Annotated in this window: 54 protein-coding genes, 1 tRNA gene, 1 other RNA gene and 4 riboswitches (1 of these 60 running past the window's edge); of the genes, 26 read left to right on the top strand and 30 right to left on the bottom strand. The window is 67.1% G+C overall.

Annotation, left to right across the window (positions count from 1 at the left end):
* From ftsX to ON22_RS19810, 6 genes are all read right to left on the bottom strand, one after another.
* A protein-coding gene (ftsX, locus tag ON22_RS19830; protein WP_033243181.1) for a permease-like cell division protein FtsX crosses the window boundary here: on the bottom strand, positions 1–538 show its 5' portion. 368 nt of this gene lie to the left of the window's left edge; the window shows 538 of its 906 coding nt (coding positions 1–538); its start codon is at positions 536–538; its stop codon lies beyond the left edge, outside the window.
* Positions 538–1,227, bottom strand: coding sequence for a cell division ATP-binding protein FtsE (gene ftsE / locus ON22_RS19825; protein WP_033243180.1), 690 nt, complete (start codon positions 1,225–1,227; stop codon positions 538–540). Before ftsE ends, ftsX begins: the two co-directional genes overlap by 1 nt.
* 56 nt (positions 1,228–1,283) lie before the next feature.
* On the bottom strand, positions 1,284–1,445 hold the full coding sequence (locus tag ON22_RS36780; protein WP_156052246.1) for an Rv3103c transmembrane domain-containing protein: 162 nt from the start codon (positions 1,443–1,445) through the stop codon (positions 1,284–1,286).
* Positions 1,432–2,307 (bottom strand): mechanosensitive ion channel family protein, encoded by an 876-nt coding sequence (locus tag ON22_RS19820; protein ID WP_051157856.1) that lies wholly within the window; start codon positions 2,305–2,307, stop codon positions 1,432–1,434. The genes ON22_RS36780 and ON22_RS19820 overlap by 14 nt, the downstream gene beginning before the upstream one ends.
* 61 nt (positions 2,308–2,368) lie before the next feature.
* Complete coding sequence (gene prfB / locus ON22_RS19815) at positions 2,369–3,490, bottom strand: peptide chain release factor 2 (protein WP_033243561.1); 1,122 nt, start codon at positions 3,488–3,490, stop codon at positions 2,369–2,371.
* 138 nt (positions 3,491–3,628) lie between these two features.
* Positions 3,629–4,483: a helix-turn-helix domain-containing protein gene (locus ON22_RS19810; RefSeq protein ID WP_033243179.1), complete on the bottom strand. Its 855-nt coding sequence runs from the start codon at positions 4,481–4,483 to the stop codon at positions 3,629–3,631.
* A gap of 143 nt (positions 4,484–4,626) precedes the next feature.
* On the opposite strand from ON22_RS19810, the gene ON22_RS19805 reads away from it, so the two are divergent.
* Together ON22_RS19805 and hisN are read left to right on the top strand one after the other, a co-directional pair.
* The gene (locus tag ON22_RS19805) at positions 4,627–5,217 is read left to right on the top strand and encodes an NADPH-dependent FMN reductase (RefSeq protein ID WP_033243178.1); all 591 of its coding nucleotides are present in this window, start codon (positions 4,627–4,629) and stop codon (positions 5,215–5,217) included.
* A gap of 21 nt (positions 5,218–5,238) precedes the next feature.
* Positions 5,239–6,024, top strand: coding sequence for a histidinol-phosphatase (gene hisN / locus ON22_RS19800; protein ID WP_033243177.1), 786 nt, complete (start codon positions 5,239–5,241; stop codon positions 6,022–6,024).
* A gap of 91 nt (positions 6,025–6,115) precedes the next feature.
* Here hisN and ON22_RS19795 read toward each other — a convergent pair whose 3' ends face one another.
* The gene (locus ON22_RS19795; RefSeq protein ID WP_033243176.1) at positions 6,116–6,655 is read right to left on the bottom strand and encodes a DinB family protein; all 540 of its coding nucleotides are present in this window, start codon (positions 6,653–6,655) and stop codon (positions 6,116–6,118) included.
* 230 nt (positions 6,656–6,885) lie between these two features.
* Here ON22_RS19795 and recQ point away from each other — a divergent pair, with 230 nt between their 5' ends.
* From recQ to ON22_RS19780, 3 genes are all read left to right on the top strand, one after another.
* Entirely contained in the window at positions 6,886–8,751 is a 1,866-nt protein-coding gene (recQ, locus tag ON22_RS19790) for a DNA helicase RecQ (protein ID WP_051157848.1), read from the top strand.
* A gap of 383 nt (positions 8,752–9,134) precedes the next feature.
* Positions 9,135–9,614, top strand: a complete 480-nt coding sequence (locus tag ON22_RS19785; RefSeq protein WP_156052245.1) for a hypothetical protein — start codon at positions 9,135–9,137, stop codon at positions 9,612–9,614.
* Between the two features lie 48 nt (positions 9,615–9,662).
* The gene (locus tag ON22_RS19780) at positions 9,663–10,655 is read left to right on the top strand and encodes a helix-turn-helix transcriptional regulator (protein WP_033243174.1); all 993 of its coding nucleotides are present in this window, start codon (positions 9,663–9,665) and stop codon (positions 10,653–10,655) included.
* Between the two features lie 138 nt (positions 10,656–10,793).
* On the opposite strand, the gene ON22_RS19775 is transcribed toward ON22_RS19780, so the two are convergent.
* The 9 genes from ON22_RS19775 to ON22_RS35810 all read right to left on the bottom strand — a co-directional run bounded on the left by ON22_RS19775 (position 10,794) and on the right by ON22_RS35810 (position 16,627).
* A complete protein-coding gene (locus ON22_RS19775) occupies positions 10,794–11,804 on the bottom strand; it encodes an alpha/beta fold hydrolase (RefSeq protein ID WP_081595708.1) in 1,011 nt (336 codons plus the stop codon).
* 34 nt (positions 11,805–11,838) lie between these two features.
* The gene (locus ON22_RS19770) at positions 11,839–12,936 is read right to left on the bottom strand and encodes a PDR/VanB family oxidoreductase (RefSeq protein WP_033243173.1); all 1,098 of its coding nucleotides are present in this window, start codon (positions 12,934–12,936) and stop codon (positions 11,839–11,841) included.
* Entirely contained in the window at positions 12,933–13,835 is a 903-nt protein-coding gene (locus ON22_RS19765; protein WP_033243172.1) for a metal-dependent hydrolase, read from the bottom strand. The genes ON22_RS19770 and ON22_RS19765 overlap by 4 nt, the downstream gene beginning before the upstream one ends.
* 132 nt (positions 13,836–13,967) lie before the next feature.
* The gene (locus tag ON22_RS19760; RefSeq protein ID WP_033243171.1) at positions 13,968–14,603 is read right to left on the bottom strand and encodes a DUF2461 domain-containing protein; all 636 of its coding nucleotides are present in this window, start codon (positions 14,601–14,603) and stop codon (positions 13,968–13,970) included.
* Positions 14,604–14,654: 51 nt separating this feature from the next.
* Complete coding sequence (locus ON22_RS19755; RefSeq protein ID WP_231508368.1) at positions 14,655–15,002, bottom strand: hypothetical protein; 348 nt, start codon at positions 15,000–15,002, stop codon at positions 14,655–14,657.
* A 161-nt stretch (positions 15,003–15,163) separates the two neighbouring features.
* Positions 15,164–15,532, bottom strand: a transfer-messenger RNA (tmRNA) gene (gene ssrA, locus ON22_RS35295).
* Between the two features lie 86 nt (positions 15,533–15,618).
* Positions 15,619–16,092 (bottom strand): SsrA-binding protein SmpB, encoded by a 474-nt coding sequence (smpB, locus tag ON22_RS19750; protein ID WP_033243170.1) that lies wholly within the window; start codon positions 16,090–16,092, stop codon positions 15,619–15,621.
* A gap of 49 nt (positions 16,093–16,141) precedes the next feature.
* Positions 16,142–16,381 carry a WLR motif membrane protein gene (locus ON22_RS19745; RefSeq protein ID WP_033243169.1) on the bottom strand — a complete coding sequence of 80 codons (240 nt, stop codon included), beginning with the start codon at positions 16,379–16,381 and terminating at the stop codon, positions 16,142–16,144.
* Between the two features lie 48 nt (positions 16,382–16,429).
* Positions 16,430–16,627: a hypothetical protein gene (locus ON22_RS35810; RefSeq protein ID WP_081595711.1), complete on the bottom strand. Its 198-nt coding sequence runs from the start codon at positions 16,625–16,627 to the stop codon at positions 16,430–16,432.
* 515 nt (positions 16,628–17,142) lie between these two features.
* On the opposite strand from ON22_RS35810, the gene ON22_RS19735 reads away from it, so the two are divergent.
* Positions 17,143–17,886 carry an SIR2 family NAD-dependent protein deacylase gene (locus ON22_RS19735; protein ID WP_033243167.1) on the top strand — a complete coding sequence of 248 codons (744 nt, stop codon included), beginning with the start codon at positions 17,143–17,145 and terminating at the stop codon, positions 17,884–17,886.
* 34 nt (positions 17,887–17,920) lie between these two features.
* On the opposite strand, the gene ON22_RS19730 is transcribed toward ON22_RS19735, so the two are convergent.
* A complete protein-coding gene (locus tag ON22_RS19730; RefSeq protein ID WP_033243166.1) occupies positions 17,921–19,216 on the bottom strand; it encodes a D-arabinono-1,4-lactone oxidase in 1,296 nt (431 codons plus the stop codon).
* 69 nt (positions 19,217–19,285) lie between these two features.
* The gene (locus ON22_RS19725) at positions 19,286–19,963 is read right to left on the bottom strand and encodes a TetR/AcrR family transcriptional regulator (protein ID WP_033243165.1); all 678 of its coding nucleotides are present in this window, start codon (positions 19,961–19,963) and stop codon (positions 19,286–19,288) included.
* A gap of 137 nt (positions 19,964–20,100) precedes the next feature.
* Between ON22_RS19725 and crcB (ON22_RS19720) the strand changes: the two genes are divergently transcribed.
* The 6 genes from crcB (ON22_RS19720) (at position 20,101) to ON22_RS19695 (ending at position 25,520) form a co-directional block, all read left to right on the top strand.
* The gene (crcB, locus tag ON22_RS19720) at positions 20,101–20,544 is read left to right on the top strand and encodes a fluoride efflux transporter CrcB (protein ID WP_033243164.1); all 444 of its coding nucleotides are present in this window, start codon (positions 20,101–20,103) and stop codon (positions 20,542–20,544) included.
* An 83-nt stretch (positions 20,545–20,627) separates the two neighbouring features.
* Positions 20,628–20,987, top strand: coding sequence for a fluoride efflux transporter CrcB (gene crcB / locus ON22_RS19715; protein ID WP_033243557.1), 360 nt, complete (start codon positions 20,628–20,630; stop codon positions 20,985–20,987).
* Positions 20,988–21,034: 47 nt separating this feature from the next.
* Positions 21,035–22,687, top strand: coding sequence for a phosphoglucomutase (alpha-D-glucose-1,6-bisphosphate-dependent) (gene pgm, locus ON22_RS19710; RefSeq protein WP_033243556.1), 1,653 nt, complete (start codon positions 21,035–21,037; stop codon positions 22,685–22,687).
* Positions 22,688–23,205: 518 nt separating this feature from the next.
* The gene (locus ON22_RS19705) at positions 23,206–24,561 is read left to right on the top strand and encodes an MFS transporter (RefSeq protein WP_174375608.1); all 1,356 of its coding nucleotides are present in this window, start codon (positions 23,206–23,208) and stop codon (positions 24,559–24,561) included.
* 57 nt (positions 24,562–24,618) lie between these two features.
* On the top strand, positions 24,619–25,353 hold the full coding sequence (locus tag ON22_RS19700) for a DsbA family protein (RefSeq protein WP_231508366.1): 735 nt from the start codon (positions 24,619–24,621) through the stop codon (positions 25,351–25,353).
* 94 nt (positions 25,354–25,447) lie between these two features.
* Positions 25,448–25,520: transfer RNA gene (locus ON22_RS19695), tRNA-Ala, on the top strand.
* Positions 25,521–25,714: 194 nt separating this feature from the next.
* Here ON22_RS19695 and ON22_RS19690 read toward each other — a convergent pair.
* The 3 genes from ON22_RS19690 to ON22_RS19680 form a co-directional block, all read right to left on the bottom strand.
* Complete coding sequence (locus tag ON22_RS19690) at positions 25,715–26,728, bottom strand: ferric reductase-like transmembrane domain-containing protein (protein WP_051157847.1); 1,014 nt, start codon at positions 26,726–26,728, stop codon at positions 25,715–25,717.
* Between the two features lie 134 nt (positions 26,729–26,862).
* Positions 26,863–27,468, bottom strand: coding sequence for a DUF5134 domain-containing protein (locus ON22_RS34775; protein ID WP_051157846.1), 606 nt, complete (start codon positions 27,466–27,468; stop codon positions 26,863–26,865).
* Positions 27,465–28,889, bottom strand: a complete 1,425-nt coding sequence (locus tag ON22_RS19680; protein ID WP_081595706.1) for a PepSY-associated TM helix domain-containing protein — start codon at positions 28,887–28,889, stop codon at positions 27,465–27,467. Before ON22_RS19680 ends, ON22_RS34775 begins: the two co-directional genes overlap by 4 nt.
* Positions 28,890–29,163: 274 nt before the next feature.
* On the opposite strand from ON22_RS19680, the gene ON22_RS19675 reads away from it, so the two are divergent.
* Positions 29,164–29,685: a hypothetical protein gene (locus ON22_RS19675; protein ID WP_157170423.1), complete on the top strand. Its 522-nt coding sequence runs from the start codon at positions 29,164–29,166 to the stop codon at positions 29,683–29,685.
* A 50-nt stretch (positions 29,686–29,735) separates the two neighbouring features.
* Here ON22_RS19675 and ON22_RS19670 read toward each other — a convergent pair whose 3' ends face one another.
* The 3 genes from ON22_RS19670 to ON22_RS19660 form a co-directional block, all read right to left on the bottom strand.
* Positions 29,736–30,479, bottom strand: a complete 744-nt coding sequence (locus ON22_RS19670) for a DsbA family protein (RefSeq protein WP_051157845.1) — start codon at positions 30,477–30,479, stop codon at positions 29,736–29,738.
* A gap of 170 nt (positions 30,480–30,649) precedes the next feature.
* On the bottom strand, positions 30,650–31,282 hold the full coding sequence (locus ON22_RS19665; RefSeq protein WP_051157853.1) for a sigma-70 family RNA polymerase sigma factor: 633 nt from the start codon (positions 31,280–31,282) through the stop codon (positions 30,650–30,652).
* 285 nt (positions 31,283–31,567) lie between these two features.
* A complete protein-coding gene (locus tag ON22_RS19660) occupies positions 31,568–32,173 on the bottom strand; it encodes a hypothetical protein (RefSeq protein ID WP_051157844.1) in 606 nt (201 codons plus the stop codon).
* 744 nt (positions 32,174–32,917) lie between these two features.
* A riboswitch (cobalamin riboswitch) is annotated at positions 32,918–33,120 on the top strand.
* 377 nt (positions 33,121–33,497) lie between these two features.
* Between ON22_RS19660 and ON22_RS19650 the strand changes: the two genes are divergently transcribed.
* The 8 genes from ON22_RS19650 (at position 33,498) to ON22_RS19615 (ending at position 44,899) form a co-directional block, all read left to right on the top strand.
* A complete protein-coding gene (locus tag ON22_RS19650) occupies positions 33,498–34,916 on the top strand; it encodes a short-chain fatty acyl-CoA regulator family protein (protein ID WP_231508510.1) in 1,419 nt (472 codons plus the stop codon).
* A 221-nt stretch (positions 34,917–35,137) separates the two neighbouring features.
* Positions 35,138–36,640 (top strand): 2-methylcitrate dehydratase PrpD, encoded by a 1,503-nt coding sequence (prpD, locus tag ON22_RS19645; protein WP_033243160.1) that lies wholly within the window; start codon positions 35,138–35,140, stop codon positions 36,638–36,640.
* Positions 36,640–37,554, top strand: coding sequence for a methylisocitrate lyase (gene prpB / locus ON22_RS19640; RefSeq protein WP_033243159.1), 915 nt, complete (start codon positions 36,640–36,642; stop codon positions 37,552–37,554). Before prpD ends, prpB begins: the two co-directional genes overlap by 1 nt.
* Positions 37,551–38,717 (top strand): bifunctional 2-methylcitrate synthase/citrate synthase, encoded by a 1,167-nt coding sequence (locus tag ON22_RS19635; RefSeq protein ID WP_373280881.1) that lies wholly within the window; start codon positions 37,551–37,553, stop codon positions 38,715–38,717. Before prpB ends, ON22_RS19635 begins: the two co-directional genes overlap by 4 nt.
* Before the next feature lie 151 nt (positions 38,718–38,868).
* Positions 38,869–39,045, top strand: a riboswitch (cobalamin riboswitch).
* A 16-nt stretch (positions 39,046–39,061) separates the two neighbouring features.
* The gene (locus tag ON22_RS19630) at positions 39,062–40,663 is read left to right on the top strand and encodes an ABC transporter substrate-binding protein (RefSeq protein WP_033243546.1); all 1,602 of its coding nucleotides are present in this window, start codon (positions 39,062–39,064) and stop codon (positions 40,661–40,663) included.
* A 3-nt stretch (positions 40,664–40,666) separates the two neighbouring features.
* Entirely contained in the window at positions 40,667–41,641 is a 975-nt protein-coding gene (locus tag ON22_RS19625) for an ABC transporter permease (protein ID WP_033243158.1), read from the top strand.
* Positions 41,635–43,863 (top strand): ABC transporter ATP-binding protein/permease, encoded by a 2,229-nt coding sequence (locus tag ON22_RS19620; protein WP_051157841.1) that lies wholly within the window; start codon positions 41,635–41,637, stop codon positions 43,861–43,863. Before ON22_RS19625 ends, ON22_RS19620 begins: the two co-directional genes overlap by 7 nt.
* Positions 43,850–44,899 (top strand): LLM class flavin-dependent oxidoreductase, encoded by a 1,050-nt coding sequence (locus tag ON22_RS19615; protein ID WP_156052244.1) that lies wholly within the window; start codon positions 43,850–43,852, stop codon positions 44,897–44,899. The genes ON22_RS19620 and ON22_RS19615 overlap by 14 nt, the downstream gene beginning before the upstream one ends.
* Here ON22_RS19615 and ON22_RS19610 read toward each other — a convergent pair.
* From ON22_RS19610 to ON22_RS19595, 4 genes are read right to left on the bottom strand one after another with little or no spacing between them, the layout of a single operon-like run.
* Positions 44,859–46,331, bottom strand: a complete 1,473-nt coding sequence (locus ON22_RS19610; protein ID WP_051157839.1) for an ABC transporter ATP-binding protein — start codon at positions 46,329–46,331, stop codon at positions 44,859–44,861. The genes ON22_RS19615 and ON22_RS19610 overlap by 41 nt on opposite strands.
* Positions 46,328–47,218 carry an ABC transporter permease gene (locus ON22_RS19605; protein ID WP_033243157.1) on the bottom strand — a complete coding sequence of 297 codons (891 nt, stop codon included), beginning with the start codon at positions 47,216–47,218 and terminating at the stop codon, positions 46,328–46,330. The genes ON22_RS19610 and ON22_RS19605 overlap by 4 nt, the downstream gene beginning before the upstream one ends.
* A complete protein-coding gene (locus ON22_RS19600; RefSeq protein ID WP_033243156.1) occupies positions 47,215–48,156 on the bottom strand; it encodes an ABC transporter permease in 942 nt (313 codons plus the stop codon). The genes ON22_RS19605 and ON22_RS19600 overlap by 4 nt, the downstream gene beginning before the upstream one ends.
* A 9-nt stretch (positions 48,157–48,165) precedes the next feature.
* A complete protein-coding gene (locus tag ON22_RS19595) occupies positions 48,166–49,824 on the bottom strand; it encodes an ABC transporter substrate-binding protein (RefSeq protein WP_157170422.1) in 1,659 nt (552 codons plus the stop codon).
* A gap of 15 nt (positions 49,825–49,839) precedes the next feature.
* A riboswitch (cobalamin riboswitch) is annotated at positions 49,840–50,043 on the bottom strand.
* 275 nt (positions 50,044–50,318) lie between these two features.
* A riboswitch (cobalamin riboswitch) is annotated at positions 50,319–50,539 on the top strand.
* Positions 50,540–50,675: 136 nt separating this feature from the next.
* On the opposite strand from ON22_RS19595, the gene metE reads away from it, so the two are divergent.
* From metE to folP, 5 genes are all read left to right on the top strand, one after another.
* Positions 50,676–52,940, top strand: a complete 2,265-nt coding sequence (gene metE / locus ON22_RS19585; RefSeq protein ID WP_033243153.1) for a 5-methyltetrahydropteroyltriglutamate--homocysteine S-methyltransferase — start codon at positions 50,676–50,678, stop codon at positions 52,938–52,940.
* A gap of 70 nt (positions 52,941–53,010) precedes the next feature.
* Entirely contained in the window at positions 53,011–54,039 is a 1,029-nt protein-coding gene (locus tag ON22_RS19580; protein ID WP_081595702.1) for a methylenetetrahydrofolate reductase, read from the top strand.
* A 109-nt stretch (positions 54,040–54,148) separates the two neighbouring features.
* Positions 54,149–54,541 (top strand): hypothetical protein, encoded by a 393-nt coding sequence (locus tag ON22_RS37245; RefSeq protein ID WP_051157836.1) that lies wholly within the window; start codon positions 54,149–54,151, stop codon positions 54,539–54,541.
* A complete protein-coding gene (gene pabB / locus ON22_RS19575) occupies positions 54,466–55,389 on the top strand; it encodes an aminodeoxychorismate synthase component I (protein WP_157170421.1) in 924 nt (307 codons plus the stop codon). The genes ON22_RS37245 and pabB overlap by 76 nt, the downstream gene beginning before the upstream one ends.
* 3 nt (positions 55,390–55,392) lie before the next feature.
* A complete protein-coding gene (folP, locus tag ON22_RS19570) occupies positions 55,393–56,181 on the top strand; it encodes a dihydropteroate synthase (RefSeq protein ID WP_033243152.1) in 789 nt (262 codons plus the stop codon).
* 748 nt (positions 56,182–56,929) lie between these two features.
* Here folP and ON22_RS19565 read toward each other — a convergent pair.
* Both ON22_RS19565 and ON22_RS36355 read right to left on the bottom strand, forming a co-directional pair.
* Entirely contained in the window at positions 56,930–57,220 is a 291-nt protein-coding gene (locus ON22_RS19565) for a hypothetical protein (RefSeq protein WP_033243151.1), read from the bottom strand.
* Positions 57,221–57,260: 40 nt separating this feature from the next.
* Positions 57,261–57,626 carry a hypothetical protein gene (locus ON22_RS36355; protein ID WP_033243150.1) on the bottom strand — a complete coding sequence of 122 codons (366 nt, stop codon included), beginning with the start codon at positions 57,624–57,626 and terminating at the stop codon, positions 57,261–57,263.
* Positions 57,627–57,671: the final 45 nt, after the last annotated feature.

Here is a 57,671-nt window from a genome sequence, read left to right as displayed (position 1 = left end):
TTCCGAATGCCGCGTTGCGTAACCCGTCGAACAGGCTCACCAGCCGGTCCACGATGTCCTTGTCGTTGCGCACCATGCCCACCCCGGGGCTTTCGGCGAACTGCTCGTAGATCGTGGGGTACAGCGAGGCGTCGCTCATCTTGACCCGCAGCGAGGCCGGTAGCGGCGTCTCGCTCACATACTCGGCGAGTTCCGGCTGGTCCTTGAAGGTTTTCTCCTTGGCCTCGCGGACCGCGGCATCGCGATTGAGGTACTGCACGGTCTCCACGCCGTCGACAGTTTTCAGATCGGCCATCAAGGTCTGGCAGAGATCGTTCGTGCAGTCCGGATCGTTCGCCGAGATGTCCTCGGTCAGATACAGCCGCACTTCGAGCCGGTCCAGGAAGTACTGCTCGGTCTTGTCGGCGATCCGGATCGCCAGGATGCCGCCGCCGAGCATGGTCAGCGAAACCGCAGTCGTCAGGATCATCGCGATCGTCATGGTGAGGTTGCGGCGCAGGCCCTCGGAGACCTCGCCGAACAGGAAGCCCGCGCGCATTACCGGCCCACCTCGTAACCGCCGGTCGCCTGATCGCGAACCAGCCGGCCCTCGTAGAGCTCCACCACCCGGCGCTGCATACCGTCCACGATCAAAGGGTCGTGGGTGGCCATGAGCACGGTGGTGCCCATCCGGTTGATGTGCTCGAGCAGCAGCATGATCTCGTAACTCGTCTCGGGGTCGAGGTTGCCGGTGGGTTCGTCGGCCAGCATCACCAGGGGGCGGTTCACGAAGGCGCGCGCGATCGCGACCCGCTGCTGTTCACCGCCGGACAATTCGCTGGGCAGCCGGTCGGCTTTACCGCCCAGCCCGACCAGCTCCAATACCTCGGGCACGGTCCGGTCGATGAACTGGCGGCGTTTACCGATCACTTCCAGCGCGAACGCCACATTCTGGGCGACGGTCCGCTGTTGCAGCAGCCGGAAATCCTGGAATACGCAGCCCACTCGCTGCCGCAACCGGGGGACCCGCCGGCCGGGCAGCCGGTCGACCCGGAAATCCGCGACATGGATTTCGCCTCCGGTCGGGATCTCCTCCTTGATGAGCATCCGCATGAAGGTCGATTTGCCGGAGCCGGAGGGACCGATGAGGAAGACGAACTCACCCTTGTCGATATGGACGGTGACGTTCTCCAATGCGGCTCGCGTCGCGGTCGGATACGACTTGCTGACGTCGCGCAGGGTGATCACGAGGAGTCAGTGTAACCATTCGATAACGACCCCGTCGGCGGGCGGTACCGGGGCTGCTAACGGCCGGGAACCACCAGGGCCGGAACCTGTGCCACCGGGGCCACGGGAGCAGGCGCGGGCTTGGGCTGCACGATATCGTCCGGTTTGACGAACAGGTACAGGACGAAGGTCGCGATCCAGCCTCCGGCCAGCACCAGCGTCGATCTACGCGCGCGCATTCAGGCCCTCCCGGCGCATCGCCGCGGCCACCCGCACCCGCAACTCCCGGCTGACTTCGAACTGTTTGCCCGGCAGTGTCCGGGCCACCATCCGGATGTTCATCTGGTCCACGGTCAGGTCCTCCACGCCCATCACCGTCGGTTCGTCCAGCAGCAGCGGTTCGAGGCGGGGGTCGCGGTAGGCCTGCCCGCCCACCTCGTGCAGCACCTCGTTGATCCGCAGGATATCGGCGCTCGCCGCCACCGGGACATCGATCGCCGCCCGCGCCCAATCCTTCGACAGATTCGTCACTTTCACGATCTGGCCGTTCGGGACCGTGATCACCTCGCCGTCCGGGTTGCGTAACTTGGTGACCCGCAGCGTCACATCCTCCACCGTGCCCTCGGCCGGATCCGCGACACCGGTCACCGCGATCCGCACCACATCACCGAACCCGTACTGCCGTTCGGTGATGAGGAAGAACCCGGCCAGAATGTCCTGCACGATGCGCTGCGCGCCGAAACCGAGTGCGGCGCCGAGGACCGCGGCGGGCGCGACCAGCCCCGACATGGAGAACCCCAGCCGCTGCAGCACTTCCATGGCGACCAGCACATAGGCGACGGTCAGCACGACCCAGGTCAGCACTTGAGCGAGCGCATGCCGGTGTTTGGCCGCTTCGGACCGCACCAGTGCATCGCCCCCACGGAAACCGGAATCGATGCGCTGGGTCACCCGGTCGCGCACATAGGTGGCGAAGCGGGCGAACAACATGGCCCCGAGGATCAGCAGGACGATCTCGAGCCCGGACGAACGCAGCCAGCCTGTCACATCGGACGATAATGCCAGGGACAGGGCAAGGGTGTCGGTCCCTTCCGCACGCATCAGATCACCCGTTCCCGCATCCACTCCGGATCCATTGCGCTTCCCCGGAATCGGGGGAGGGCTAGCTCTCCTGCAGAACTGTACTCATCCGCCAGCGGATTCCGGATTCGATGAAACCGTCGATATCGCCGTCGAGCACCGCGGAGGGGTTGTTCACCTCGTAGTTGGTGCGCAGATCCTTGACCATCTGATACGGGTGCAGCACATAGGACCGCATCTGGTTGCCCCAGGACGCGCCCTCGTTGGTCTTGAGCGCATCCATCTGCGCGCGTTCTTCCTGCCGTTTCCGTTCCAGCAGTTTGGCCTGCAGTACCCGCATGGCCGAAACCTTGTTCTGCAGCTGCGATTTCTCGTTCTGGCAGGTGACCACGATCCCGGTGGGGATATGGGTGATCCGGACGGCCGAGTCGGTGGTGTTGACACTCTGCCCGCCCGGGCCCGACGACCGGTACACATCGACCCGGATATCGGTTTCCGGCACATCGATATGGTCGGTGGTCTCGACCACCGGCAGCACCTCGACCTCGGCGAACGAGGTCTGGCGGCGGCCCTGGTTGTCGAACGGGCTGATCCGCACCAGCCGGTGGGTGCCCATCTCGACCGAGAGGGTGCCGTAGGCATACGGGGTCTTCACCACGAACGTGGCGCTCTTGATACCGGCTTCTTCGGCGTAGGAGGTGTCGTACACCTCGACCGAATACTTGTGCCGGTCGGCCCAGCGGATGTACATGCGCATCAGCATCTCGGCCCAGTCGGCCGCGTCGACACCGCCGGCACCCGAACGGATGTTGACCAGCGCATCACGTTTGTCGTATTCGCCGGACAGCAGCGTGCGCACCTCGAGCGCCTCGACGTCGGTGTGCAACGCGGCGCGTTCGGCATCGGCATCGGCCAGCGCGCTCGTCCGCGCCTCGCCTTCTTCCTCTTCGGCCAGCTCGTAGAGCACCGGCAGGTCCTCCAGGCGCTGCCGTAACTCCGCCACCCGGCGCAGCTCACCCTGCGCGTGGGAGAGCTCACTGGTCACCCGCTGTGCGTGATCCTGGTCGTTCCACAACTCGGGATCGGCCGCCTGATGCTCCAGCTCGTCGATACGACGGCGCAGCTCCTCGATATCGAGGACCGACTCGACGGTCTTCAGGGTCGCGTCGAGTTCGGCGAGGTCGGCGGTAACGTCAGGATGCACGGTGTTCAAGGCTACTAGCAGCGTCGAGCACGGGGAAACCGCACAGGCGCGGAGGCCGTCGGCCGCTTCCCGGCCTGCCATGCGCAACGGCCATCGTCCGCGGTTGCGTTCCGTTTCGCCCTGCGGATCCGGGAGCGATCAGCCGGATACTGCGCGGAGGCCGCCGTGGTGCCGGCCGGCGAGATCATCCAGGGCCTCGGCGGTCGCGGAATCGGCCGGTAGGTGGACGATCAGTTGCTGATCGTCGTCGGCGGACAGAGTCAGGGTTTCGTAGGCGAGGCGTAGCGGCCCGGCCTCCGGATGCTCCAGCCGGGTGATGCCGGTGGCGGCGGGCAAGTTGGGGACCGTCGCGACGCGTTCGGTGAAGGGCGCACCCGCGGCGATCGTGAGCTGATCGGCCAGCGCCGCGATATGGGGGTCGGCGCGGAAGGGGCCTTGTTTGAGGGTCGCGACGATATGGTCGGCCTGGTGGTCCCAATCGGGGTACACGGTCCGGGCCCGGGGATCGGTGAAGGTGAAGCGGGCGAGATTTGCGCCGTCACCGCCGTCGAGCGCGCCGGTCGGTTCCATCAACCGCCGATACCCTGCGGTGCAGGCCAGCACTTCGGTCCGGCTGTCGACCACCACCGCCGCGGCCGGCTCGAGCTGGTCGAGCAGCGCCCGCACCGTCGGGCGGATCTCCCGGGCCGGTGCTCCTGGGCCGGTGCAGTTGAAACCGGTATCGGCCTTGGTCAGCCGGTACAGATGGACCCGCTCGTTGGTGGACAGGCCGAGCGCGTCCGCCAGCGCGGACAGCACCTGCGGTGACGGATTGCGATCGCGACCCTGTTCGAGCCGGATGATGTACTCCACGCTCACCCCGGCCAGCGTGGCCAGCTCCGCGCGGCGCAGGCCGGGAGTCCGGCGCCGCGGCCCGGTGGGCAGCCCCACCTGGGCGGGTCCGACCGCCTCCCGCCGACTGCGCAGGAACAGCCCCATCTCGTTCTCGCTCACGTAATCACGGTATCCGCGCGGGTCGTGCCGAGGGTGTCCCTGTCGGTACCACTCTCCGCGCGGTCTCCCTGCGGGCGCGCCGCCGCGGCAGATTCGACATCGGACGGCGGCCGCCCGGCCGCCGTGCAAGAAGGGAGCACACCGTGTCCGTTACCCCGTTACGTCTCGCAGTGATCATCGGAAGTGTCCGGGAGGGCCGGTTCGGCACCGTCGTGGCCGCGTGGTTCGCCACACAGGCCGCCGCCCACGGGCGGTTCGAGATCGACGTGATCGATCTCGCCGAGGCCGATATCCCGCTGGCGCTGCCCGCGGTACCGCCGGCGCTGGAGCCGAATCCCGAACGCCCCGCCGGTATGCGCGACCTGACCGAACGGCTGTCCGCCGCCGACGCGTTCGTGATCGTGACACCCGATTACAACTACAGCTATCCGGCCTCGCTGAAGGCCGTGATCGACTGGCATTTCACCCAGTGGCAGCGCAAACCGGTCGCCTTCGTCGGATACAGCGGCGCCACCGGCGGGCTCACCGCGATCGAACATCTGCGGCAGGTGTTCAGCGAACTCGATGCGCACACAGTCCGCGAATACGTATCGTTCCCGCGCTACTACCTGCTGTTCGGTGGCGACGGGCAGTTGCTCGCGCCCGCCGAACCCGAAGAGGTGGCGCAGCACATGCTGGACCAGGTGCACTGGTGGGCGGAGGCGCTGGTCGCGGCGCGGGCGGTCGCGGTATGAGCCTCGCGCTAGGGTTTCGGTGTGGCAGCTCACTCCTCTGACCTCGAACTCGCGTTACGCCTGGCCGACGAGGCGGACACGATCACCCGCGAACGGTTCGGTGCGCTGGACCTGAAGGTCGACGCCAAACCCGACCTCACCCCCGTCTCCGACGCCGATCTGGCGGTGGAGGAGGCGATCCGCCGGATGCTGCGGCACGGCCGCCCGGACGATTCGGTGCTGGGCGAGGAGTTCGGTGGCAGCGCCGAGTTCACCGGCCGGCAATGGGTGATCGATCCGATCGACGGGACGAAGAATTTCGTCCGTGGGGTCCCGGTGTGGGCCACGCTGATCGCGTTGCTCGAGGACGGGGTGCCGGTGGTGGGTGTGGTGAGCGCGCCCGCCCTGGCGCGGCGCTGGTGGGCTGCCGTGGGGCAGGGCGCGTGGTCGACTTTTCATCCCGGGGCGCCCCGGCCGATCACCGTTTCGGCCGTCGCCGAACTGGATTCGGCCAGCCTCGCGTTCTCCAGCCTGTCCGGTTGGCGTGACCGTGGCTTGCGCGAGAAGTTCATCGACCTCTCCGACGAGGTGTGGCGGGTGCGTGGCTACGGAGATTTCCTCAGCTACTGCCTGGTCGCGGAGGGAGCGGTGGATATCGCCACCGAACCCGAGGTGTCGCTGTGGGATCTGGCCGCGCTGGACATCCTGGTCCGGGAGGCGGGCGGCACCTTCACCGCTCTCGACGGCCGGCCCGGCCCGCACGGCGGGGACGCCGTTGCGACCAACGGACGCCTGCATCAACCGATCCTGGACCGTTTCGCCGAGTAGGCCGGTGAACCGGAGGCGGGGCGGTGCCGTTCCCGGGCGTCGGCCGCGCGGATGAGGCCCGCCCCGTTCCGAGGCGGGCCGAATCACGGCTTCAGCCCATGGTTTTCGCTCCGTCGATGGCTTCGCGGATGATATCGGCGTGACCGGAGTGCTGCGCGGTCTCGGCGATGATGTGCAGCAACACCTGGCGAGCCGACCAGGACCCCTCCTGGAACCACGGTGCCTTGGGCAGCGGCCATGCGCGGTCGAAGTCGATGGTGGCGATCATCGCGTCGGTCCGGGCCGCTATTTCGGCATAGGCGTCGAGGACCCCGGCGAGTGTCTCGCCGGGCAGCAACCGGAACTCGGCATCGCGCTCGGCGAAATCTTCCGCGGTCAAATCGTCGAAGTCCTTCATGGCCCCGGTGCCCTCCACGATGAAGTCCACCCAGCCCCGTTCGACACCGGTGACGTGTTTGATCAGGCCGCCGAGGCACAGTTCGCTGTCGGTCGGACTGCTCGCCGCCTGCTCGTCGGTCAGGTCGCGGGTGGTGAATCGCAGGAAATGGCGCGTCTTGCTCAGGACGGCGAGGATATCGGCGCGTTCGCCGGTCAGCTGGGTGGTCTTGTCGAGGGCTGCGGTCTCGGCCATGTCTGCACCTTTCAGAGGGGCTGCTACGGGCTCTTTCCGTGTTCGAAACCCACGTTATTTCCCATAGCGGCCACTTTCTGACCTCAATTACGGCGGATCCGAAAATTCCCGGTTTTCCCGGTGACCACCGGGTGCCGGTGGTTGTCCCCATGTGGACAACTCCGCCGATCAGGCCCGTCCGGTCGTTCTTCGCACGGTGCGGGAATCGACGTCGCTCGTAGGATGGCCGCGTGGATACCGCCGAAGACACCGCTGTGGCAGCACCCGCACACTCCGATGACGCCGCCCATGAGGTGTTACGCCGGGTCTTCGGGTACGACAGCTTCCGGGGTGAACAGCACGCAATCGTCGAGCAGGTGATCGATGGCGGCGATGCGCTGGTGCTCATGCCCACCGGTGGGGGCAAATCACTGTGCTATCAGATTCCCGCGCTGGTCCGCGAGGGCGTGGGGGTGGTGATATCGCCGCTCATCGCGCTCATGCAGGACCAGGTGGATGCGCTGAGCGCGCTGGGCGTGCGGGCCGGGTTCCTCAATTCCACGCAGTTCCCGGACGAACGGCGGGCGGTCGAGGCGCAGTTCGCGGCAGGGGAACTCGATCTGCTGTACCTGGCGCCGGAACGGTTGCGGATGGAATCCACGGTCGCGCTGCTGCGCCGCGGGCGGATCGCGCTGTTCGCGATCGACGAGGCACATTGTGTTTCGCAGTGGGGTCATGATTTCCGGCCCGACTACCTGGCGCTGTCGGTACTGCACGAGCACTGGCCGGATATCCCCCGGATCGCATTGACCGCCACCGCCACCGAGAAGACCCGCGACGAGATCATCACCCGGCTCGATCTCGGCGGAGCGCGCCGGTTCGTCGCCAGTTTCGACCGGCCGAATATCCAATACCGGATCGAGCCGAAGAACCGGCCCGATCGCCAGTTGCTCGATTTCCTGCGCACCGAGCATCCCGGCGACGCCGGAATCGTCTACTGCCTGTCGCGGAACTCGGTGGAGAAAACCGCGGCATTTCTCACCGAGAACGGTATCCGTGCCCTGCCCTATCACGCGGGTCTCGACCACCGCACCCGCGCCGAGAACCAAGCCGGGTTCCTGCGCGAGGACGGGCTCGTCATCGTCGCGACCATTGCGTTCGGGATGGGTATCGATAAACCGGACGTCCGATTCGTCGCCCATCTCGACTTGCCCAAATCCGTGGAGGGCTACTACCAGGAGACCGGCCGCGCCGGCCGCGACGGACTGCCGTCGACGGCCTGGATGGTGTACGGGCTGCAGGATGTGGTGCAGCAGCGCCGGTTGATCGATTCCTCGGACGGCGACGCGGCGCACCGTAGGCAGCTGCAGCTGCACCTCGACGCGATGCTGGCCCTGTGCGAGACGATCGATTGCCGGCGTGCGCGGTTGCTCGCGTATTTCGGTCAGCCCGCACAGTCGTGCGGGAACTGCGATACCTGTCTGAGCCCGCCCGAATCGTGGGACGGTACCGTCGCCGCGCAGAAGCTGCTGTCGGCTGTTCTGCGCCTGAAACGTGAACGCGGCCAGAGCTTCGGTGCGGGCCACCTCATCGATATCCTGCTCGGCAAGAAGAACCAGAAGGTCCAGCAGTACGACCACCACGAGCTGAGCGTGTTCGGTGTCGGCGCCGATCTGCGCGATACCGAATGGCGCGGGGTCGTACGCCAGCTCCTGGCGCAGGGCTTGCTCGCGGTGCACGGCGACTACGGTGTCCTCACCCTGACCGAGGCCAGTGAGAGCGTGCTCTTCGACGGCCGTACGGTGCGCTTCCGCCGGGAACCCGAACGCCCGACTCCCTCGCGCGCGGCGCGCAGCGCCAAAACCGCGAAATCGGCGCCGGTGGAACTCACCGATGCCGATGCGGTCCTGTTCGACAGGCTCCGCCAGTGGCGTGCCGATACCGCCAAGGAACAGGGTGTCCCGGCGTACGTCGTGTTCCACGACGCGACCTTGCGCGAAATCGCGGCGCGTAAACCGGGGGATCTGCCGGCGCTGGGTGCAGTGAGCGGTGTCGGCGAGAGCAAGCTCGCCCGCTACGGCGAACAGGTGCTGGAGGTGGTGGTCGCCGGGGAGTGACCGCGGCTCGAGAAGTACTGCCTGCGTGGAGCTTTCATCCGATGACTTCTCCCCGTCAGTGACGATAGGGGGCTGAACAGACCGCCTAACCTGGCACTATGCCCAGCAAGCACACTCCGTGGTCAGGCTCACGCCGCGGAGTAGACTTGCCTGCCGAGCAGTTCGGTCTCTTGGGTCCGCGAACTGGCGGCGCGGTGCGAGATGCGGCCGGTAGCCGGACGAGGGCGCCCCAGGTCGGCGGGTTCGCGGCCGAGGCCGGCTCACCCCGTTCGAGTCCGGCCGCCGACGTCGCACTCGCCGAACAGACATCCGCCGCCGGGCGCGCGGCCTCGACCGGAGCAGGCGAACCGGATCGTTCCGGCTCTCGGAGCCGGGACGGCGGTGTGCATCCGGCGTACTGGGGTGGTCACGCCCTGCTGGGGCTTGTGCTCGGGGTCGCGGTTCTGCTGGTTGTCGGTGGTTTCTACCTCGGTCGTGTCACCGACCCCCATGCGGCGGGGGAACCGGTGGTTACTACTTTCGTCGCGGCCACTTCGGAGGCGGGCGCCACCGGGCCGGCTCCTGCCGTCACGTCCTCGCTGCCCGAGCGGGCCGGGCCCGCATCGCCGGAGGTCGGGGCCGGGTTCGTTTTCGGCAAGGTCCGGGCCAACGACGACGGGGTTCTCACCGTGAGCAGTGAGATCACCCGGGCGGAGGTGGTGGTGTACTCCGACGATTCGACCAAGCTCTACGTGCTGATCGCGAGCGATCCGGCCGGTATCGATATCGGCGCGCCGGTGTGGATATGGGGCCGCAAGCACGCGGACGGGTCGCTCACCGCCCGCACCATCGCGGGTATCTCCATGCACGGTAATACCAATTAGTAGTATCCAGCGGTCAGAAACCGGCCGCAATTGGACGACAATCGAGGTATGGCGAATACGAGCACGCGGACCCTGCGCCTGCTGTCGCTGCTGCAGACCCACAAGTACTGGCCGGGTACCGAGTTGGCCGGGCGTCTCGGTGTCTCGCCGCGAACTTTGCGTCGTGATGTCGATCGGTTGCGCGACCTCGGCTACCCGGTCGAGGCGCAACGTGGCGTCGACGGCGGCTATCAGCTGGCGGCGGGGGCGGCGCTGCCTCCGCTGATGGTCGACGACGACGAGGCGGTTGCACTGGTCATCGGACTGCAGGTCGCGATGCAGGGCATGGTCGAGGGAGTCGCCGAATCCTCGGTGCGGGCGCTGGCCAAGGTGGTGCAGGTGATGCCGCCGCGGCTGCGCCGCCGGGTCGAGGCGATCCGGGCGATGACCGTTCCGGCCGATTGGGGTGGCCGGTCCGATTCGGGGCCGGATCCGGCCGCGCTCACCGCTGTCGCCCTGGCCTGCCGCGACAGCGAGCGCCTGCGCTTCACCTACACCGCGGCCGACAACCGGCACAGTGAGCGCCACGTCGAGCCACACCGGCTGGTCGCCCTGGGGCGCCGCTGGTATCTGGTGGCCTTCGATCTGACCCGGCACGATTGGCGCAGCTTCCGGATCGACCGGCTCACCGGACCCGTCGGTGACGGTTCCCGCTTCCGTCCGCGTGAGCTGCCCACCGCCGACGCCGCGGAGTTCGTCCGGGCCGGGGTCGACCGGATGTCGCGCCCGTACCGTATCGAAGTCCTGGTCGAAGCGCCGGCAGACGCGGTCCGGGAACGGATCGGGCGCTGGGCATCGGTCGAGGCCGTCGAGCCCGGCCGCTGCCGGGTATCGATGACCACCGATTCGCTGGACTGGCCCACCATGGCGCTGGGTTCACTCGAGGCCGAGTTCCGGGTCCTCGAACCGCCGGAGCTGATCGCGCAGATCCGCGACTGGAGTGAGCGATTCGGCCGAGCTCTGGCCGCCCCGGCCGACCGTTCGACGGAGTGCCGGCCGTGACACCACCCGGAATGCGACGTCAGGCCGCAGCGGAGTGCCGCTGCGGACAGGAAGCCCGCCCGTAGCGATGTCGACCAGGCACTTGCCCGGAACCTGACCGCCGTCTCCAACTGCCCGGTTGCGTCGAACGGTTCCAGTTCAGCGCGTCCCGTTCTCCCGGGCGGGTTCGCTCGTGACCGGTAGCTGTCGAACTCGACCACGTGTTTCACCGGCGGCAGCTTCCCCTGTGGTGAACTCACCCTTTTCCACCGCGTCCACCAGTTCGGTGGTCGCGGTCGCGAGAAGATCGGGATGGGAGAACGGCATCCAGTGCCCGGCCGGGATATCGCGGCGCCACAGTCGCGAAACCCACTGTGCCGAATCGTCGTATCCGGCGGGCCGCACGGCGATATCGCGGCCGGCGACGATCAGCTGGACCGGGACGTCGGTGGTCCGCTCGCGCGGCTTCATCAGATGCGCGACGATATTGGCCCGATAGATGAGCAGACCGTTGACCATATCCTGTTTCAAGGTGGGCCCGAAGGTGATCGTCGAGGGCGCGGTGTTGTTCATGAGCTGGATGAACCGCCGCCAGCGCTGTTCGGTGGCGAGCGCTCCGAACGCCAGCCGCGGCAGACCGGGAGTCATGAAGAACCCGGTGTAGGCCGACGACAGGAGCTGTGTGAACGGCTGCCAGATATTTCGCGCGCTCGGCCGGCGCAGCCGGGCCCGCACCCAGGCGGCCAGATGGTCGAGGTTCGGGCCGGATACCGAGGTGAACGACGCGATCCGGGCGCTCGCCTCCGGTTCGCAGACCGCCTCCCATACCTGCACCGAACCCCAATCGTGGGCGAGGACGTGTACCGGCCGGTCGGGGCTCACCGCTTCCGCGACCGCGAAGAAATCGGCGGACAGTTCGGCGAGCCGGAAATCGGCGACCCGTGCGGTCCGGGTGGAGGCGCCGTGCCCGCGCGTATCGTAGGCGACCACGTGGAAGCGCTGGGCGAGTAGCGGAATCACGCCGTTCCACAGGTGGTGGGTATCGGGCCAGCCGTGGACCAGGACGACGGTTTCGGCGTCCGGATCGCCGTATTCGTAGACGGCGAGGTCGAATCCACGGTGGTGCACCGTGCGTTCGGTCGCCGGGTAGTCGGATATCGATACCGTCACGCTGGTCTCCTGAGGCTGTGGGCGGGTGGCCGGATCAGAGGTCGAGGACGAGACGTCCGCCTGCACAGCGTGATACACACACCAGCAGGTCGCCGTGGTCGCGTTCGGCAGGTGTCAGGACGTGGTCGCGGTGGTCGGGAACGCCTGCCGATACCCGGACTTTGCAGGTCCGGCAGAAGCCCTGGCGGCACGAATACGGCTGGTCGGGTCGATGTTCGAGCAGAACGTCGAGTGCGGACCGGTCGGCGGGCACGTCGATCACCTCGCCGCCTGCGCCCACCTGGATCTGGAACGGCACACCGTTCACGACCGGCGGCGCCGAGAAACGCTCCGAATGCAGTTCTACCGCAGGCATTGCCCGTACCATTTCGGCGATGGACGTGACCATGGGGGCGGGTCCGCAGCAGTACACGGCGGTTCCGGCGCCGGCTCCGCCGAGAAGTTCCGCGGCCGTGGGCAGCCCGCACCGATCGTCGGTGCGGATCGTCACGCGATCGCCGAATCGGCGCACCTCGTCGAGGAACGGCAGTGTGTCCAGGGCTCGCCCGGTATACACCATCGACCAGTCGACGCCGAGGGTGTCGGCCAGCCGCATCATCGGCAGGATCGGCGTGATCCCGATACCCCCGGCCACGAACCGCACCCGCCGCGCGGGCGACCCGTAACCGGGTGCGGCGAACGGGAACGCATTGCGCGGCCCCCGCACCATCAGCGCCGAGCCGACGGGAAGCGCGTCGTGTACTTCGTTCGAACCCACACCATCCGGGATGCGGCGCACCGCGATCCGGTAGTCGCGGGTGTCAGCGGGGTCGCCGCACAGCGAATACTGCCGGAGGCGTCCGGATGGCAGTTCGATATCGAGATGCGCTCCGGGCCGCCAGCGCGGGAGGTCACGCCGGTCGGGTGCGGCCAGGCGCAGGCTCACCACATCCTCATCGGAGGCTTCCACCCGTCGCCCGGTCACTACCACCGGGATCCGGCGATCGTCGACACGCGGCGCCAGATCGCGCCGGTTGGTCATTGCCGTCCAGTTCAGCCGGGCATTCACGACGGCATCGAGAACGCGCAGGGTCCGGTCGTGCCGGCGCCGCCCGTACAGGTCGGCGGGTAGCGGTAGCACGGGCCCGGTCACGAAGCTGCCCGCGCTGCCGGCGATTGCGCCAGGTACGCGACGGCCTGTGCGGTCGAGCCGACCGATTCCGGACTGTATCCGGGCTTGAAGGTGGACAGCGCGCTGACCAGCAGTGCCGGGATGCCGGGGAGGGAGCCCCGCCACATCGACCGCAGAATCTGCGGCAGCAGCCGCGGATATCCGAGGTCGGGCAGGTCGGGGTCGCGGTGCACCAGGTACTTGGTGCCGCGTACCAGCAGCACCAGGAACGAGGGAAAGACCAGCAGCATCACCGCACCCCGCCGCAGGTAACCGACGCCGAAGTATTCGGCCACATCGTGGGCGACATTACGGTGCTCGACCTCTTCGGCGCCGTGCCAGCGATACAGGTCCAGCATGCGCGGATCGGCGTCGAACTTCTCCAGTTCGCTGTTGAGCACCCAATCGCCCAGGAAGGCGAAGAAATGTTCCAGCGCGGCGATCACCGCGAGCCGATCCACCAGCTGCTGCCGTCCGGCCCGGGTGGCGGTGGACCGCCGGGGTCCGATGGTTTTGCGGAATACGTACTCGGCCTGTTCCAGGTAAGGCTGCGGATCGATCCCGTTGGCGGTGAGCAGCAGTTCGTACGATCCGGCGTGGGTTTCCGCGTGCATCGATTCCTGGCCGATGAAGCCGAGCATATCCGCACGCAGCTTCTCGTCCCGGACGAAGGGCAGGGCCTCGCCGAAGGTCGTCAGGAAGCTGCGTTCGCCTTCGGGGAGCAGCAGGTTGAGAGCGTTGAGAACATGCGAGGCGATCGGGTCGGATGTCATCCAGTGCAGTGGGATGCCGGTCCATTCGAAATGCACATTACGGGCGTTGAGCGCGACCTCTCCCGGGTCGGTCAGCCGTTCGGAGGCGTGGTTACGGAACAGCCTCATCGATCCTCCTCGATCGTCACCGGCGCCGGTACCCGGTCCCGAGGACGTGCGGACGCCGGTACTTGTGACGATACACATTAGTAGGACGACGAGTAACAGACAATGCCCTGAAAATCCGGACCGGCTGTGGACTCAGTTGCCCACTACCGCCCCGAGCCACTCCACGATCGGTCGCAGCGATTCCCACGACTTGCGGATCTCTGTGGCGGCCCGCGGTGTCTCCAACCACTCGGGGGTCCCGAACTCGCGGCTCATCACCAGCGATTTGTGGCGCAGCAGATCGATGCGGGGGTGATCGATGGGATAACCCTTCGGGCGGGTCTTCAGCCTGTCGCCGCCGAGGGTGTAGCCGGCTGCTACGAGCTGGTCGACGATCGATTCGAGCTCGGCGCCGCGAACGTCGTCGTCGAGGGTGGTGCGCAGGCGGGACAGTTGTTCGGGCGCGGCAGCGTACAGACCACCGGCCACGAACAGTCCGGGTGCGCCGATCTGGACGTACCAGCCGACCCCCGGCGCAGTGTGCACGACCGCGCCCTGATGGGTCTTGTACGGTGATTTGTCCTTGGCGAACCGCACATCGCGGTAGGGGCGGAAGATCTTGGCGGGACCGAAATCCGGTTCGAGTCCGGTGATCAGCGCCGTCATCGGGCGCTTCACGAATTCCTCGTATATGTGCTTGTTGGCGGTCCAGAATATCCTCGAGTTATCGGCCTCGAGATCCTCGTAGAAGTCCGGCCCCGCGATCGGGAACCCCGCGAACTCGCTCATGGCATCGAACCTATCGCCCACCGCGCGAGCGAACGACAGGGAGCCGACCGGTCAATCCCGGGGTTCGTCCTGAATCTCCATGGCCGCCGCCTCTGCGGGGCGCCGGTCCTCGGCGCGCAGTTCCTCGCGATGCCGGCGGCGGGTCCACTCCTGGTCGAGTTCGCGGGCGATCCCCAAACGGCCGGTGTCGTCGTTCTCGTGATAGCGGATGACCAGCTCTTTCGGCGGGTCGGCGATATAACGCTCGTATTCGCGGACCTCGTCGGCCTGATCGTCGTCGCCCAGGTCGTAGTCCAGATCCTCGCGGTCCTCGTCGCCGATATCGAGTACCTCGTCCATCAACCGGTAGCCGGAACTCGTTCCGGCGTCCTCTCGACCGGCATCGCGCATATCGGGCATGGTGCCCACCTCTTTCGCGGACCGGCTCACCAATGGCGACCAGGGTGAGCTGTGCCTCCCACGCTACCGCCGACTGCGGCAACGTGGAACCCGCCGATCGCGGCGCCGCGGTCCCGGGCGGGAAACGACGAAGGCCCGGTCCGTGTGGACCGGGCCTTCGGAGGTGGAGCTGCCGGGAATCGAACCCGGGTCCTCCGCCGCTTCTCCAGGGCTTCTCCGTGTGCAGTTCGCTGGGCCTCTACTCGGATCTCCCGGTCTCGCGAACAAGCCGGGATGACGATCCCAGTCGCTGTTGGATGTCCCGCGTTACTCCGCGACCGAGTCGCGCGGTGAGCCCTCTAGCTGATGCCGGCACCGAAGCCGAGGGCGAACCTCGGGCCGACAGAGACGCTATCGCTTAGGCAGCGAGAGCGTACTCGCGCTGATGAGAATCGGCGCTTAATTGGTTGCAACGACGCTTACGGTGGTCTCTTGCCTGCACCGACACGCTTCCCCTGAATCTACGTACGCAGTCGAAACCGTTCAGCCCCGTACGTCCCGGCACCTTGCCGGGCCTGTCATATTAACACCTCGGGCACCGTCGTTCATTCCCGTTTTTCCGGTGCCTTCGTACCGGTCAGCGCATCCCTTTGATACGCCGGCCGATTTCGCGGGTGACCTCGCGCTCGGCGGTGCGCCGGGCCAGATCCTGCCGCTTGTCGTAGTCCTGCTTACCTTTGGCGAGGGCCAGTTCGACCTTCACCTTGCCGTCGGAGAAGTACATCGACAGCGGGACCAGTGTCTGGTTGCCCTCGCGGGATTTGCCGACGAGGCGTTCGATCTCCCGCTTGTGCAGGAGCAGCTTCCGGACCCGGCGCGGCGAATGGTTGGTCCAGTTTCCGTGACTGAACTCCGGGATGTGCAGGCCACGCAGCCAGACTTCGCCGTTGTCCACGGTCGCGAAGGCGTCCACGAGTGAGGCTTTGCTCTCACGCAGACTCTTGACCTCGGTACCGACCAACGCGATCCCGGCCTCGTAGGTGTCCAGGATCGTGTAGTTGTGCCGTGCCCGGCGGTTGGTCGCGATGACCTTGCGCCCCTTCTCCTTCATGACGACAACCTTAAAGCTCCGCGGCAACCGGATTATTCCCGGCCGCTGCTCAGCCCGGTTGCAGTAGCAGGTAGAGGATCAGAACGGCGGAAAACGCGGTGACGAGTAGCACGGTGGAAAGCCGCGGCAGATGGGTGCCGCGCGGGCGGGAGCGGCGGTTCAGCCAGCCGTGGTCCACCGCGGGATCCGTGCCGGGGCTGCGGTACGGCGCATCGACCGGTTCGGCCGGTGGGCCGGGACCTCCGCTGCTGCCCTCGACGCTTTCCTCGGACCCGTCCCCGGATGCCATGCTCGCAGGCTAGTCCTGCGGACAGGTATTCGGGAACGGGGCGCGCGGTCAGCGAGGGGTTCTCAGGATGCGCAGGGTGATGCCCAGGCCGACGAGGATGCTGGCCGTGGCGATCAGTGCCATGGAAAACGATTGGGTGATGGCGGCAATTCCGGTACTGAAAATGAGGCAGGTGGCGAGCGCCAGCAATGCGGTGCCCCATTCCATACCGGCGATCCGGGTTGGTCGGTTACGCAGTGCTGTCATATTTTTCGAGTACCCCGCTGCCTCGGTTATCAAACCGTTATTGCTGTAGTTCCGGACCGGGATGTGCCGGACCCGCAGATCTGCCGTACGGGGTGCGCGGTGGCGAGCCATGGCGGAACCTCCGTCTCGGTTGGGTGTGGCAACTGTGTTCACCGTAACGGACAAATCTCTACTTGGATACCGGGTGGCAAATCTCGAGACGGCTATCACACAGAGTGGGACGCGACGGTGAGCCGCTGTGTCCCCGGAGTGATATTTCGGGAAAAATGCCTGATCAGAAGGAGTGGGTTTGTCCGACACGCCCGAACCGTACTCCAGGATTGTTTCCTCCTGGATCGTGTGAATCGCACCCTGATTACGGTTTGCTGAATAGTAGCCAGCTTGCGGTCAGGTGCCTGCTGGGAGCTGCGCGCGGCCCGGCATGCCTAAGCTGGCGATATGCGGATTCAGTACCGGCGCCCACTCCGGTCGAGCGCCCATTCCCGCGGAGCAACGCCGGCCCCGGGGGTGCTCCGGTGAGCCGATGGCACCAGCGCGCGGGCCGTATCGCCGTACTGACGGGCGCGGGAATTTCCACCGACAGCGGGATCCCCGATTTCCGCGGCCCGCGGGGAGTGTGGACCGAGGATCCGGTGGCGGAACTGTTGTCCACCTACGACAATTACGTCTCCGACCCCGCCCTGCGTGAACGCTCCTGGCAGGCCCGCCGCGACAACCCGGCCTGGGGCGCCGAACCGAACCCGGCGCATCTCGCGCTCGTGGAGTTGGAGCGGGCCGGGCGTGCGCTCACGATCGTCACCCAGAACGTCGACCGCTTACATCAGCGGGCCGGTTCGAACTCGCAGCGGGTGATCGAGATCCACGGCAACATGTTCGATGTGGTGTGCGTGGATTGCGCATACTCCGCGACCATGGCCGAGACGCTGGACCGGGTCGGCGCCGGGGAACCCGACCCGCCGTGCCCGGAATGCGGCGGCATCCTCAAGGCCGCCGTGATCATGTTCGGCCAGGCACTGGACCAGCGCACCTTGCTGAAGGCCTCGCTGGCGGCCGAGACGGCGGATATCTTCCTCGCCGTCGGCACATCGCTCCAGGTGGAACCCGCGGCCTCGCTGTGCGGCCGGGCGGTGGCGGCCGGCGCCTCGCTGGTCATCGTGAATGCCGAACCCACCCCGTACGATTCGATGGCGACCGAGGTCGTGCGCGAACCCATCGGCGAGGCGCTGCCCCGGCTGGTCGATCTGATCCTGGGGCAGTGAGGCCGGGGCGCGCAATGTTCCGGCTCCCGGCCGGCTACACCGGGCCCAGCACTCGGTTCAGGTAGTCGTTGGCGAAACGCCCTTCGGGGTCGTAGTGCCGGCGCACTGCGTCGAAACGATCCCAGTCCGGGTAGCGCGCACGGAGCGTCTCCGCGCTCTGGTAGTGGCGTTTCCCCCAGTGCGGGCGGCCTTCGTAACGGTCGAAAATCGTTTCGCAGGCGCGGAAGAACGGTTCGTGTTCCATACCTTCGTACTGGTGCACCGCGATATAGCAGGTCGCGCGGCCGCCGGCGGGGGAGAGGAAGGCGTCGTCCCCCGCGACCCACCGCACTTCGATGGGCATCGGCGAGTCGAAACGGCGGGCGGTTTCCTTGATCTCGCGGATCGCCTCGACCGAATGTTCGCGGGGGATCGCATATTCCATCTCGGTGAACCGGAACAGCCGCGGGCTGGTGAACACCCGGTAGGAACGGTCCACCTGGCGCCGGTAACTGAAGGCGTAGGCGGCGGCGCGCTGCAGTGGCGGGATGATGGCCGGGTGCCGGCGGGCCAGCCGGCACAGTGCGTCGCTGGCGTAATTGGATACGGCGATATCGGCGAACCAGTCGACCGCCTTGTGTCGTGGTGCGGGCGGCAGCTCGACCCGATTGTTGCGTTTGGTCATTGCGAGCGGACTGTGGGCGAACATATAGAACTCGAAATGTTCGTTGCCGTCGACGTAGGAGTCCAGATCGTCCAGGATCTCCGCCACCGGCACCGGCCGCTCCACGCCCTCGAGCACGAAGGAGGGGACTAGTTGCAGGGTGAAGGCAGTGATCACGCCGAGTGCGCCCACGCTCACCCGCGCTGCTCGCCACGCCTCGGCGCCGGATTGTTCGGTCAGTTCGACAGTTGTGCCGTCGGCGGTCATCAACTCCACCCCGTGCAGTTGCGCGGAGAGGTTGGGTAGCCGGGCGCCGGTGCCGTGGGTGCCGGTGGCCGTGGCGCCGGCGATGGTCTGGGCGTCGATATCTCCGAGGTTCGGGAAGGCGAGGCCGTACTCGTCGAGCCGGTCGTTGAGTGCGGCGAGGGTCATCCCCGCCTGGACCTTGGCCAGACCGGTATCGCGGTCCACCTCGAGTACCCGGTTCATGCGGGAGAGGTCGAGCAGCAGGCCGTCGGTGAGGCAGGCGCCGGTGAAGGAATGTCCTGATCCCGCGACGCGGACCCGGTGCCCGTCCGCGGCAGCCCGGCCCAGCTCATCGGCCAGTTCGGCGTGATCGCGCGGCGCGGCCAGCCGGGTCGGTGCGCATTGCTGATCGCCGGCCCAGTTCACCCATAACTTGGTCACATGTCCAACACTAAGGGATGGTGTCGCCGACTGCCGGGCAAACTCCTGACACGGAGAAATCGGGTCCGTTCAGCGCCGCCGGGCCACGCACGGCTTGGCCGTCTTCGCCCGCTCCACCTGCGCAAGAGTAAGCGCATTCACGGCCAACGGCTGTGCGGGCGTGTTCTGGGCGCGAATGCCGTTGAGAGTGATCGCCATATAGCGGCGCCAGATATCGGAATCGACCGGGCGGGCGAACTCGGCGAGCGAATCGACCATATAGATCAACGCGAACAGATCGGTATCCTCGATCCCCGGCTGTAGCACACCCGCATTCCGGGCCCGCTCCATCACGGCCGCCACGGCAGGTCCGAGCTGTTCGCGTGGGCGGCCGAGGCGTTCGGGGTCGTCATGCATTTCGAGCATCACTTCGCTGAAACCGCGGTTGGTCGCCATATGCCGGCACGCGTAGTCGAAGAGCCGGACGACGCCCTCCCACGGATCCGCAGTGGCGAGTGCCTCCTGGGCGGCCTGCGCGAATTCCCGGACATGCACGGCGAATACCTCGGAAATCAGTTCCCGCTTGTTGGCGAACCGGCGATACACGGTGCCCACCCCGACCCCCGCGCGGTCGGCCACATCGTCGAGCGTGATCTCCAGTCCGCGGTCGGCGAACAGCTCTCGGGCCGCATCGATGATCCGCTGTTGATTGCGCGCCGCATCCACCCGGAGACGGCGCGTCCGGGGCGCAGTGGTGGCGAGGTTCACATCCGGAATGGTAGCAAGCTACGAATTAACGCAAACCGTTTCGATCCGGCCGGATATAAACCCGGTCCCGCCTGCGGATACCGTTGCAGGGCACGATCCGCGCGCACTCCGCCGTGGAACGCAGGAGGTCCCGGAGCATGAGCGAACCAGCGCGGCCCGCACCGATCGAGGCCGCCGTCCTGGCGGCCGTCGCCTGCGGTGGTGGGCTCGGCGCCGGACTGCGCTACTGGCTCACCCTGCGGATCCCGGTCCGGCCCGCAGATTTTCCGTGGGCCACCTTCCTCGCCAACACCCTCGGCTGCCTCGCGATCGGCATCCTGATGGTGATCATCACCGAGGTGTTCGCGCCACCGCGGCTGCTGCGTCCGTTCCTCGGAGTCGGGGTACTCGGTGGATTCACCACCTTTTCCAGTTACAGCGCCGAGGTTCGTACACTGCTCGAATCGGGTGCCACGGGTGTGGCGCTCGGATACCTCGGGGGAACCGTGGTGACCTGCCTGATCGCGGTCCTCGCGGGAATGACGGCCACCCGGTGGATCACGGGAAGACGCGGCGGGACAACGCAGTACGGCACGAGCTGAACGTAAGACGGGACGAGCGAGAGGGGTCGGGTGATGGCGGTATCGGTGGGTCCGGAGTGCCGGCGGCGGACGGATACCGGCCGGTGACCGCGGTCTGGGTGGTGCTGGGCGGAATGCTGGGCGCGCCCGCGCGTTATCTGCTCGATCGTGTCGTCACCGCGCATACCGAATCCCGGCTTCCGCTCGGCACGCTGGCGGTTAATATTGTGGGCTCGGCGCTGCTGGGTGTGTTGATCGGGTCGGGTGTGAGCGGCGCGGTGGCCGTGGCCGCGGGAATCGGATTCTGTGGTGCGTTCACCACCTTCAGTACGTTCGGCTACGAGACGGTCGGGCTCGCCACCGGTGGTGCCGCCGGGCACGCGTTCGGCAATATCGTGCTCAACACCGGGATCTGTCTCGGCGCGGTCTATCTCGGCGCCACCGCAGCGGGACTGTTCGGATGATCACGATGACCAGCCGGGTACGGCCGACCACGAAGGGAGCTCCGAACATGGCGCACAACCGAGCCGGGCGGCCCGCCCGCCCCGGCGATCTGGTGGACGTGCCGGGGCTGGTGACCGCGTACTACAGTCGCGTTCCCGACCTCGCCGAACCCACCCAGCGGGTCGTTTTCGGAACCTCCGGGCACCGCGGTTCGAGCCTGGACGCCACGTTCAACGAGGCGCATATCCTGGCGATCACCCAGGCCGTCGTCGAATACCGTGCCACCCGCGGAATCAAGGGGCCGGTGTATCTGGCCCGCGATACCCACGCCCTGTCCGAACCGGCGTGGACCACCGTGCTCGAGGTTCTCGCGGGCAACGATGTCGGTGCCGTGGTGGATTCCCGCGGCCGCTACACCCCGACACCCGCACTCAGCCATGCGGTGGTCCGCCACAACCGCGACAGTTCGCGGCCGCAGGCCGACGGCATCGTGGTGACCCCGTCGCACAACCCACCGCGTGACGGCGGTATCAAATACAACCCACCCCACGGCGGCCCGGCCGATACCGGCGCCACCGATGCCATCGCCGAACGCGCCAACGAACTGCTGCGCGGCGGCCTGGCCGGGGTGAAACGGGCCGCGCTGACGCAGGCCATGGCCGCCGCAGGCCGCTACGACTTCCTCGACCACTATGTCGCCGATCTGCCCGCGGTACTCAATCTCGACGCCATCCGCGGCGCCGGAATCCGGCTCGGCGCCGACCCGATGGGCGGTGCCAGCGTGGACTACTGGGAAGAAATCGGGCAGCGCTACGACCTCGAGCTCGAGGTCGTGAACCCGACGGTCGACCCCACCTGGCGTTTCATGACGCTCGACGGCGACGGGCAGATCCGGATGGACCCCTCGTCTCCGCATGCGATGGCCTCGCTGGTGTCGATCCGCGACGACTACGACATCTCCACCGGTAACGATGCCGACGCCGACCGGCACGGCATCGTCACGCCCGACGGTGGCCTGATGAACCCGAATCATTTCCTCGCCGTCGCGATCGACTACCTGGTCGCGAACCGGCACCGCTGGGATGCGCTCACCAAGATCGGCAAGACCGCGGTGACCTCGGCGATGATCGACCGGGTCGTGCGGGTGCTGGGACGTGACGTCTACGAGGTGCCGGTCGGGTTCAAATGGTTCGTACCCGGCCTGTTCAGCGGCAGTCTCGCCTTCGGCGGGGAGGAGAGCGCCGGCGCCTCCTTCCTGCGGATGGACGGGTCGGTGTGGACCACCGAGAAAGACGGCATCCTGCTCGCCCTGCTGGCCGCCGAGATCGCCGCCGTCACCGGCCAGAGCCCCTCGGCCCGCTACCTCGAACTGGAACGCAACCACGGCAGCCCCGCCTACGCCCGCATCGACGCCCCTGCCGACGCCGAGCAGAAGAAACTGCTGTCCGCCCTCGAACCCGGTCAGGTGACCGCCACCGAGATCGCGGGCGAACCGATCACCGAGGTCGCCACCCGGGCCCGCGGTAACGGCGCTGCCTTGGGCGGTTTGAAGGTGAGCACGGAAAACGCCTGGTTCGCGGCGCGACCGTCGGGCACCGAAAACAAGTACAAGATCTACGCGGAGTCGTTCCACGGGCCCGACCATCTGGCGCAGGTTCAGGACGCGGCCCGTGAACTGGTCGGTCGCGTCTTGGGCGGCGACCGGCAGAAATCGTCATGATGTTGCGGTGAACCCCTGAACACCCGGTTCAGGATGCGGCGGGGGAGCCGGTCGGCAGTTCGCTGATGCCGCCGGTGCCGCGACGGCCGGCTCGACCAGTGGTAACCACCGAACTCCGGTGTGCGGATCCTGGGCTGCCGCCATCACGCGGGTCGAACCGGCAGGCGCATGCCTGAGCCGTCACCGCCGCCAGCGGGAAGACGGCCGTCGGTGGCGGCCGAGCCGGCAAGGTAGCGAGGGTGTGGTGAGTGGGCCGGCATCGTAGGCACGGCTCGCTGGGTGGAGATATCGCGGAGTGTGCCGCCCGCGATATCCCGGTACCGGAACAGGGACGAGAATCACCGGCGCGGCCGACGCCGGGCCGAGGATTCGCTGTGAGGAGACGGCCCGGGGGAATTGTGACGGCGGCCTCGGCGTTGATTGCCGGGGTGAGTGATGAGGCCCCGGCGAACGAGCGATCCCGATCCGACGGCGCGAGCGGGCCGGACGTCACGACAAAGTTCGCTGCCCGGCGTGTTCTGCGCCGACGTGGCCGCGGCGCCCGGAAACCGGACCGGCCGCCGTTGCCCAGCGAGATCTGGGTGCTCATCGCCGCCGCCTTCTGTGTCGCGATCGGGTTCGGCCTGGTCTCGCCGGTGTTGCCGCAGTTCGCGCTGAGTTTCGGGGTCGGGGTGGCGGCTGCGTCCGCGATCGTCAGCGCGTTCGCGGCGATGCGGCTGCTGTTCGCACCGGTCAGCGGGCGGCTGGTGCAGATGCTGGGGGAGCGGCGGATCTATCTGGTCGGGCTGCTCATCGTCGCGCTCTCGACCGGCGCGAGTGCCTTCGCCCAGACTTACTGGCAGTTGATGGTGCTGCGTTCCCTGGGCGGGGTCGGTTCGACCATGTTCACCGTCTCCTCGATGGCGCTGGTGATCCGGCTGTCCCCGCCCACCGAACGCGGCCGGGTCACCGGGCTGTGGTCGACGTGTTTCCTGATCGGCGGGCTGTCCGGTCCGCTGGTCGGCGGGGCGCTGGCGGGGTTCGGCCTGCGCGTACCGTTCCTCATCTATGCCGCCGCGCTGCTCGTCGCCGTGGCGGTGGTGTACTTCAACCTGCGGGACTCGCGGATCACCGAATCCGAATCCGCCGGCGACGCCGCCACCGTGAGTTTCATGCAGGGTCTGGCGCGGCCCGAATACCGCGCGGCACTGTGGTCCAACTTCGCCAGCGGCGCGGCGGTATTCGGCGTCCGGATGGCGCTCGTCCCCCTCTTGGTCGTGGAAGTCCACGGCCAATCGTCCGGTATGGCCGGGGTGGCCCTGACTGTTTTCGCCGCCGGTAACGCGACCGTCCTGTTCTTCTCCGGCCGGCTCTCCGACACCTACGGCCGCCGCCCCCTGCTGATCTCCGGGGCCCTGGTGTGCGCGGTCGGCACCACCGGTCTCGGCCTGTCCCCGAACATGGCGTGGCTGCTGGTCACCTCGTTCGTCGCCGGTATCGGATCAGGACTGTTCACCCCGGCCCAGCAGGCCGCCGTCGGCGATATCATCGGCTCCCGTGCGCGTGGCGGCACCATGCTCGCCGGATTCCAGATGTCCCAGGATCTGGGCACCGTCCTCGGGCCCATCGTGGTCGGCGCCATCGCCCAGCAGCTGGGCTACGGGGCCGGGCTCGCAGCCACCGGTTCCCTGCTGGCCGTGGCAGCTATCGCCTGGTTCATCGTTCCGGAACCGATGAAACGTGCGAGCCTCGAACCCGAGCCGGGGGCGCCCGGCAAGATCGAAGATCCGGAGCCGACCGTGGCGGATGCTGCCGAGAACACGCATACCGCTACCGCCGCCGGGGCGCGCCGCGCCGACCACACCGGAGAGGATGCCGCGAACCACAAGCACTGAACCCGGGTGCTGCCGGGCGCGCGTGACCGATTCGCCCGGATGCGGCAGAGTGGTCGCGTGAGCAAACCGCCGTCCGATTACACCCCCCGGCCGATGTCCAACGGAACCACCTACGCCCTCGGCGGGGTGGCTCTGGCGTTGATCGCGCTGATCGTCTTCTTCGCTTTCCGCTGGGGTGCCGGCGATGCCGAGGTACGCAACGACGGCTACGGCTCGGTACACAACACCGCCGTCACGGCCGCGGTGCAGAGCGACGGCGGTGTCCGCCTCGGCCTACCCGACGCCCCGAAAACGCTCGAAATCTACGAAGACCCCATGTGCCCCGGCTGTGGCAGCCTCGAACATCTCTACGGGCAGGAAATCGCCCAGAAAATCGACGAGGGCAAACTCGCCGTCCGCTACCGCTTCGTGAATTTCCTCGACTCCAAATCCGATAGCGGCGACTACTCCACCCGCGCCGCCGCCGCCCTGCAGTGCGTAGGTGACACCGGCTCCGGTGTCACCTACTCGAAGTTCCACGACGCCCTCCTCAACACCCGGCAGCCCGAGGAAGGATCCGGCCTCACCGACGACGAGCTCGCCGGAATAGCCACCGAGTCCGGCGCGCCCCAGTCTGCTCACGACTGCATCACCACCGGCGCCCGCACCGATCAGGCCCGGCAGCAGGCCACCGCGGCCGTCGAAGACCTGAAAACCGCCCTCGACGGCGACGCCGCCACCCCCAGTGTGTTCGACGTCGCAACCAAGCTCGACACCCAGAACCAGGAATGGGTCCAGCAGGTCGCCCCCTGACCTCGCCGTTCACCCGAAATCCAGCCGATTTGGTGCCTGACGTGGAGGTGGTGTAACTTCGTTCAGGCAGCCGGGGAACCGGCGGCAACCATCCGGGGCTATGGCGCAGCTGGTAGCGCACCACACTGGCAGTGTGGGGGTCAGGGGTTCGAGTCCCCTTAGCTCCACTCAAAACACCAGGTCAGGCCCGGTCTAATACCGGGCCTGACCTGTTTTATTTTGACCAACCCCCCGTTTACCCCCCGGTTTGGCCCCGAAATGGTGTTGACGATGGTTCTGCGCGCACTACAGACACTGGCGGACCTACCCGACCCCGGCCTGGGAAAAACATCCGGATCAGTGGTCGGCTGCGATCGATTGTTTACGGGTCCACAAAGCCGGTGGCCGCGGTCCTGCGGAGCCGCCGTACCCGGCCCACGGACAAGGCGACCGCGACCAGGAATGCCACCAGCCCCCACCAGACATTCGCCTTGGTGACATTGAGACCGAGGCCCGCCACACCGGCTGTCCGGCCACCGTCGTGCCCGCTGATAGCAGCGGCGCAGATCACCGCGATGAACCCGAGGACGAAAAGCCCCGCGACCGAGCGGAACGCGACCGTCGCCCGATTTCGTTGCCGGCTCGGTGGCAGGTTGGCGAGCCGGTAAAGGACCAGCGCGGCAATAGGAAGCTGCATCGACCACACCAGCGTGCGGAACGATCCCTCGTACCAGACGTTGGTGCCGTAGAGCAGCGTATGCCAGACGCTCAGGGCGTAGACGACGATGATCGAAGCGTGCAGAGCCCGCCAGACGGCGGGGCGCAGCCAGCGGCGGGAATAGAAGGCCAGGCCGAGCGGTATGGCCAGATAGAGCGCCAGCAGCCCGATGAAAATGGCGACCTTTCCCGTCCCACTGGAATAGGCCGAGGGGACGAAGGTGTCGACGAATGCGCGCCACACCGATTCGGTGATGCCCGCGGTCGCGGAGTACTCGCGGACGAATTCGGCGAACAACCACGCGGCGTGGACGAACATCAACCCGATGGTCGTCAAACTGGTAGCGCGATGCCATTTCTCGATACTGTGCTGCGGGACCGGCATCCACCTCGGGCTGCGACTGCTGCGCAGCAACCCGAGGACGACAGTTATCCATGCCCAGAGCAGCCCCGTCCAGCCGAAGGCCTGGCACATCCAGTACATCCAGTACCGTCCGGGGTCTGCCAAATCGGGCATGACGGCAATGGTCGGCGAGGTACCGGCGGCGACGCGGTAATAGAGCCATCCGAACACCGCGAGGGTGACAAGCAGGGCGATGGTGGCGTCGAGGCGGGCAGTGCGCAGATCCGCGCGGAGTTCGCGCGTATCGAATTTCTTGCGTGTTCCGACAGTAGTCATCGATGACTCGTATTTCCTCTGATCGACCCGGTCTTTCAAGGAGACCAGGAACCGGTGAGTCGCGAGTGGGCTCGGTTCACGGTGTCTGCGGAGGCGTCACACAATAGCTCGGTGTTCCCTTCATCTGGATGCTGTCAACCGGTGTAGGACAGGAACATCGCCGCGGTCGCGGTGGCCATGACGGCCTGCATCGCGCCACCGTGGCGGTGGGCCGAGTCGGTGGCCGCTTCTCCGCGGTAGCTGTGGGCGACCCAGACGGCGGCGACAGCGAGATAGACGAGTCCGATAGCCAGATTGAGGTATGCGGCCCAGGACGGTGGTTGCATTGTCATCGTTGCCGGCATCGCCATGGCGCCGTGGTGCCCGGCGTGCGCGGATTCGCCGCCGCTGGGCGTCGATGTGCGGCCGATCAGCGTGGAGTCCATGACCGCGTACATCCACACCATCGTCGCCATCATCCCCGCGTGGTAGACGTGCTCGAGGTGGTTCTTGCGTTGTGCAACGAGTAGCGCGAGAGATACCACCGCGGCACCCGCGAACACCGTCATACCAGCGACTGTGGGGATATCCGGTGAAGGCGACCACACCATCGTGAGCATCGCCAGGGACATGAGGACGTGCAGGATGGCGGTGAGCCGGCCCGGCATCGACTCCGACCGTGCCGACCGTGCCGCCCAGTACACCGCCGTCACCGCAAACGCGTTGACAGCAGCCCATTTCAGGAAGGCGTCGGCGATCATGACGCGGCTCGCTTCCGGCGCCGGATGACCTCGCCGGCGACGACGTCGCCGAGAACGAACAAGCCCAGCGTCGCGCCGAACAGCGGAGCCATCCAGCCGACCGCCGCGAGCACGGCGACGGCGATCACCGCTTCGACAGGTCGCAGACCGGTGAGTACCCCGCGCCGGGGCGCGGTGGGCCATCCACCGCGGGTGGGGCGTCGTTTCCACCACATTCGGTAGCCGCGGACGATAACGGTGATCAAGCCGATGACGAGCAGCGCCAGCACGATCTGGTTCGCGAGCCCGAACAACACTCCCATATGGGCGTCGATTGCCCAGCCGGTGAGTTTGGCGGTCAGCGGCCAGTCCGCGAATCTGCTCTCGTCGGTGATCGCACCGGTTCCGGCGTCGACGGCGACAGCGTCGAATCGGGTCGGGAAGTCACGTTTGCGTTCGTATACCTCCCAGGCGTCTCCGGGCTCGGCCGGTGGTTTCATCCACATCGGTGGTTGCAGGCCGGCGGCTCGGGCACTGTGCAGGACCGTGTCGGCTCCGGCGGTGAGTTCGCGCGGTGTACCGGTGCGGCTGTCGGCGGGCGGTAATGCCGTGGTCACCGACGGTGTTGTCCAACTGAGTTGGGCGCGTAGCTGTTCGATGTGCTCCCCGGTGAACCGAGACCAGGTGAGCCCGGTGATCGACAGACCCAGCAGGCCGACCACGATCCAGATCCCGACCGTGCCGTGCCAGCTCAGAATACGATTCCGCGATCCTTTCGGGGTGCCGGCGTGATCCGGCAGGACCAGGCTCTTTCCGCCGCGCCGGCGGGCGCGGGCGATCCACATCGCGACCCCGCCCAGTGCGACCACCCACAGCCAGCTCGCCGCGACCTCGCTGTAGTACCGGCCGGCTACGCCCAGGTGCAGGTTGCGATGCATCTCGTCGAACCAGGACCGAATCGGCAGCCACATACCGTAGGTGGTCAATGTGCCCTGTACCTGCGCCGTGTAGGGATTGACGAATACGGTGCGGGTGTAGTCGGACGGCACCTCGGGTGTCGTGAACGCTATCTGTGTCGTTTCGCTCGGCACTGTGGGCGGTTTCACACTGGTGATCGGGGCTTTGGGGTACACGGTGCGCGCGGCCGCTATCTGATCGGCCAGGGTGCGTGTCTGCGGTGCGTATTCGTCGACTGTCAACTCGTCGCGGAAAACGATTCCGTCGAGTTGCGGTGTCAGCGTGTACAACAGGCCGGTGACGGCGGCGATCAGGATGAACGGCCCGGCGAGCATTCCTCCGTAGAAATGGAGGCGCAGTAGCAACGGTCGCCATCGCGCCCAGACGCCCGGCTGTCGTTCCCAGGATTCGGGTGGTGGTTTCTCGCTGCCGGCTGCGGGCGGTTCCACGCCCGGCTCGTGCCGCTCCGACACCTGATCCGGCATCCTGCAATCCTCACTCTCCGGGCGCCCTCACTCACCCTCACTGTGAGTAGTCGGGCGGCCGGTGCCGAAAGTTCCCCCGGATCTGTGCGGCATCCGAGAGAGACCGTGTCTACGGGGCTACATGCCATCGAAGCTGCGGTAGTACTCGGTGTTTTCCGGGCAACGGAAGAATCCGTCGTGGGCGGGCTATTGGAGATCTGTGCCGCCGGGGGAACTTTCCGCCGCACGGTTGCGACCAATGGGAGTCACCACCGTCACAACAGGGAGGGCGATGATGGGACGGAGCGACGACCCGGCCGCGCAGTGGCTGCGAGAGACCGAGGCTGCTATGCGGAGCATCGAACGGTCCGTGCTCGGCGAGATGTTTCTGAGCTGGCGGCTGAAGCTGCTGCTGTCGGCGGCCGCCGTTGGACTTTTCGTCTCCGTCGTGGCGGCGGCGTCGGCAGCCACCGCTGCCGAAAGGCCGTTGCTGCCTGTGGTTTCACTGTTCACCTCCGGTGTGGTGGTCGTCTCGACCCTCGGCGGGACTGTCGCCCGTCGTTTCTCCTGTGTGTGTTTCAACGCGTTCGCGGCGGGTGTGGGTGTGATGCTGTCGGTTCTGGCTTTCTGGGTACTGCGTACCGGCGGCGTGCACTCGGGCACGGGGTGGTTCGGGACTGCCACGGTCTGCGAAGCGGTACTGCTGGTGCGGTGGTCGGGCGCGGCGCTGACACCGCTGGCGGACTCGCAGCCGGACTGCCGAGCGGCCCGGAACGCGGGCTCCGGTACCACCGGCCGACGGGCCGAGGGTTGGTAGGGGAACCGCTCCGGTGAGTCGGTGCCGAGTCCGCCGCAGCGGATTCCGGGTCAGGATCCGATCGTGCCGGGGAGCTGCTCGGGGTCGATCGGGTTTCCGTCGACCAAGATCGATGGTGTCGACTGGATTCCGCTGTCGAGAACGTCCAAGGTGTGGGCTCGGACGAATTTGCGGTAGGTCTGATCTGTGATGCAGCGGGCGAATTCGGGATCCGAGTAGCCGGCGCTTTCGCCGATTTCGATGATCGTGTTGTCGGGCAGGCCGTCTCCGCCTTCGGCGGGCTGGTGCTCGAACATGGTCTGCAACCAGCTCTGGTAACGGGTGGGGTTGGATTCGGCGGCGCAGTACGAGGCGTTGGCGGCTCGGGTCGAGTACTCGGTGGAGGAGGCGCGGTCCAGGAAAGCGATGATGTCGTACTCGGCCGACACTGTGCCCGCGTTCACCGCGTCGGTCAGTAGGGGCCCGTAGCTCGCCTCGAATTGCCGACAGGCCGGGCATTGCAGGTCGGCGACCACTCGGATGGTTCGCGCGGCGGACGGTTTGCCGATTCTGATCGCGCCCGCCTCGGTGATACTTGCGGTGACTCCGGCCGGGTCGGTGCCCGGTTGTGCGCCGATGACGGGAATCGGTCCGGGATCGTCGCGCTCGGCTTTCTTCAGCGCCACATTGATTCCGATGGCCGCGATGAGCCCGATCAATACTGCGGCCACGGCCACCTGGACAAGGATCCCGCGGCCGCGATCTACCCCCTGCGCCGCGGCCGGCGAGTTCTTGCTCTTCGTTCGTTTGTTCACCAAATATTCCTTGCCTTGGTTCGGGTACTGGGTCGATGGGGCTCGCGGCCCGGGCACCACGTGGTGGACACCCTGGCGGTGTCCACCACGTGACTCGGCCGGAGCCGGTGCCGGCCCGGAGCGCCGGGCACCGTCGTATTACCGAAGGCCGCGCGGGGCGCGCGATATCGTCACTGCCCGCGGGTGAGCGGCACCGACGGAGTCCCGGCGTGCCGGGTGGTGCGGGGGAGTGCGTAGACCACTGTGGAGTCGGTGTCGACACCGCGCCACAGTTCGGCCAGGGTCTCCCGTGCTCGGGCGACTCTGGACCGGATCGTGCCGACCGGGCAGTCGACGGCCTGCGCGGCCTGGGCGTAGGTCAACCCGAGGATCTGGGTCAGCACGAATGCCTCGCGGCGATCTTCGGGAAGATGGCGCAGAAAGTCGGCGACGACCATGTCCTCGCCCACGTCACTGTCATGGCGGTCGCGCCGCTGCTCGATCGTTGTTTCCCAGTCCGCGCCGCCGGCGGTCCGGGGCCGGGCCGAGGCATTGCGCAATCGGTCGATCACCGCACGCCGGGCGATCGACAGCAGCCAGGTACGTGCGGTCGAGCGGCCGGCGAAACGCGGCAGACTGCCCATCGCCCGCAAGAAGGTTTCCTGGGTGAGGTCGTCTGCCGATTGCACATCGGTGAGGTGCGCGACGAAGCGCCAGACATCGGCCTGGGTACACCGCACAAGCTCCGCCAGCGAGTTTCGGTCGCCCGCCCCCGCGGCGAGGGCCAGCGCGGTCAGGCGCGCATCGTGGGGACGGTCGGCCACCGGGTCAGGGGCGGAAGACGACCCCGGGTCGCGCTGGGTGCAGGCCAACTGCCGGAATCCGGGCAGCGCGAAATGTAATTTGTCCATCACAGCAAGCTTCTGATCGGGACGCAGACGGCGGCGGCATCGTGTTCGCGCCGATGTCGGTGTGCGTACTTCCCGAGTGGGCGCGGCACAGACATCAGGAGATCACGCCACCGCCGGTGCTGCGCCGGTGACGGTTACCCGCCGCGCAGCGAAAACACCGACCGGACGCGTTGTTCCGCGCACGAGGTCGGCCGACAGTTACGCTGCCGTGGCGGCTCGAGAGAAGAGGCCGATCTCGCGTGCGGGTGGGCCCCGGCGTGCCACTGCGTGCCGCAGGAACTCGGCCACTACCGCTGTTTCGTGCGCTGTGCCGGCCGGTCGCACCGACAGTGCGGGGCAGACGCTCGGGAGCGGCAGCAGCAGAAGCGGTATCAGAATTCGGGTGTACAGGGCTGCCGCGAGCGAGAAAGCGGTGCGTTCACCCCGCCACAACCAGACACCGCACAGCAGAGCCGCCAGACAGTGCGCCAGCAGCATGGCCGGCGTCTGGCTCTCGGCCGGTCGGCCGGCGACCTCGGCGTGGCCGGCGTGCCCGCCGACGGAGTCGGCCGCAAACCACAGATGCAGGAAGCCCTGACCGGCCAGCAGCCCGGCCGTGATGGGCAACAGCCCACGTTGCCGGTCGGCGACCGCCCAGGCCACCGTCGAGACGAAGCCGACCGCGAGAGTCAGCGTCGACAGGGAAATGGTGTGCGTCGAAGTCAGCGCGTGCCCGGAAGCGGACAGCAGAACACAGATCAGCGCGAAGACGCACGCGCGGCCCGCCCTGGCGAGCGGCGGCGAACGGTGCGCTGGACTGGTCATGGTGCCGTCTATCGTCGCACCTCTTCGAGACGGGCGACGGGTTGGGGCGCGGGATGGCCGGTGCTCGCCTCCGCGTCGCGTGCGGTCGGGACTCCCGCGCCTCATTCTAGCGAAATCAGCTGTTACCGGCGGGGTTTCCATTCTCGACCACTGCCAATGGAGCGAGCACAAGGAGCCGCGAAGGGGATGACCACGATGTGGTAGCCGAACACCCGAGCGCAGATTTCCCCGAATGGTGGCCGGAGTTGCCCGAGGCGATGGCGGTGGGAACTCGGTGCAGGGCACTGTCCCGCCGGCACGATATCGGCGGCTTCGAGGGAAGCATCGGTGCCCGTGCCGAGGGCGATCCCGACATCCGCGGCGTCGCGCCCGGCCATCGTTGATACCGTCCCCACCACGGTCACGTGCCCGCCGGCTCCTGCAGGCCGTTCATGACCTGTGGACCTTGTCCTCAGGGAGCCGCGGCGACGATATCGTCGATGCCGACCCCGGTCGGCGACGGCCTGGGCGGCGAACGGGGTGTCGCCGTGAGAACGGGGCAGCCCGGGTTTCGCCGCGTTGTTCCCCGGCCCGCGCCGAGCGCGCCACTGAACAAGATCAGCCGATTCGTCCCGCTCCGCTGTGCCAGGGGGCGCCGCCCTGCCGGAACGGGTGTTCCGTGCTGGGCATAGTCTGATGAACGCAGCTGGTTCGTCGTGCACTGTTGTGTCCGTGTGCGGCGTCGAGCCCGCCGGTCGGCTGTCGTACGACACCGACCCGCCGGGTGAGAGGGAACCCGGTGGGAATCCGGGACTGTCCCGCAGCGGTGAGCGGGAACGACCGCCGTCACGGAGCACTGGGTACATCCTGGGAAGCGACGGCGTAGAACAGCTCGGGTTCGATCCCGAGTCGGCCGAACGAGGTCGATGTCCGCGAGTCCGAAGACCTGCCGGTTGTGCTGGGTACGCCGTGCCCGGCGGCTGTCGCCTCGCGGATTGGGTGCTACGCCGATGTCGACTCATTCGGGAGAGTTCCCGGATGTGTAGTCGTCGTGTGCGCATGATCGGGTGATGGCTGTTCACAGCTGACGACGAGGGACGCACCATGTCATCACTTTCGGGGTTCCCGGGGCCACCGGGCGGTGGTTACCGCACGCGACCGGCACGGTCTCGCCGCTCGGTCGGTCGATATCCGACCGCTCGCCCGACGCGCTGGTGGGCTGGGTTCGGTAATGGTCGCAGCAGTGACCACGGTCTGTCGTATTGGGCGCGATCACAGCCTGCTCGGTCTGTGTGGTCGATTCCCGGCTCGAATGGTGTGGGACGGAGGTCGGCTGGTGGAGAAGATGTATGCGGGTGCCCGGTTGCGGGTGTTGCGTGAGCAGCGGGGATTGTCTCAGTCCGGGCTGGCCAAGGCGCTCGGGTTATCGCTGAGTTATGTCAATCAGCTGGAGAACGATCAGCGACCGCTGACGGTGCCGGTGTTGATGCGGTTGACCTCGTCCTTCGATTTGGAAGTGGGTTTCTTCGCGCCGGAAACCGATGCGCGGTTGCTGGCGGATCTGCAGGAGGCATTCGCCGAGGATCCGGAAGCCGGTGCGGTGAGCAGCAGCGAACTCGACGATCTGCTCTCGCGGGCGCCGGCGGCGGTGCGGTTGCTCATCAGTCAGCATCGCCGGTTGCGTATCGCCAATGCCCAGTTCGAGCAGCTGACCGCCGGGCTGGAATCGCCGGTGGCCGATCCGCGGGCGGCGATGCCCTACGAGGATGTTCGCGATTTCTTCTATGACCGCCGCAATCACATCCCGGCTTTGGACGCCGCCGCCGAGACCCTGTTCGCCCGCAGTGGTTTCACGCTCGGTGGACTGGATCTGCAGCTGGCCCGCCTGCTGCACGAAGAACACGATGTGCAGGTCTTGATTCGTTCGGAAGACCCGGTCCGGCCCGGACCCAAGCGCTTCTACGATCCGGAGAAGCGCACGCTCACCCTCGCGCGTCGGCTGAACGCCGGGCAGCGCGCGTTCCAATTGGCCACGCAGTTGGCGTTCCTCACTCAGCCCGGGGTGATCGAGGATCTGCTTGCCGAGACCGCTGCACTGCCGGCGGAATCGCGCCGGTTGTTGCGGATCGGGCTGGCCAATTACTTTGCCGGCGCGTTGATCTTGCCCTACGGTCGGTTTCTGGCGGCGGCCGAGTCGTTGCGTTACGACATCGATCTGCTCGCTGCGCAGTTCGAGGTCGGCTTCGAAACCGTATGCCATCGGTTGTCGACCTTGCAGCGGCGTGGGCAGCGTGGTGTGCCGTTCTTCTTCGTCCGCACCGATCGAGCGGGCAATATCTCCAAACGGCAGTCCGCTACCGCCTTTCATTTCTCGCGTGCCGGGGGAAGTTGCCCGCTGTGGGTGGTTCACGATGCGTTCGCGACGCCGGGCCGGATCCGCACACAGATCGCGGAGATGCCGGACGGGCGAACCTATCTGTGGCTGGCGCGGACAACAGGCGAGAGCAGCCCGGGCTATCTGGCGCCCTCGCGAGATTTCGCGGTCGGGCTCGGATGTGATCTCGCCTACGCCGATAAACTGGTCTACTCCCGGGGGCTTCCCCTGCACGATGCGTCCGCTGCTGTTCCGATCGGAGCCGGCTGCCGGGTATGCGAACGCGCGGCCTGTCCGCAACGGGCGTTTCCGCAGATCGGTCGGCCGCTCGCCGCCGACGAGAACCGGCCGGCGACCACCCCGTACGCGCCGGCAGCCGTCGAGGGCTGAAGCTGCTCGCATCGGGGTTGTCGGGCGGGTCCGAACCGTCTCCCCGCCTTGTGTTGCGCCGAGTCCTGCGGCTTCCATCGGTCTTCCGTGTTTTCGCAAACTCCACAACTTTGCAGGTCAGGCTCCGCAAAATACGCATTTGCGACGGATTCCCGCAGCTCGGTCGGGTCAGTAGCGTGCGAATCGAAGCGAATTGCGTCGATCCCTGGAGGCCGGAGACTGTGAAGAATCATCTCGTCCGTACCCATCGTTCCGCGGAGCATTTCCCCCGCGAGCAGCATCTGGCATGGCGGATCTCGGAGGTCGCGACGGATCCGGTGGAGGTGGCCCCGGAGACCGAGGAGATGATCGTCAACCGGATCATCGACAACGCGGCGGTTGCGGCGGCGTCGGTGACGCGGCGCCCGGTGGCCAATGCGCGCGCTCAAGCTCTCGCGCATCCGTACAGTCCCGGCGCGACGGTATTCGGTGTGGACGGTCGGTACTCTCCGGAATGGGCGGCGTGGGCCAACGGTGTCGCCGTGCGTGAACTGGATTTCCACGACACCTTTCTGGCCGCCGAATATTCGCATCCGGGCGATAACATCCCGTCGATTCTGGCGGTGGCCCAGCACGCCGGTCGCAGCGGTCGCGAGCTGATCCGCGGTCTGGCCACCGGCTACGAAATCCAGGTCGATCTGGTCCGGTCCATCTGCCTGCACGAACACAAGATCGACCATGTTGCTCATCTCGGGCCGTCCGCGGCCGCCGGTATCGGCACCCTGCTGGGCCTGGACACTGAGACCATCTACCAGGCCGTCGGTCAGGCTCTGCACACCACCACCGCGACCCGGCAGTCCCGCAAGGGCGAGATCTCGAGCTGGAAGGCCTACGCTCCCGCGTTCGCCGGGAAGATGGCCGTCGAAGCGGTGGACCGGGCCCTGCGCGGGGAGGGCGCCCCGTCGCCGATCTGGGAGGGCGAGGACGGGGTGATCGCCTGGCTACTGGGTGGTCCGAAGGCGGAGTACTCGGTGCCGCTGCCCGGGCCAGGTGAGGCCAAGCGGGCGATTCTCGACACCTACACCAAGGAGCATTCGGCCGAATACCAGAGCCAGGCGCCGATCGACCTGGCTCGGCGGCTGCGCGACCGGATCGGTGATCTGGATCAGATCGCCTCGATCGTGCTGCACACCAGCCACCACACTCATGCGGTCATCGGCACCGGCTCGAACGATCCGCAGAAGTTCGACCCCACGGCCTCCCGCGAAACCCTGGACCACTCGGTGCCCTACATCTTCGCCGTTGCCTTGCAGGACGGTACCTGGCATCACGAGCACTCCTACGCTCCGGAGCGCGCGCAGCGTCCGGACACCGTGGAGCTGTGGCGCAAGATCTCCACCGCCGAGGATCCGGAGTGGACCCGCCGCTACCACTCGACCGACCCGGCGGAGAAGGCGTTCGGCGCCCGCGCCGAGGTCACTCTGAAGAGCGGTGAGGTGATCGTGGACGAACTCGCCATTGCCGATGCGCACCCGCTGGGCGCCCGTCCCTTCGCCCGCGATCAGTACATCGCCAAGTTCCGCACCCTCGCCGAGGGAGTCGTCGAGCCCGCCGGGCAGGACCGCTTCCTCGAGGTGGTCCAGCGCGCGGGCGAGCTGTCCGCGGGTGAGTTGTCGGAGCTCACCTTCACCGTCTCGCCGGATGTGCTCGCCCGCGCGCCCCGTTCCCCGAAGGGACTCTTCTGATGACAGGCCTACTCGCTGCCTCCACCTCGGCCGCCGATAAACGCGCGGCCTTCCGCGCCGGCCTCGAATCCGGGCGCATCCAACGGTTGCCCGGCGCGTTCAATCCGCTGGTTGCGAAACTGATCCAGGAGATCGGTTTCGAAGGTGTCTACGTCTCCGGCGCCGTGCTCTCCGCCGATCTCGGGCTGCCCGATATCGGCCTGACCACCCTGATGGAGGTCGCCGGCCGCGGGCACCAGATCGCCCGCGTCACCGATCTGCCGGTGCTGATCGATGCCGACACCGGATTCGGTGAGCCGATGAGCGCCGCACGTACGGTGACGGTGCTAGAGGATGCCGGGATCGCCGGTTGTCACCTCGAAGATCAGGTCAACCCCAAGCGGTGTGGTCACCTCGACGGTAAAGCTGTGGTGCCGGCCGACGAGATGGTCCGCCGGTTGCGGGCGGTGGTATCGGCCCGCCGCGATCCGAACTTCGTGATCTGCGCGCGGACCGACGCGGCGGGTATCGAAGGTATCGATGCGGCCATCGATCGAGCCAGAGCCTATGCCGAGGCGGGCGCGGATCTCATTTTCACCGAAGCGCTGCACACCGCGGATGACTTCGAGAAATTCCGTGCCGCGGTCTCCACACCACTGCTGGCGAATATGACCGAATTCGGGAAATCCGAACTGCTTTCGGCCGCGACGCTGGAAAAAATCGGCTACAACGCGATCATCTACCCGGTGTCGACGCTTCGCCTGGCCATGCATGCCGCGGAAGCGGGGCTGCGTGAAATTCACGCGGAGGGAACGCAATCTGGTCTGCTGGACCGGATGCAGCACCGCAGCCGCCTCTATGAGCTGCTGCAGTACGAGCGCTACAACGAATTCGATTCGGATATATTCAATTTCAGTCTGGGGAGGAACCAGTGACGAATCCGGCTGTGGTGAGCGATCCGGCGAAGGGTGCTGATCGGTCGTCCGAGATCCCGACCATCTACAAAGGTTTGGCAGGCGTCGTCGTCGATACCACTTCGATTTCGAAGGTGGTGCCGGAGACCAATTCGCTGACCTACCGTGGTTACGCTGTCCAGGATCTGGCTGCCAGGTGTAGTTTCGAACAGGTCGGCTATCTGTTGTGGTATGGCGAACTGCCCACCGACGCTGAACTCGAACGGTTCCAGCAGCAGGAGCGGGCGTCGCGACGGGTCGACCGGTCGCTGTTGTCGCTGGTGGCGAAGATGCCCGATACCTGTCACCCGATGGATGTGGTGCGTACCGCGATCAGCTATCTGGGTGCGGAAGACGCTACCGAGGACGACAACTCGGTCAAGGCGAATCGCGCCAAGGCACTGCGGATGTTCGCCGTACTGCCGACCATTGTCGCGGCCGATCACCGCAGGCGCCGCGGTCTGGACCCGATCGCCCCGCATTCCCATATGGGCTATGCGGAGAATTTCCTGAACATGTGCTTCGGCAAGGTGCCGGCGCCGGAGCTGGTGAAGGCATTCGAGGTTTCGCTGATCCTCTATGCCGAACACAGCTTCAATGCCTCGACCTTCGCGGCACGGGTGGTCACCTCGACACTGTCGGATATCTACAGCGCCGTCACCGCCGCCATCGGGGCACTCAAGGGTCCGCTGCACGGTGGCGCCAACGAAGCCGTGATGCATCATATGCTCGAGATCGGCGATCCGGGCCTGGCTGAACAGTGGCTGCGCAACAAGCTTGCCGCCAAGGAAAAGGTGATGGGTTTCGGCCACCGGGTCTACAAGAAAGGTGATTCCCGGGTCCCCACCATGAAGCAGGCCTTCCTGGAGCTCGCCGCTGTCACCGACGGGCAGAAGTGGGTGCAGATGTACGAGATCCTGGAAAAAACGATGGACGATGCCACCGGGATCAAACCGAATCTAGATTTCCCTACGGGGCCGGCCTATTACCTGCTCGGTTTCGATATCGAAGTATTCACGCCGATCTTCGTGATGAGCCGGATCACCGGCTGGACGGCCCACATCATCGAACAGGGTCAGGCGAACGCGCTGATCCGGCCGCTGAGCGAATACGTCGGCGTACCGCAGCGCCCGGTCGTGGCTTGACGCTGCGATATCCCGCTCATCGACGGCTCGCACCCCGAGTGCCGACCGTCGATTCCGTTCCCGGCGCGGCGACATGCCCCGCCCGAATCCGATGAGGTCTCGGGCTGACCGGCGACAAGGCGCGGGCGGTGCCGGGTCCGCCGCAGGACGCGCGTTCCCGGTAACGTCCTGCGTGGTGCAGGGAACACCGGTGCGAATCCGGGGCTGTCCCGCAACTGTCACCGAGGAGCGATCCGCCATTCAGTGGCCACGACCTACCCGGGTCGGAAGGCCGGCGGGGATGCGTCGATCCGGGAGCCAGGACACCTGCGCCACGGTATCGGGTGACACCCACGAGGATGGCGATGAACAACTCCACAACTGGTCGGGCAGTGCTCGGCCGCCGACGACTGCTGGCAACCGGCGCGGGCCTGCTCGGCCTGACCGCTCTGGGCGGCGTGCCACTGCTCACGGCCTGCGGCACAGCGGGCGGGCCCTCCGGGCCACCGTCCGGCCCACCACAACCGGGCGGACGGCTGCGGTCGTTGATCGCGGGGCGGTCCGCGACCTCCGATGTGCTGGACCCGCATGAGGCGGGCAGCTCGGCCGGCGGTGCGGTATCGAAGAACGTCTGGGACAAGCTGGTCGCCTACAACAACGACCTCACCCTGAGATACCGCCTGGCCCGGGCACTGGAACCGAACGCCGACGGCAGCGTGTGGCGGATCAGCTTGCGGCCGGGGGTGGTGTTCAGTGACGGCACTCCGCTGACCTCCCGCGATGTGTTGTGGAGCTTCGAGCGGATGCTCGACCCGGCGCGGGCTTCGGCCGGTGACCTGGCGATGGTCGATATGGCACGGACCGAGGCGGACGGCGAGCTCGACGTGCTGGTCGCGATGAAGACACCGATCGCGGATTTCGGGTCGGTGCTCGCGGGGTGGTACTGCTACGTCGTCAAGGACGGCACCACAGTGTTCGACCAGCGCACTCTGCCGGTGGGGACCGGGCCGTTCGCGCTGGCCGCCTGGTCTCCTGGCGACCGCACGCTACTGCGCCGCAACGACCGCCACTGGGACGGACCGGCCCCGCTGGACGAGGTGGAGATCATCCAGATCGCCGAAACCGAGGCCCGGATGAACGCCTTCCTCTCCGGTGAGGGCGATGTTGTGCACGAGATGAGCTATCTGCAGGCCCGGAATCTGGAGAACGACCCCGCCGCGACAGTGTATGTACCGCCCGAGGGCCTGATGGGGTGTTTCCAGATGCGCACCGATCTGGCGCCGTTCGACGATGTGCGGGTCCGACAGGCGATGCGGCTGGCCGTGGACCGGCAGGCGATGGTCGATGCCGTCTACTACGGGTACGGCGAGGTCGGCAACGATCTCTACGGCAAGGGCGCGCCGTACTACAACGACACCCTCCCACAGCGCAGCTACGACCCGCAGCGTGCCCGGGAACTGCTGCGGGCCGCGGGCAAGGAAAACCTCGAGGTCACCTTGGTCACCGCCGACGGTATGCCGGGCATGGTGGAATCGGCCACCCTCTACGCCGAACAGGCGAAGGCCGCGGGCATCACCGTCCGGCTCGAATCCGCCCCCGCCGATACCTACTTCTCCCAGGTCTCCGGTAAACGCGCGCTCACGCATGTGGGGTGGTGGAACTACAGCCTGGACTATTTCTACGGCCAGACCGGTACCAGTACCTCACCGAGCAACAGCACTGCGTGGCGGCGACCCGCGTGGGACGCGAAATTCGCCCAGGCCCGGGCCGCCATGAACCCCGAGCGGCGCCGCGAACTGTATTTCGAACTCCAGGACGAGCTGTGGCGGGAAGGCGGGCTCATCCTGCACAGCTTCGCCAAACGCCCCGACGCCGCCCGTAATACCGTCGGCGGGATGCGCGCCGGGGTTCCGGGTACCGACGACTGGGCGAACTACGCCACCACCTGGATCACTGCGCAGGGCTGACGCGTGCTGCGGTATTTCGTCGGCCGCGCAGCTGGCGGGGCAGGTGTGCTGGCCGTGGTCACGGTGCTGGTCTTCGGTCTGTTCGAACTGCTGGATTCCGATGCGGCGGTGGTGGTGCTGTCGCGGCGCGGCGCCGGCGATCCGTCACCGGAACAGTTGGCGGCGCTGCGCGCCGAACTGGGCCTGGATCGACCGGCGCCGGTCCGGTTCTTCGAGTGGCTCGCCGGTTTCCTACGCGGTGATCTCGGTGATTCGCTGATCTCCGGTCGTCCGGTCGCCGAGGTGCTGTTCGACCGATTGTCCAACAGCGCTGCGCTGGCACTGCTCACGATCGTGCTGCTGATCCCGCTGGCGCTGGGGCTGGGACTGCTGGCCGGCGCCCGGCCGGGGTCGCGGACGGACCGGGTGCTCAGCGCCGGTGCGCTGGCCGTCGAATCGGTGCCGCCGTTCATCACCGGGGTCCTGCTGGTGGCGATCACCGCGCTGTCGCTACGGCTGCTGCCCGCGGTTTCGCTGGTTCCCACCGGCACCAGCGTGTGGGAGCGGCCCGAAGTACTGGTGCTGCCCGTGATCTGTCTGCTGGCGGGCCTGTCACCGCACCCTGTGCGGATCGTCCGCGCGCAGACCGCCGAGGTTACCGCGACCGAATACATCCGCACCGCACGACTCAACGGCGTCGGCGGATTCCGGTTGGCGTGGCGGCATATCGCGCCCAATGCCGTATCCGCCTCCATCCATCCGCTCGCCGGGTCGGTGGTGGGCCTGATCGGCGGTATCGCGGTCGTGGAAACCCTCTTCTCCTTTCCCGGCGTATCCAAGGAACTGTTGATCGCGATCGCGGCGCGCGATTACCCGTTCGTCCAGTCCGCCGCCGTACTGCTGGCGGCATTCGGGATCGTCGTCTACCTGCTCGCGGACCTGCTCGCCCTGCTGATCAGCCCGCGCGCCCGGACACTGGTGGGGGCGGGGCGATGGTGAAGAAAACCGGTTGGGCGCTTGTCCTCACGGGGATTCTGAGTGTGGTCGCGCTCGGGCCCTTCGTCGCCCCGTATTCGCCCACGGCCTCGGTCGCGGCACCGTACCGGCCGCCCGGCCCGGGGCATCTACTCGGCACCGATGTCGTGGGCCGAGATGTGCTGTCCCGTCTGCTGCATGGCGGTTGGTCGCTGGTCAGTATCTCGGCGCTGTCGCTGGTGATAGCCTATGCGCTGGGGCTGACACTAGGTCTGCTGGCCGGTCTGCGGTCACGGGTGGATCCGTGGATCATGCGGCCGGTGGACGCGATCGTGGTCATTCCGTGGTTCCTGGTGCTGGCGGTGACGGCCACCGCGCTCGGCCCGGGAGCGGCGGCGGTACTGCTGACGTCCTCCTTGGCTGCCGCGCCGTGGATCGCGCGGATCATCCGCACCGCGGTGCACGATATCGCCGGTGCGGGCTATGTAGAATCGGCCCGGGCCCGGGGTGAACCGCTGTGGCGGATCGCCGTAATCGAGATCCTGCCCAATCTGCGGGGTGTGGTGCTCGCTGATGCCGGGGTGCGGTTGTCGGGGGTTATCTCGATCGTGGCGGTCGGTGGATTCCTCGGACTCGGTTTGCGCCCACCGGCACCCGACTGGGCACTGATGATCACCGAGAACCGTCCCGGATTCGGTATGCAACCGTGGTCTGTGCTCGCCCCGGCGTTGCTGATCATGGTTCTGGTGGTCTCGATCAATATGCTCAGCGACCGGGTGATCGCACCGCCCCGCCGCCGCAACAGCACGGCGGCACCGCAACCGGATACCGGCGAAGGATTGCGGGCCGAACGGCTCACCGTCCGGACCGACGCCGGACGTGTGCTGCTCGAGGATGTTTCCGTGCGGCTGGCCCCGGGCGCAGGGCTGGCGGTCATCGGGCCGTCCGGTGCCGGGAAGACGACCTTCGTCTCGGCCGTGCTCGGCGCGCTGCCGCCGGGACTGTCGGCCTCGGGCACAGTCACCATCGGCCGGAGCGGGCGGCTCCGCCGGGCGGTCGGATTCGTACCGCAGGATCCGGCGGCCGGACTCAACCCGGCGCTGCGGATCGGCACCTCGATCGCCGAGATCATCCGGGCGAGCGGACTCGAACGGACCGGCGACGATGTGACGGCCGCTCTGCGCCGGGTGGGCCTGCCCGGCGACCGTGCGTTCCGTCGCCGGTTTCCGCACGAGTTGTCCGGGGGACAGCAGCAGCGGGTCCTGTTGGCCATGGCCATGATCGGCGACCCCGCAGTGGTCGTCCTCGACGAGCCCACGACCGGACTCGACCTGCGGGCCCGTGTCGATCTCGTCGAGATGCTGGGCGCGGTACGCCGGGATGCGGCCACCTCATTCGTGATCATCACCCACGATCTCCCCGGCATCACACCGCTCGTCGATGATGTGCTCGAATTGGACGCCGGCCGCGTGGTTTCCTACCGGCCGATAAGTGACTCCGACAGCCGAGCGGCGGCGGTCACGGTGCGGAAACCACAGTGCTCCGGCCGAGAGCCGATTCTGCAGGTGGAAGCGCTGACGGTCGCGTATCGCTCACGCAACGTCGTCGACAGCATCTCCTTCGATCTGGCACCCGGCTCCTGCCTCGCGCTCACCGGGGTTTCCGGAGCGGGTAAAACCACCGTGGCCCGGGCATTGACCGGCCTGCACCCGGCGGCAAGCGGCACCATCCGGTTGGACGGGACAGTCCTGCCGCCCAGTACCGATGAACGCACGACACCGCACCGTCGCGCACTGCAATTGATCCCGCAGAACCCGGCCACCGCGCTGAACCCGGCCCACCGAATCGGCACCCAGATCCGCCGGCCACTGACCCTGCTACGCGGAATGGATACCACCACAGCCGACCTCGAGGTGTCTCGCCTGCTGACCGAGGTCGGCCTGGACCCGGATCTGGCCACCCGCCGCCCCGGAGAACTCTCCGGCGGCCAACAGCAACGGGTAGCTCTGGCCCGTGCCCTGGCCGCCGCCCCGGAAATCCTGATCTGTGACGAGATCACCGCTTCCCTCGACGCGAAGTCCCAGCAGACAGTGATCGACCTGCTCGACCGGCTACGCCGCAGCGGACCCGCGCTGCTGGTCATCAGTCATCAGAGCACAGTGCTGGACCAGTTGGCCGATGCTGTCCTGGATCTGGACCATCCGGATCCAGCAGTGCGGGAGGTGAGTGCGCGTGCGGCCGATTGATACCGGCCCGGCGGTGGCGATGGCTTCCGGCGAGCCGCGGTATCGGCCCCCGCCGGGCGGCAGTATGCGGTTCGGGTTGATCTCCCATATCGTCGGCGACGGCGATTCGGCCGGGATACTGCGCGACACCATCGAACTCGCGACGGTCGCCGAAGAGACGGGCTACGACTCCTTCTGGGTCGCTCAGCATCATTTCGGGGCGCAACGCGGGCACTGCCCGTCGCCGCTGGTCCTTCTCGCCGCGATCGCGCAGCGGACGACGCGCATCCGGCTGGGCACCGCCGTGGTTGTCGGCTCGCTCGAGGACCCGATCCGGCTGGCCGAGGACGCCGCTACCGTCGACGCACTCAGCGGCGGACGGCTCGAACTCGGCCTGGGTGCCGGGGCGGACGAGCAGACGTCGCACCGCTTCGGACGCGACCACCTCCGCCGGCACGAACAGTTCGCCGACACCCTGCATCAGCTACGCGAACTGCTCTCGGCAGGAAGCGACCTCGTACCGAACGCACCCGGACTTCGGGACCGGCTGTGGATCGGCACCTCCTCCGAACAGGGGTTCGCTTTGGCCGCGGACCTGAATCTGGGTGTGCTCACCGGCCGCACCTCCTCGGCGCGGGGGCCGCGCGACGAGATCGCCGCGCGCCGAGTCGACGGTTACCTCGCGGCGCAGCGACGGCACGGCCGGGCACCACGCGTCGGTGTCTCCCGGTCCGTGTTGTGCGCGGAAAGCGAGCGCGACGCGTTTGCCGCCATGCGGCTGGGTATCGAACGCTGGGTTGCGGCCTCGATTTCCGCGGGAAGGTTCCCTGCGGATTTCACCGCGGACGATTACGTTCGCACCGGTCACTGCTACCTGGGCACCGGCCCGCAGATCGCAGAGATGATCGCCGCCGACCCGGTGGTTCCCGCGGCGACGGAGTTCCTGTGCAATGTGCAGCCGGCAGCGCCTGCGCCGGCCGATATCCGGCGCAGTGTGAAAGCGTTCGCCGAACAGGTCATCCCAGGGTGGGGGTCCGCGGATCCTCGCCGAGGGTGATGATGTTGTCCGCGATCCGACGAAGGGCGCGTCGGGAATGCGAAACCACCACCACGGCGCGCCCTTCGTCGGCCATATCACGAAGCAGATCCAGGATCCGTTGCGCGGTGGCGTCGTCGAGAGCCGCGGTCGGTTCGTCCGCGAGTAGCAGTCGCACATCCGCGACCAGCGCTCGCGCGATCGCAACCCGCTGTGCCTGCCCACCGGAGAGCCGGCCGGGCCGGGTAGTGGGGTCGATATCGCCGAGGCCCACCCGGTCGAGCGCGGCGCGGGTGATCGCGAGCGATTCGGCCCGGGGCAGACGATCGCGGAGGCGGGGGAGCAGCGGTTCGGTGAGGCTCCGGTACAGCGGCCGGCGAGGGGCGAGACTGCCGACCGCGTCCTGGAAAATCAGACCGGCCTGCCCGGCCGGTGGCGCCCCAGGGGCCCCGTTCCAGCGCAGCGTTCCCTCACTGGGCTGTTCGGCGCCGGCAAGCACACGGAGCAATGTGCTCTTACCTGATCCGGAAGCTCCGGCGATACCGACGATTTCACCGGGACGGACCTGGATATCCGTCGGGGGGAGACCGCCCCCTGACGCATAGCGTTTGGTCAGCCCCTCGGCCGATATCAGCGGCGGTGCCGGGATAGGTTTCGGTTCGCGAGCCGCGATCGCTTCCGCGTCGGGCGGCGGGATCGGCGTCGTCTCGCGAAGCGTCCCGTTCTCGGCCGAGTAGACGCGATCGGCATACTGAGCGACCAGTTCCCGGTCATGACTGACGATCAGCAGTGTCGCGCCCGGCCGGGTGAGTGCCGCCAGCACTCGGTGGGCGTTGACATCGTCGAGTGCGCTCGTCGGCTCGTCGGCCAGCACCAGGACCGGATCCAGGGCTCGGCCGGTCACGATCGCCGCGCGCTGCAACATACCGCCGGACCAGGCGAACGGTCGTTCACGCAGACGGGCGGGCGCTGTGAGCCCGAGAGCGGCCGTGTCCTCGACGATCCGGTGGTGTGGTGGCTTGCGCCCGGTGATCCGCCAGCCCTGGGCGATATTCGTCGCCACGCTCATCAGCGGGTCCATCGCGCCGTATGGGTCTTGGCCGACGTAGCCGAGAACGGTGCCGCGCACGGCGCGGAAATCGCGTTCGGGACGTCCGGACATCTCCTCCCCACCGATCCGGAGGGAGCCGCTGACCCGCGCGGAATCGTCCAGCATGCCGAGGACCGCGCGCAGGATTGTCGTCTTACCGCAGCCGCTGGGACCGACGATCGCCACGGTCTCGCCGCGATGAACTCTGAACGAGATATCGCGCAGGATTCGATGATCGCCGTAGTGCACGGTCAGCCCACTGACTTCGACAATCGGGTCGGCAATGGGCAGGAGCTCGGTGTGACTGTGCTGTGCTCCTTCCACGCTGAGTTCACGGTGCGCTGGCTTGTCCGGCTCGCTCATGTGGGAATCTCGTCCGGTGCCCGGCTGCGCAGCCCTTCGGCGATGAGATTGGCCGACGCCGCCAGTGCCAGAATCGCCACCGCCGGACTGACCAGCAGCCACGGTGCGACGGTGAGGAAGCGGCGGGCGTCGCCGAGCATGGCTCCGAGTTCGGCTTCGGGCATCCGCACGCCGAGTCCGAGAAACGACAGTCCGGCCAGCGCGACCACGATGCCGCCGAGCCGCAGGGTGGTGACGATGAGGAACGGCGGAAATACCGCGGGTAGCAGATGACGTACCGCGATCGCGGACCTGGTCGATCCGGCGATCCGTGCCGCGACCACATACGGCTGATTCCGTGCCGCCAACGTCAGTCCCCGCGCGATCCGGGCATCCGCCGCCCAGTTCGAAACGATCAGCGCGACTAAGAGATTGACATAGCCCGGTCCGAAAAGGCCGACCACGGCAAGCGCCAAAACCAGCCCCGGGATGGCGAGCACGATATCGATCAACCGCGTAACGATCCGATCCGCACGGCCCCCGTAGATCCCGCACCCGACGCCGACGAGCAGGCTGACGGTCGCCGAACCCACCAGCACCAGCAGCGCCGACAGCAATGACAGGCGCAATCCATGGACCACCCGGGAGAACTGGTCGCGGCCGTATTGATCGGTTCCGAGCCAATACTCGGACCCGGGTGCGAGTAGTTTGTCCGCGTAGTGGGGTTCATTCGGGGGATACTCGGCGATCAGCGGGCCGACCGCAGCGATGAGTATCACGAGAACGAGAAGCAGGACACCGGCCTGTACCGTGCGCGGGAGTGCGCTGACCCGTAGCCGGACACGACGTGATCGGCCAGTGGTGGTGTCACGCGCCGCGACGGCATCGAGTCGGTGAGATCCGGTCATGCTGTCACCGTGATCCGACGGTCGATCACCGAGGACAGCACGTCGGCGGCGACGCTGGTCAAGACATACGTCGCGGCAGCGAACACCGTGAACGCCTGGATCACCGGCAGATCCCGGCTTTTCACCGATTCGACCACGAACGAACCGATTCCGGGCCAGGTGAGTACCGTTTCCACCACCGTGGCCCCTCCGAGGAGCACCGCGACACCGACTGCGAGCGCGTGCAGCGAAGGGACAGCGCTGTTGGGCAAGCCGTGACGCCAGAGAATGCGCCAGCGGGTGGCCCCGCGGGCGCGCAGTACCTGCGCGGCAGGGGTCTCCAGGAACGCCAACAGCTCGGCCCGCAGCAGTCGCGACCAGGTATCGGCCATCCCGGCGGCGAGGCAGATCGCGGGCATCCACACCTGCTGCCACGATCCGTCCAAGGCGGCCTTGCCCAGCCCGAAACCCACGACGAACACCTGGATCAGCAGCAGCGCCACCACGAACCCCGGAACCGAGGCGAACAGCAGCGCGACGCCGCGTGTGCCGTGGTCGGGCCACCGTCCGGGGAACTGCGCCGCAACCACGCCCAGCACTACGGCGAAAAGCACTGCCAGCACCAGAGATACCGAACCGAGCATGAGGGTGGCAGGCAACCGTTCGGCCAATTCATCGGCGACGGGCCGACCCGAGGCGAACGACAGACCGAAATCGCCGCGCACCACACCCCACAACCAGTGCGTGTACTGAGCGGGCAGTGCGCGATCCAGATGGAGTTCCCGGGTCAGCTCGCCGATCTGCTCCGGGGTGGGTTCCGGGACACCCTGGGCGACAAGGATCATCCGGGTCGGGTCGCCCGGCGCCAGCGGCATCAACATCCAGATGAGCACACTGGCGCCGAACAGGGTGATCACGGCCTCGACCACCCGGCGGCGGCCGAGAACGAGAGCACGCACCCCGGACTGCTAGCGACCGGTCCGGCTGGTGATGTGCCGCCGGACATTCGACACGGTGTAGTCGGCCCACTCCGGCCCGGTCACCACCGTGAAGTACTTGAACGTCCCCGCGACCACATACGCTTCCTCGGCCACCAGGATCTGCTGGGCGCGGCGGAGCAGCCGGTCGCGGTCGCCGCTGTCGAATTCGCTGCGTAGCTCCTTGCCGATGGCATCGATTTCCGGGTTGGCGATGCCCTGGGCATTCGACGAGCCACCGGTGGTCCAGCGCACCAGGAACGGCTGGATCGGATCGGCCGTACCGGACAGCGAACCGCTCAGCGCCACCGACGCCTCCCAGCCCGCCGGATCCTTCTTCACCTCCGCCGAATCCTCGGCATTGTCGATCCGCAACTCGAACCCGGCCTGCGCCACCTGATCCTGGATCGCGATCGCGACATCGCTGGTCTCCGGGCCCTGCGCCTGAGTGACGAACCGGACCACGAGCCTGCGACCGTCCTTGGTGCGGATACCGTCCGGACCCTTCACCCAACCGGCCTCGTCGAGCAGCCGGTTCGCCAGGTCCGGGTCGTGCACCTGGTTGGCCTCGGCGAACGACATCTGCCGCGGGTACAAACCCGCCGCCGCCTCGAACTGCCCGTTGCCGACGTCGGCGGCGATACCTTCGTAGTCGATCGCGGTGGTGAATGCCTTGCGGACAGCGGTATCGGTGAATACGCCCGCCTTCAGGTTCATCTCGACCAGCAGCGACTGTAATGCCGCATCCGATGACAGCACGTGAGTGTCGGTGTTGCCCTGCAGTTCGAGCTGTACCGACGTCGACGGATAGAACGCCATATCGGCCTCACCGCTGCGCACCCCGGCCAGTCGCGCCTGTTCATCGGGGACCACCCGGACGGTGACTCCCTTCAAAGGAGGTACGCCCTCCCAATGGCCCGCGTACGGCTGCAGAACCAGGTTGTCGGGTGTCCATTCGGTGATCGCGTACGGCCCGGAATAGGCGCCCGCACCGACGATCTTCGACGAATCACCACCCGTGGCCTCCACAGCGGCGACATCGTAGATCTGCAGGGAATTGTCCCGGGCGGCCAGCGCCGCGGGCACCATCGCATTCGGTTGTGGTGTCGTGAGCACAACCCGCTCGCCCTCGACAGTGACCTTGGTATCCGTATCGAGATAGACCTGTGCCGTCTTCGACCGGGCGATCTGCCGCGTCAACGCCGCCGCCACGGCCGCCGCGTCCACGGGTTTGCCGTTTTGGAAGGTGACTCCTTCACGCAGCGTCACCACCCAGCGCCGGTCGCCGTCACGGCTGACGTCGCGGGCCAGCCACGGCTCGATCTGCCCGGCCTCGGTGACCTGCAGGAGATTCTCCGCCACACCCCAGTCGAACAACCAGTTGGTCCCGGTCCCGGCGGGATCGAGTCCGGCGATCTTGTACGAGTTGTAGATCGTCAGTATGCCGTCGCCGGATTCGCGCAACTCCTTCGCCGCGGCGGCCGCGTCCTCGGCCGTCTCGGTGGACGCACAGCCGGTGAAGGCCAGGGTGGTCGCGAACAGGGCGGCCAGAACGGATATCCGCACGGGACGACGCCGATGCGAAGTCGTAGGGGTATAGCTGCGTAGCCGCTCGGCGTGATGCCGGGAGCGGCGAGTGAACACTCGCATCCTCATCCTCGTGAAACTCGATCCTGAACTGCGGCGCAGGTATCCTGGCTCCCGGATCGACGCTCGCCTCCGGCCTTCCAACCCAGGAAGGTCGTGGCCATCGGATGAAGGTTCGCTAACCGGTGACAGTTGCGGGACAGCCCCGGATTCGCACCGGTGTTCCCTGCAAAAGAAACTTAGCATCCCCTAATGGGCATCACCGACGTGCGCGGATGCCTCCCGGTACTCGAACAAGAACTGTGCGGAAGCCTGGCGTCCGACCGGCGACCGCCATATCCACCCGATACGCCGGCCACGAGCCTGCCTCGCCCCGAACAGGCCGAGTTCCTTGCCGGTGGGCCTTCCGGAATTCGGCCCGCGGGGTTGGTCGTCGAGTGCTCCCAACCCCGTGTGAGGTGATCGTCTTTCGCGATCCGATCGGAGTTGGCTATATTTGTCGGCGCAGCTGGTTCGCCGGAGGCGGAGTCGAGGAGCCCCTGATCCGTCCGATGGCGTCGAAGCTCGGTGGTGTTCGCATCGTCGAGTGAGAGGGAACCCGGTGGAAATCCGGGACTGTCCCGCAGCGGTGAGTGGGAACGACAGCCGTCACCCGCACTGGGCGTTTGCCTGGGAAGCGACGGTCGGTAGGACCAGCCCCGGGCCTCGCGCGTCGGGGTCGACCCGTTCGAGGTCGATGCCCACGAGTCCGAAGACCTGCCCGTTGTACCGGATACGCCGTATCCGGTGGCCGTCGCCTCGTGGATCGGGCGGTACGCCGAGTGGACCCGGGCACGGGAACGATGCTTCATGGGCTCCATCAGCGTGCGCTCTGGATGGGTGGCGGTCGTTGCTGCCGACCATGGAGTTCATTGATGTCGAACCCGCACACTATTTTTTCCGCGACCGTGCTGGGGCTTCCGCGCATCGGCCCCAACAGGGAGCTCAAACGCGCTACCGAGTCTTATTGGGCCGGGCGCCTCGATGCCGAGGGCTTGCACGCTGTCGCGGCGGACCTGCGCACCACTGCGCTGACCGCGGCGCGTGACGCCGGGCTGGATTCGGTGCCGGTGGGCACGTTCTCCTACTACGACCAGGTGCTCGATACCGCCGTGCTGCTCGGAGCGTTGCCCGAGCGGGTATCGGGGATCGCCGACGAGCTGGATCGCTACTTCGCGGCCGCGCGTGGCAACGCCGAGGTCACTCCGCTGGAGATGACCAAGTGGTTCGACACCAACTACCACTACCTGGTGCCCGAACTCGCCGCGGACACCGCGTTCTCCCTGCATCCGGAGAAGCCGCTGGCCGAGCTGCGCGAAGCGCTGGCTCTGGGCGTGCCGGCCCGCCCGGTCGTCGTCGGCCCGATCACCTTCCTGAAGCTGGCCAAGTCGCTGGACGGCAGCGACCTGCTCGAGCGTCTGCCCGACCTGCTGCCCCTCTATGAGCAGCTGCTCGGCCTGCTCGCCGATGCCGGTGCGCAGTGGGTGCAGATCGATGAGCCGTCGCTGGTGACCGATCTGACCGAGGCCGAGCTGGCGGCCGTGCGTTCCACCTACCAGCGGCTGTCGCAGGTGTCGGCGCGCCCGGCCATTCTGGTGGCCGCTTACTTCGGCCGGCTGGGGGTGGCGCTACCGGTGCTGGCGGAGACCGGAATCGAGGGCATCGCCGTCGACCTCGTCGCCGGTGGTGATTCGGATGTGGCTGTGGTGCAGTCGATCACGGACAAGCTGATCGTGGCGGGTGTCGTCGACGGTCACAACATCTGGCGGGTCGACCCCGATCGCGCGCTGCCACAGTTGACCGGGCTGCGTGATGCCGGGGTGCCGGTCGCTGTGTCGAGCTCGTGCTCGCTGCTGCACGTGCCCTACAGTCTCGCGCCCGAGACCGATCTGGACCAGCGGCTACGCAGCTGGCTGGCGTTCGGTGCGGAGAAGATCTCCGAAATCCGTGTGCTGGCCACCGCTCTCGCCGAGGGTGAGGGCGCTGTCACGGAGGCTCTCGAGATCGCTCGCACGGCCGTGGCCGCTCGCTTGGCCGACCCGCGGCTGCGGATCGAGTCGGTGCGTGGGCGCCTGGCCGGACCGGCCGCTGACGCAGTGCGCCGCACCCCGGCCGACGAACGTCGCGTGCTGCAGCAGCAGCGGCTGAACCTGCCGCTGCTGCCGACCACCACCATCGGCTCCTACCCGCAGACGAGCCGCATCCGCGTGGCCCGCGCCCAGCTGCGCCGAGGCGAGATCGACCAGGCCGAATACGGCACGCGGATGCGTGCCGAGATCGCCGAGGTGATCGCGCTGCAGGAGGAGATCGGTCTCGACGTGCTGGTGCACGGTGAGCCGGAGCGCAACGATATGGTGCAGTACTTCGCCGAGCAGCTCGACGGCTTCGCCGCGACGATCAACGGCTGGGTGCAGTCCTACGGCACTCGGTGCGTGCGGCCGCCGATCGTCTACGGCGATGTGGTCCGTCCGCAGGTCATGACCGTCGAATGGATCACCTACGCGCAGTCGCTGACCAGCAGGCCGGTCAAGGGCATGCTGACCGGGCCGGTCACCATCCTGGCGTGGTCGTTCATCCGTGACGACCAGCCGGCGGCCGATACCGCTCGCCAGATCGCGTTGGCGATCCGGGACGAGACGGTGGACCTCGAGGCGGCCGGTATCGGCATCATCCAGGTCGACGAGCCCGCGCTGCGCGAGCTGCTGCCGCTGCGCAAGGCCGACCAGGCGGCCTATCTGGACTGGGCGGTCGACGCGTTCCGGCTCTCGACCTCCGGCGTCGCCGACGCCACCCAGATCCACACCCACCTGTGCTACTCGGAGTTCGGTGAGGTCATCGGGGCCATCGCGGGTCTGGATGCCGACGTCACCTCGATCGAGGCGGCGCGCTCGCATATGGAGGTGCTCGACGACCTCAACGCGGCCGGGTTCGGTCTGGGCGTGGGCCCCGGTGTCTACGACATCCACTCGCCGCGCGTGCCCGGCACCGAGGAGATCGAGAAGTCGCTCGCGCTCGCACTGAAAGCCGTTCCGGCCGAACGGCTGTGGGTCAACCCGGACTGCGGTCTGAAGACCCGCCGCACCGACGAGGTCATCGCCTCGCTGCGCAATCTCGTCGCGGCGGCCCAGGCGCTGCGCTGACCTGTGACCGGGGAGCCCGCCCGGCGGGCGCCCCGGTTCCGCGGCGCTTCCCTTCCAGCCCGAGGCCTTCATGCACTTCTTTTCCGCGGGCCGCACGCCGATCGGCCATGCCGTCCGAACCGTCCCTGCGGTGCCCGCAGCTCGATCGGTGGTCGAGAGCCTGCGCACCCACTCCACGACGCGGGTTCCGTTCTCCGTGGAGTTCAACCCGCCCCGAGACGCCGACGGTGAGGCCCGGTTGTGGCGCACCGTCCGGCAGTTCGAGCGTATGCATCCCGCGTTCGTATCGATGACCTACGGTGCGGGTGGTTCCACCAAGGACCGCACCGCTCGCATCACCGGGCAGCTGGCCCGGCAGACCACCCTGCTGCCGATAGCGCATCTGACTGCGGTCGGGCACAGTCTGGCCGAACTGCGCGCGCTTGTCGGTACCTACGCCGACTGCGGCATCCGCAACATTCTCGTCCTGCGCGGAGATCCGCCGGGCGACCCGCTCGGGGACTGGCACAAGCATCCGGCCGGTGTCACCTATGCCGAGGAACTGGTTCGGGTCGTGCGCGATCTCGGCGATTTCGATGTCGGTGTCGCGTCCTTCCCGCAAGGCCATCACCGGTCCGCGGATCTGGAGACCGACACCGCCTTCCTGGCCGCGAAACTCCGCGCCGGAGCCGACTATTCGATCACCCAGATGTTCTTCGATATCGAGCACTATCTGCGGTTGCGCGACCGCATCTGCGCGCACGATCCGATCGAGGGCGCGAAACCGATCATCCCCGAACTGATGCCGATCACCTCACTGCGCACCGTGCGCCGGGCGGTGGAGCTGTCCGGGCGGGAGTTGCCGGCCGCGGTGCTGGATCGGCTGCGCAAGGCCGCGGGGGACGGCCCGCAGGAGAACCGCGAGGCGGTCCGCGCGGCAGGTATCGAGATCGCCACCGAGATGGCGCAACGGCTCATCGACGAGGGTGCGCCGTGTCTGCATTTCATCACCCTCAATTTCGCCAAGGCCACCACACAGGTGCTCACCGATCTCGGCTACGAAGTGACAGCCGCGCCTGGGCCGGTGACGCGCTCTCAGTCGGCTGCCGTCGGTATGTAGCGGACATTGTGAGCGCTGTTGCAGTCGACCCGGATCCGGGCTACTCGACTGCGGAAACCACGATGGCCGAGCGACGGCCTACGGCTCGGACAAGGTGAGGAACACCCCTGTGGCTGATGTCTCCGGACGATCGACGTTCGGTGTCGCGCGTTTCGACGATCGCCGGCGCGGTCGGAGCACGGTTTTCCGGGATCTGGGTGCCGTGATCAGCGCGCGGACACTCGACGATGTGAAATCCGCGCTGGCCCGCGCGGAGGAACTGGCTCGCCGCGGTAACTGGGTGTACGGATTCGTGTCCTACGAGGCGGCTCCCGCATTCGACCCCGCGCTGCATGTCCGGGCCCACACCGGGGCGGGCTCGATGCCGCTGTGCTGGTTTGCCGCGGTACCACCGGATCACGTTGCTCACACGATGCACCGCTCGACGTGGCCGGACGCGGGTCGTACCGTGTCGGCGACTGGCGCTTGGCCGATTCCGTCGAGCGCTACCAGGGGGCCGTGAACACGATCCGTGAGCGCATCGCGGCGGGCGAGATCTACCAGGCCAACCTGACCACCAGGCTCGATGCCGCGATCTCCGGTGATCTCACCGCTGTGTATGCGGACCTGCTCGCCGCGCAGACCTGTTCCTATGGTGCCTATATCGATACCGGCGAGCATGTGGTCCTCAGCGCCGGCCCGGAGTTGTTCTTCCACTGGGCCGAAGGCCGGGTGACCACCCGGCCGATGAAAGGCACGGCCCGGCGCGGGCGCGATTCTCTCGAAGACGCGGCCCTGCGAGCACAACTGTCGGCGAGCGCGAAGGACCGTGCCGAGAACCTCATGATCGTCGACCTGCTCCGCAACGACCTGGCCAGAATCCCGGGTGCCCGCGACATCCGCGTGCTGTCGCTGTTCGATGCCGAGCCCTATGAGACGGTGTGGCAGCTGACGTCGCACATCGCCGCCGAGGTACCCGACCGGACCGGTCTCGACAGTGTCTTCACCGCGTTGTTCCCGTGCGGATCGGTCACCGGCGCGCCGAAGTACCGCAGCATGGAGATCATCGGCGAACTGGAGGCCACACCGCGAGGGCTGTACTGCGGAGCCATCGGCATGATCGCGCCCACCGGTGACGGCGGTATCGACGCGACGTTCAGCGTCGCGATCCGCACCCTCGTCCACCACCGCGCCACCGGCCTGGCCCGCTATGGCGTGGGGGGCGGGGTCACCTGGGACTCGACCCCGAGCGGCGAATTCGCCGAGGCGCTGACCAAGGCGCGAATCCTGGAGGGGCTCAACAGTATCGAACGGCCTCTGCCGGTGCACGGCGCCGACGAAGACACCTACTCCACACAGGAAGCCGGTTGACCGATGGCTCGAACACGCATCATGGGGGTCCTCAATCTCACCCCCGACTCCTTCTACGACGGCGGCCGATACGCCCACCCCCGCGAGGCCATCCGGCACGGACACCAGATGCTCGCCGAAGGGGCCGACATCAACGATATCGGTGGCGAATCGACCCGGCCGGGCGCCGTCGAAGTTCCCGCCGAGGTCGAATGCGAGCGCGTCTGCGCAGTCGTGGAGGCCCTGTCGCGGGACTGCCTCGTTTCCATCGATACCCGCCACGCGCAGGTCGCGCGCGCCGCCGTCCACGCCGGCGCCCGGCTGATCAACGACATCTCCGCATCGCTGGCGCCGGTCGCCGCCGGCCTCGGGGTCGGGTGGGTCGCGATGCACATGCGCGGTACCCCGGAGACTATGCAGGTCGCACCGCACTACGAAGACGTCGTGGCCGAAGTCACCCACCAACTGCTCTACTACGCCGAGACCGCCGAGCGTCTGGGAGTGCCAGAAGTCTTCATCGATCCCGGCCTCGGATTCGGCAAGACCACGGCCCACAACCTGGCACTCGTCGAGGCTATCGATGTGCTCGCCGGGACCGGATATCCGGTGCTCGTCGGCGCCAGCCGCAAATCTTTCATCGGCGAGGTCCTCGGAATCACCGACCCCGGCCAACGCCTGGCCGGTTCACTCGCCGTCGCTGTGGCCGCCGTCGCCCGCGGCGCAGCCGTCATCCGGACACACGACGTCGCACCCACCCGACAGGCGATACTGATCGCCGAAGCGGTCGACACACCCGCCCTCTCGCGCCGGTGATCTCGCCGGCTGCGTCGACCGTGGTCGCGGCGCCGGGGCTGAGTAACTCGCGTATCGTTTGGCGGCGCTACGTGGGCGCAGACTTGAGCAAGCCCCGCGGTTACCCCGCGCTTTCGTCGTCGATGCGACGTTGGCGCCAGACGTCTACCGGAGGAGAGCGATGATCGCGGAACCGGAGGTACATCGTCGGTCGTGTAGCTTCTTCCCTGGTCAGGGGCCTGCTAGGGGGCTCGTGCGTCGTCTTGAGCGTAGCCAGCCAGCAGGCTGCGTGGTCTACCGGTCGACTTGACGTTCTGACGACCGGTCATGAGGGTCGAGTGTTCGTTGTGGCGGTAGCTTCGGGGTGGTTCGACCCGGGGCCGTGCGATGGGGTTCCGACGGCAGTTTCTCGCTGGACGCTGGATTTCCGTTGTGGCTGAACGTAATCGCCTGGATCGCAGCGTGCTGGTGTGCCCGTCTGCGTTGCCATCGCAGGGGGCGGTCGTGGGGGTCGGTGCCGAACGTCGATAGCGTGCCCGGCCGATGAGTCTCATGAACCTCTTCGTGGGGGTCAGGGGTTCGAGTCCCCTTAGCTCCACTTAAAACCCCAGCTCAGGCCCGGTTTAGTGCCGGGCCTGACCTGTTTTATTTTGACCAAACCCCCGTTTACCCCCCGGTTTGGTCCCGAAAGGGTGTTGACGATGGTTCTGCCGTCGTCCTGCCAGTGAAATAGTGTGACCTGATCCGGGTGTATGTCCGGGACCGGGAGTCATTGTGGCAGGTCGGGTAGGTCCGCCAGTGTCTGTAGTGCGCCTTCATACCAGGCGTGTACAGCCAGCCAGAGATAGGGCGGTTGTCCTTCCTCGGTTTCCATCTCCTGGGCCTTGTGGATCAGGTACTGCAGCATCCGGTTGTCCCGATGCGGGAACGGGTAAGGGAAGGTGCTGTCGGGTGTGTTGATGCTGTCGGTCCGGTAATCGGAGTGTCCGTTGGCGATGATTTGGGTCGACTGGCGGGTTATGTACTCCGTCGGAATCTGTGCGGGTTGGTCGGGTTCCATGGCTTGTCCCGGGTGGTTGTGGGCGGCCTGGTGGCGGGGATCAGTGTGCCATGCCCACCGCCGGACGTCGTGTGGCCGGGGCTCCGCCAACCTGATCGCCGAGTCGAGCAAATCCGTCCGGGTCGGCCTGAAGTGCCTCGGGTGCGTCGCACACTGCCCAGACCCAGTCGCCATGTAGGCAATCCAACCCGGCGCAGACGTGAATGTGGCGAGAGCCGCTCTTGGCGCGCCGACCATGCGGATGATCATCGCGCTCGACCACCTCGACCACCTCGACCACCTCGACCACCTCGACCACCTCGACCACCTCGATCAGCGCGGTATCGCCGGTGCCGGGTTTCCAGTCCCGATGCTGCAGTCCCCAGCGCCTCGCCGAGGCGGATCCCTGTGGGACATGGTGCGTCACTGCGGAACAGGGTGCGGTATCACGTATTGCGGCGCGGACTTCGGG

It is taken from the genome of Nocardia carnea NBRC 14403, assembly GCF_000308515.1.
Taxonomy (GTDB): domain Bacteria; phylum Actinomycetota; class Actinomycetes; order Mycobacteriales; family Mycobacteriaceae; genus Nocardia; species Nocardia carnea.
This window is presented reverse-complemented; position numbering and strand designations above follow the sequence as displayed.

Bases quoted from the DNA above. Each gene is read 5' to 3' on its own strand.
- ON22_RS36780 (WP_156052246.1), bottom strand. From the start codon at position 1,445: ATGCGCGCGCGTAGATCGACGCTGGTGCTGGCCGGAGGCTGGATCGCG.
- ON22_RS19820 (WP_051157856.1), bottom strand. From the start codon at position 2,307: ATGCGTGCGGAAGGGACCGACACCCTTGCCCTGTCCCTGGCATTATCG.
- ON22_RS19795 (WP_033243176.1), bottom strand. From the start codon at position 6,655: ATGGCCGAGACCGCAGCCCTCGACAAGACCACCCAGCTGACCGGCGAA.
- ON22_RS19780 (WP_033243174.1), top strand. From the start codon at position 9,663: ATGGCGAATACGAGCACGCGGACCCTGCGCCTGCTGTCGCTGCTGCAG.
- ON22_RS19765 (WP_033243172.1), bottom strand. From the start codon at position 13,835: ATGAGGCTGTTCCGTAACCACGCCTCCGAACGGCTGACCGACCCGGGA.
- ON22_RS19760 (WP_033243171.1), bottom strand. From the start codon at position 14,603: ATGAGCGAGTTCGCGGGGTTCCCGATCGCGGGGCCGGACTTCTACGAG.
- ON22_RS19755 (WP_231508368.1), bottom strand. From the start codon at position 15,002: ATGCCCGATATGCGCGATGCCGGTCGAGAGGACGCCGGAACGAGTTCC.
- smpB (WP_033243170.1), bottom strand. From the start codon at position 16,092: ATGAAGGAGAAGGGGCGCAAGGTCATCGCGACCAACCGCCGGGCACGG.
- ON22_RS19745 (WP_033243169.1), bottom strand. From the start codon at position 16,381: ATGGCATCCGGGGACGGGTCCGAGGAAAGCGTCGAGGGCAGCAGCGGA.
- ON22_RS35810 (WP_081595711.1), bottom strand. From the start codon at position 16,627: ATGACAGCACTGCGTAACCGACCAACCCGGATCGCCGGTATGGAATGG.
- crcB (WP_033243164.1), top strand. From the start codon at position 20,101: ATGAGCGAACCAGCGCGGCCCGCACCGATCGAGGCCGCCGTCCTGGCG.
- pgm (WP_033243556.1), top strand. From the start codon at position 21,035: ATGGCGCACAACCGAGCCGGGCGGCCCGCCCGCCCCGGCGATCTGGTG.
- ON22_RS19690 (WP_051157847.1), bottom strand. From the start codon at position 26,728: ATGACTACTGTCGGAACACGCAAGAAATTCGATACGCGCGAACTCCGC.
- ON22_RS34775 (WP_051157846.1), bottom strand. From the start codon at position 27,468: ATGATCGCCGACGCCTTCCTGAAATGGGCTGCTGTCAACGCGTTTGCG.
- ON22_RS19680 (WP_081595706.1), bottom strand. From the start codon at position 28,889: ATGCCGGATCAGGTGTCGGAGCGGCACGAGCCGGGCGTGGAACCGCCC.
- ON22_RS19675 (WP_157170423.1), top strand. From the start codon at position 29,164: ATGGGACGGAGCGACGACCCGGCCGCGCAGTGGCTGCGAGAGACCGAG.
- ON22_RS19660 (WP_051157844.1), bottom strand. From the start codon at position 32,173: ATGACCAGTCCAGCGCACCGTTCGCCGCCGCTCGCCAGGGCGGGCCGC.
- ON22_RS19650 (WP_231508510.1), top strand. From the start codon at position 33,498: ATGTATGCGGGTGCCCGGTTGCGGGTGTTGCGTGAGCAGCGGGGATTG.
- prpB (WP_033243159.1), top strand. From the start codon at position 36,640: ATGACAGGCCTACTCGCTGCCTCCACCTCGGCCGCCGATAAACGCGCG.
- ON22_RS19630 (WP_033243546.1), top strand. From the start codon at position 39,062: ATGAACAACTCCACAACTGGTCGGGCAGTGCTCGGCCGCCGACGACTG.
- ON22_RS19620 (WP_051157841.1), top strand. From the start codon at position 41,635: ATGGTGAAGAAAACCGGTTGGGCGCTTGTCCTCACGGGGATTCTGAGT.
- ON22_RS19610 (WP_051157839.1), bottom strand. From the start codon at position 46,331: ATGAGCGAGCCGGACAAGCCAGCGCACCGTGAACTCAGCGTGGAAGGA.
- ON22_RS19605 (WP_033243157.1), bottom strand. From the start codon at position 47,218: ATGACCGGATCTCACCGACTCGATGCCGTCGCGGCGCGTGACACCACC.
- ON22_RS19595 (WP_157170422.1), bottom strand. From the start codon at position 49,824: ATGCGAGTGTTCACTCGCCGCTCCCGGCATCACGCCGAGCGGCTACGC.
- metE (WP_033243153.1), top strand. From the start codon at position 50,676: ATGTCGAACCCGCACACTATTTTTTCCGCGACCGTGCTGGGGCTTCCG.
- ON22_RS19580 (WP_081595702.1), top strand. From the start codon at position 53,011: ATGCACTTCTTTTCCGCGGGCCGCACGCCGATCGGCCATGCCGTCCGA.
- folP (WP_033243152.1), top strand. From the start codon at position 55,393: ATGGCTCGAACACGCATCATGGGGGTCCTCAATCTCACCCCCGACTCC.
- ON22_RS19565 (WP_033243151.1), bottom strand. From the start codon at position 57,220: ATGGAACCCGACCAACCCGCACAGATTCCGACGGAGTACATAACCCGC.